The 46,123-nt window shown below is 42.6% G+C and carries 25 protein-coding genes (1 of these 25 running past the window's edge); 7 read left to right on the plus strand and 18 right to left on the minus strand.

Annotation, left to right across the window (positions count from 1 at the left end; translation table 11 throughout):
• The 4 genes from BSHG_RS13295 to BSHG_RS13280 all read left to right on the plus strand — a co-directional run.
• Window positions 1–148, plus strand: partial view of a DUF4468 domain-containing protein gene (locus BSHG_RS13295; RefSeq protein WP_008658733.1) — the final stretch only. 1,007 nt of this gene lie to the left of the window's left edge; only the last 148 of its 1,155 coding nucleotides appear in the window; its start codon lies off the left edge, out of view; the stop codon is at window positions 146–148.
• Window positions 149–228: 80 nt separating this feature from the next.
• On the plus strand, window positions 229–987 hold the full coding sequence (gene truA, locus BSHG_RS13290) for a tRNA pseudouridine(38-40) synthase TruA (RefSeq protein WP_005785168.1): 759 nt from the start codon (window positions 229–231) through the stop codon (window positions 985–987).
• Window positions 988–1,018: 31 nt separating this feature from the next.
• Window positions 1,019–1,918: a DMT family transporter gene (locus BSHG_RS13285; protein ID WP_008658736.1), complete on the plus strand. Its 900-nt coding sequence runs from the start codon at window positions 1,019–1,021 to the stop codon at window positions 1,916–1,918.
• Window positions 1,919–1,945: 27 nt separating this feature from the next.
• A complete protein-coding gene (locus BSHG_RS13280) occupies window positions 1,946–2,599 on the plus strand; it encodes a DUF3256 family protein (protein WP_005796026.1) in 654 nt (217 codons plus the stop codon).
• Here the strand turns inward: BSHG_RS13280 and BSHG_RS13275 are convergent.
• The 9 genes from BSHG_RS13275 to BSHG_RS13240 all read right to left on the minus strand — a co-directional run bounded on the left by BSHG_RS13275 (window position 2,580) and on the right by BSHG_RS13240 (window position 20,404).
• Entirely contained in the window at window positions 2,580–3,665 is a 1,086-nt protein-coding gene (locus BSHG_RS13275; protein WP_005785173.1) for a phosphotransferase enzyme family protein, read from the minus strand. The genes BSHG_RS13280 and BSHG_RS13275 overlap by 20 nt on opposite strands.
• A 21-nt stretch (window positions 3,666–3,686) precedes the next feature.
• Window positions 3,687–7,022 (minus strand): glycoside hydrolase family 2 TIM barrel-domain containing protein, encoded by a 3,336-nt coding sequence (locus tag BSHG_RS13270; protein ID WP_005785175.1) that lies wholly within the window; start codon window positions 7,020–7,022, stop codon window positions 3,687–3,689.
• Between the two features lie 25 nt (window positions 7,023–7,047).
• Window positions 7,048–7,938 carry a YitT family protein gene (locus tag BSHG_RS13265; RefSeq protein WP_008769516.1) on the minus strand — a complete coding sequence of 297 codons (891 nt, stop codon included), beginning with the start codon at window positions 7,936–7,938 and terminating at the stop codon, window positions 7,048–7,050.
• Between the two features lie 111 nt (window positions 7,939–8,049).
• Window positions 8,050–9,444 (minus strand): Gfo/Idh/MocA family protein, encoded by a 1,395-nt coding sequence (locus BSHG_RS13260; RefSeq protein ID WP_008658742.1) that lies wholly within the window; start codon window positions 9,442–9,444, stop codon window positions 8,050–8,052.
• Between the two features lie 205 nt (window positions 9,445–9,649).
• A complete protein-coding gene (locus BSHG_RS23435; RefSeq protein ID WP_005801281.1) occupies window positions 9,650–9,808 on the minus strand; it encodes a hypothetical protein in 159 nt (52 codons plus the stop codon).
• Window positions 9,809–10,549: 741 nt separating this feature from the next.
• Window positions 10,550–12,817: a glycosyl hydrolase family 95 catalytic domain-containing protein gene (locus tag BSHG_RS13255; RefSeq protein WP_008658745.1), complete on the minus strand. Its 2,268-nt coding sequence runs from the start codon at window positions 12,815–12,817 to the stop codon at window positions 10,550–10,552.
• A 123-nt stretch (window positions 12,818–12,940) separates the two neighbouring features.
• Complete coding sequence (locus BSHG_RS13250; RefSeq protein ID WP_008658746.1) at window positions 12,941–15,712, minus strand: glycoside hydrolase family 2 protein; 2,772 nt, start codon at window positions 15,710–15,712, stop codon at window positions 12,941–12,943.
• Window positions 15,709–19,011, minus strand: a complete 3,303-nt coding sequence (locus tag BSHG_RS13245) for a DUF5107 domain-containing protein (RefSeq protein ID WP_008658747.1) — start codon at window positions 19,009–19,011, stop codon at window positions 15,709–15,711. The genes BSHG_RS13250 and BSHG_RS13245 overlap by 4 nt, the downstream gene beginning before the upstream one ends.
• 13 nt (window positions 19,012–19,024) lie before the next feature.
• A complete protein-coding gene (locus BSHG_RS13240) occupies window positions 19,025–20,404 on the minus strand; it encodes a sugar porter family MFS transporter (RefSeq protein ID WP_008658749.1) in 1,380 nt (459 codons plus the stop codon).
• Window positions 20,405–20,541: 137 nt separating this feature from the next.
• Between BSHG_RS13240 and BSHG_RS13235 the strand changes: the two genes are divergently transcribed.
• Entirely contained in the window at window positions 20,542–21,438 is an 897-nt protein-coding gene (locus BSHG_RS13235) for an AraC family transcriptional regulator (RefSeq protein WP_032497367.1), read from the plus strand.
• Window positions 21,439–21,592: 154 nt separating this feature from the next.
• Here the strand turns inward: BSHG_RS13235 and BSHG_RS13230 are convergent, their stop codons facing one another.
• The 9 genes from BSHG_RS13230 to BSHG_RS13190 all read right to left on the minus strand — a co-directional run bounded on the left by BSHG_RS13230 (window position 21,593) and on the right by BSHG_RS13190 (window position 43,205).
• On the minus strand, window positions 21,593–24,244 hold the full coding sequence (locus BSHG_RS13230; RefSeq protein WP_008658752.1) for a beta-glucosidase: 2,652 nt from the start codon (window positions 24,242–24,244) through the stop codon (window positions 21,593–21,595).
• Between the two features lie 106 nt (window positions 24,245–24,350).
• Window positions 24,351–25,787 (minus strand): TolB family protein, encoded by a 1,437-nt coding sequence (locus BSHG_RS13225; protein ID WP_008658753.1) that lies wholly within the window; start codon window positions 25,785–25,787, stop codon window positions 24,351–24,353.
• A gap of 11 nt (window positions 25,788–25,798) precedes the next feature.
• Entirely contained in the window at window positions 25,799–27,277 is a 1,479-nt protein-coding gene (locus BSHG_RS13220; RefSeq protein WP_008658756.1) for a DUF6057 family protein, read from the minus strand.
• Between the two features lie 83 nt (window positions 27,278–27,360).
• Window positions 27,361–28,992: a RagB/SusD family nutrient uptake outer membrane protein gene (locus BSHG_RS13215; RefSeq protein WP_005785202.1), complete on the minus strand. Its 1,632-nt coding sequence runs from the start codon at window positions 28,990–28,992 to the stop codon at window positions 27,361–27,363.
• A 21-nt stretch (window positions 28,993–29,013) separates the two neighbouring features.
• A complete protein-coding gene (locus BSHG_RS13210) occupies window positions 29,014–32,313 on the minus strand; it encodes a TonB-dependent receptor (protein ID WP_008658758.1) in 3,300 nt (1,099 codons plus the stop codon).
• Between the two features lie 310 nt (window positions 32,314–32,623).
• Window positions 32,624–34,384, minus strand: a complete 1,761-nt coding sequence (locus BSHG_RS13205) for a RagB/SusD family nutrient uptake outer membrane protein (RefSeq protein ID WP_005785207.1) — start codon at window positions 34,382–34,384, stop codon at window positions 32,624–32,626.
• A 28-nt stretch (window positions 34,385–34,412) separates the two neighbouring features.
• Window positions 34,413–37,823 (minus strand): TonB-dependent receptor, encoded by a 3,411-nt coding sequence (locus tag BSHG_RS13200; RefSeq protein WP_005785209.1) that lies wholly within the window; start codon window positions 37,821–37,823, stop codon window positions 34,413–34,415.
• Window positions 37,824–38,113: 290 nt separating this feature from the next.
• Window positions 38,114–39,880 carry a RagB/SusD family nutrient uptake outer membrane protein gene (locus BSHG_RS13195; protein ID WP_005795999.1) on the minus strand — a complete coding sequence of 589 codons (1,767 nt, stop codon included), beginning with the start codon at window positions 39,878–39,880 and terminating at the stop codon, window positions 38,114–38,116.
• 13 nt (window positions 39,881–39,893) lie between these two features.
• Complete coding sequence (locus BSHG_RS13190; RefSeq protein WP_008658767.1) at window positions 39,894–43,205, minus strand: TonB-dependent receptor; 3,312 nt, start codon at window positions 43,203–43,205, stop codon at window positions 39,894–39,896.
• Between the two features lie 888 nt (window positions 43,206–44,093).
• Here BSHG_RS13190 and BSHG_RS13185 point away from each other — a divergent pair.
• On the plus strand, window positions 44,094–44,669 hold the full coding sequence (locus BSHG_RS13185) for an RNA polymerase sigma-70 factor (RefSeq protein ID WP_005785218.1): 576 nt from the start codon (window positions 44,094–44,096) through the stop codon (window positions 44,667–44,669).
• A 125-nt stretch (window positions 44,670–44,794) separates the two neighbouring features.
• Window positions 44,795–45,781, plus strand: a complete 987-nt coding sequence (locus BSHG_RS13180) for a FecR family protein (RefSeq protein WP_008658770.1) — start codon at window positions 44,795–44,797, stop codon at window positions 45,779–45,781.
• Window positions 45,782–46,123 lie beyond the last annotated feature (342 nt).

A 46,123-nucleotide genomic window follows, 5' to 3' on the forward strand; every position in this document is an offset into this window, starting at 1 on the left:
AGCATGGATGATCATAGAATGTAAGAAGATGTTATCCCAGCCGATCACTCCCGGAGCCTTTGATACTCCGGAGTTGAAAGAAGCATGGAAGGATAAATCTTTGCATACGATGTATATCGGTGAGATAATGAATGTGTGGGTCAAATAAAGCAATTAATTATTGATAAGTATCCATTCTGAATTATCAATTAAAGCAGTATCTTTGCACGCAAAAACCAAGTGAACGGAATGAGCGTGCAAAGATATTTTATTTATTTAGCCTATGATGGCACCCATTATCATGGATGGCAGATTCAGCCTAACGGAATCAGTATACAAGAATGTCTGATGAAGGCACTTGCCACCTTCCTGAGGAAAGATACGGAAGTGATTGGGGCGGGACGGACCGATGCCGGGGTACATGCGTCTCTGATGGTTGCCCACTTCGACTACGAAGGTGAACCTTTGGATGTGGATAAAGTAGCTGAGAAGCTGAATCGTCTTTTGCCGCAGGATATTTCGGTCTATAAGGTCTGTCGGGTAAAGCCGGATGCTCATGCAAGGTTCGATGCAACAGCACGTACTTACAAGTATTACATCACTACTGTAAAATTCCCGTTCAATCGTCAATATCGTTATCGGATACATAATCCGCTCGACTTTCAAAAGATGAATGAGGCAGCCCTGACATTATTTCATTATTCGGACTTTACGAGTTTTAGTAAGTTGCATACAGATGTAAAAACCAATATTTGTAAGATTATGCATGCCGAATGGACTCAGGAGGATGAATATACCTGGGTGTTTACCATCCAGGCGGACCGCTTTTTGCGTAATATGGTACGTGCCATTGTCGGTACGCTTCTGGAAGTGGGGCGTGGCAAACTGTCAGTCGTTGACTTCCGTAAAATAATAGAGCAGCAGAATCGCTGTAAAGCCGGTACTTCAGCTCCCGGAAATGCCCTCTTCCTGGTTAATGTAGAATATCCTCAGGAGATATTCGAATAAGCCTATAGCTTCTAATTTAAAGAATTCTATTATGTGGTTACTTCTTGCTTTTCTCTCAGCGACATTGCTGGGCTTTTATGACGTGTTTAAAAAGAAAGCGTTGAAAGACAATGCGGTTTTACCGGTGTTGTTCTTCAATACACTTTTTTCCAGTCTTATATTTCTTCCTTTTATTTTGTTGTCGGCATTTGCGCCCGGAGTGCTGGAGGGCACTATGCTCGATGTACCGGTGGTGGGATGGGAAGTACATAAATTTATTATTATTAAATCATTTATTGTTCTTTCCTCGTGGATACTCGGATATTTCGGGATGAAACATCTGCCTATTACTATTGTAGGACCGATTAATGCCACCCGTCCCGTAATGGTGCTTGTGGGAGCCATGCTGGTATTTGGCGAGCGCTTGAATCTCTATCAGTGGATCGGTGTGATGTTGGCCATTATTTCTTTTTTTATGCTGAGTCGTTCGGGGAAGAAGGAGGGTATTGACTTTAAACATAACAAGTGGATACTTTTCATTATTCTGGCAGCCGTAGCGGGTGCGGTAAGTGGCTTGTATGATAAATACCTGATGAAGCAGCTGCCTCCCATGGTCGTACAGTCGTGGTATAATGTGTACCAAATGTTTATTATGTGTCCCATTCTTGCGCTTCTTTGGTGGCCGAAACGTAAGTCATCTACTCCGTTCCGTTGGGATTGGGCTATCATTTTTATTTCCATCTTTCTCTGTGCTGCCGATTTTGTTTACTTCTATGCATTGAGCTATGAAGATTCCATGATTTCGATTGTCTCGATGGTTAGACGGGGAAGTGTGATTGTATCTTTCCTTTTCGGTGCTATGGTGTTCCGTGAAAAGAATTTAAAAAGCAAAGCGATTGACCTTATTCTGGTGTTAATAGGAATGATATTCCTATATTTGGGAACTAAATAAGAACGTAAAGAAACAAGATTATCAGATATGAAAAAGTCTACTCTTACCCTCCTGTTATTTATTCTGGGTATTTCTTCTTCCTTTTCTGTCGGAGCACAGGAAGCTAAAACGGTGTTTGTGAATATACCTGACTCGCTTTGTCCGTTGCTGTCATCAGTGAACCGAGCAGATTGTATTGATTTTATCGAAAGTAAAATGAAAGCCCAGGTGACCAACCGTTTCGGGGGCAAGTCGGAGATGACGGAGTTAAGTCCCGATTATGTGTCTCTGCAAATGTCTGACGCAAGCAATTGGCAGATGAAGTTATTGCCGTTGAATGACACAACGAAAGTGGTTTGCGCCGTTTCTACAGTTTGCGCTCCGGCATGTGACAGTCATATCCGGTTCTATACCACGGACTGGAAAGAGCTTCCCGCCACCGACTTTTTGCCGTCGGTTCCTCAGATGAATGATTTCTTCACCTCTTCCGATTCTACCGACTATGACTTTATCGATGCCCGCCTGCAAGCGGATATGACTTTGATGCAAGCAGAACTGTCCAAAGAGAATGGGACATTGACTTTTACTTTGACAACTCCGGAATATATGGAAAAAGAAACGGCGGAAAAACTGAAACCGTTTCTCCGCCGTTCAATAGTTTACACCTGGAAGGATGGGAAGTTTATCCCAGACACTCTTTGATGTATGCCTCCATTTCGGGGGTATGTTCTTCTACGCTTTGCAATAGTTTGAACTGTGCTTTGGTACGTACCAGGTTGTGTTCGGGATACTTGATCTTATAGTAAGTATCGCCGTTGATATAGTCTGCCAGGAAGCGTACACATTGCATGTAAGGGAAGAGAGCGGCTGCATAAGGCAGGTTCTCTATTTCGATCGGAGTAAGGAATGAACCGGCTCCTTCCAGATATCCCTTAGTAAATGCTTTGAATATCTCCATATTGAAATTGACATTGTCCAGATTCTTATCGTCTTCATCTCCGGTATTGGCTCCTGTGCGCAGGAAGTCTCCATAGTCGGAGAAGATAAAGCTTGGCATTACTGTATCGAGATCGATTACGCAGAGCACTTTACCATCTTCGTCGAACATCATGTTGTTCACTTTCGTATCACAGTGGCATACGCGTTTAGGCAGTTTGCCTTCGCGATACAGACGTTCGGCCTTACACATTTCATCTGCACGTTTTTCTATTTCATCCAGATAATACTGTACTTCGGCTACTCGTCCGGCTGCATTGGCAGCTACGGCCTCACGAAGTTGTTTCAGGCGGAACTCCATATTGTGGAAGTCAGGAATAGTTTCGCCCAATGTTGCCGGAATGTCAGCCAACATTGCCTGGAAGTTACCGAAAGCTGCTCCGGCATAATATGAATACTCGGGATTCACAGTCTCATAAGTTTTGGCACGTGGGATGAATACCATTACACGCCAATAGCTGTCACCGTCAAACCAATATGTTTTGCCTTCTTCCGTCGGGAGGAAAGTCAAGACTTTGCGATCAACGTCTGTCTCTCCGGCTTCCGTCAGTTTCTTGCGGATGTGTCCCGTCACGGCAGCAATGTTATCCTGAAGCATTTCCACATTCTGGAAAATTGCATGGTTGATGCGTTGCAACACATAATCGGGAGCGTCTGCTTCGGTAGTGTTAACTTTGTAAGTGTCGTTAATCAGGCCGGCGCCAAGTGGTTTGATTTCGCCTACTGTGCCTTGTACTTTGAATTTAGATACGATACTAAGTAAATCTTTCATGGTTTTTATTTTTAAGTTAGTTTATCTTGGTACGATTGTGAATCCCCATTTGTATTCCTGGTTTGCCGGAATATTGTAACCCGGTTCCGGACGTGCACCCCAACTGTTGTAACCGGCTACGCCCTGTTGCTTCATGTCCACACATACTTCTACGAAGTTCCTTGGTGTGATATCATTGATATGTGTCTTTCTCGGCAGTTGATCTTTGGCTTTGCTTTCGTCGTGAACCAATTCGCCGGCATCACGGTTCAGCCATTGATAGGGGCGGGATACGGTTTCTTCTCCGTCAAAGTCCTCTACCGAATTGCGCAGTGCATTGAAACCGATAGTCTTGTCTGCATAAATAGTCAGTCCTTTACCGCCTTTTTTGTTCAGGGTCAACCAACGGGTATCGGTATGGTGTCCGTTTTCCTGCGGGCGTACGTATGGGAAGTACATTTGGTCGGCAGTCGTTTTATACAGGTCGATCAATGTACCCGCATTGCGGTCTATATAATTCTCTTCCGGTCCGCGTCCGAAATATTCCACTTGGTTCATTTCTGCAGGCAGACGGAAGCGTACACCGATACGGGGTACTTCCAGTTTGGAGGCAGCCTTGCGCGCTGCATCGCTGCCGGGAGTGAAAGTAGCCATCAGGGTTGCTTCCGAGGCTTCGGTTTTGGCAGCTTCCATATCGGTAGAAGTGAAAGTGAAATCGGCTTTTACTACGCCCGAAGGAGAGATGCGGTATGTAACAATGTAAAGGTTGCCGGCAGCCAGCAGATAGTTAGCTGTCAATACGGCATCTTTGCCGTCCATAACGATGTTGGCGTCCACTACATTGAAGTTTTTGCTCGACTGTTTCCATACTTGCAGGCGTTTGGGGTTACCATTGCCATAGTCGTTGTCGTTCGGTGCACGCCAGAAGTTCGGCTGAAGTCCGAAGCCATCTTTAAAGTATTCGGTTCCACCTACCTTATAGGAAGAAACCAGACCGGTCTTCTTATCGAATACGAAGTTTACTTTTGAAGAAGACGCTGTCAGTTCATTGCCTTCTGCCGATACTTTCAGAGCCGGACCACCGGTAGCGAAAGTACGTTCGCCCGGTTCGATAGGCAGACGGAACTGTTCGTATGCTATTTCATGTCCAACGGGGATTAACGGTTCCGGTTCGGTAGTCGTTACGTTGAAGTATATAAAATACTCAGTTCCGGGTTTTGATTTCAGTCCGCTTGTCGCGATCGTGATTTCTTTGCTTCCCTGCGGTTCCACATTGACAGACATTTTGCCGCCTTTCACTGTTTTGCCATTGGCCTTAATGGTATATGAGATCATATACTTCTGCAGGTTCGTGAAGTAGAAACGATTCTTGACCAGGAATTTTCCATTAGCCGGATCCACAGCTTCGAAAGCCACGTTCTGGTGAACATACTTCACTTCGGCCATAGCCGGATGCGGAGTACGGTCCGGACTTACAATACCGTTACAGTTAAAGTTACCGTCGTTCGGAGTGTTTACCCCATAGTCACCACCGTATGTCCAGAAGTGGCGTCCGTTTTCGTCTACTGCGTCAATGCCCTGGTCTACCCAATCCCAAATGTATCCACCCTGCAGGTTCGGATATTTATAGATTGCTTTCCATTGATCCCAAAGGTTACCGTTTGAGTTACCCATGGCATGTGAATATTCAGAAGGAACAATCGGGCGGTCACTGCCGCGTTTGCCCATTGCCTCCAGCCAGTCGGCACCCGGATATTGCGGAACATACATATCGGAGTTCCATTCCCATTGGGCACGTTCGTAGTTGACCGGACGGTTCATGATGTCTTTATCGGCATTCTTGACCCAAAGGTAAGTCTGGTAGAAGTTATAACCGTTGCCGGCTTCGTTACCCAGCGACCAGAAAGTCAGACTCGGATAGTTCTTATTACGTTCGAACATGTTGATTGTGCGATCCATGTGCGCTTTCAACCATTCCGGATTGTTTCCCAGCGTACCGCCTTTAGCAAGATCATAGTACATGCCATGGCTCTCGATGTTTGCTTCATCGTATACATAAAGTCCGTATTCGTCGCACAATTCGTAGAAACGGCGATCTTGCGGATAATGGCACAGGCGAACCGTATTCAGGTTGTGTTGTTTCATCAATTCGAAATCTTTGCGCATCAACTCTTCAGTCATATAGTGACCGGTAGCAGGGTTATGTTCGTGAATGTTCACTCCCTTCAACTTCAGCGGCTGTCCGTTGATGAAGAGGCATACATAGGGCTTTCCGTTGCGTGCCAGTTGCTCGGTCGGTTTAATTTCGATGCGGCGGAAACCTACGTTGAACGGAATGATTTCGTTCACTTTACCGTTTTCTTTTACTGTCATCACCAACTTGTAGAGGTTGGGGGCTTCCGAAGTCCAGGTCTTTACATCCGGAAGTGTCTGGTCGAAAGACACCGTACGGGTCTCTCCGGCCGCTACATTAGTTGCTTTCTCTCCGGTTGCCACTACTTTGCCATTGGCATCGAGCAGTTCGTATACCAACGTCATATTGCCGGCTGTCGAACCGTTGTTTCTCAGGTCTACGCCCAGTTTGAAGATACCGTCTTTGTATGTATCGTCCAGAGTCGATGTTACACGGAAATCTTTGAGCGCGGCTTTGGGTTGTGAGTAAAGGAATACATCGCGTTCGATACCGCTGATACGCCAGAAGTCCTGGCATTCCAGATAGGATCCGGTACTCCAGCGGTAAATCTTTAAAGTAAGGACATTTTTGCCGGGCTTCACGAATTTATTGATCAGGAACTCCGCACTGTTTTTAGAGTCCTCGCTGTAACCTACTTCCTGTCCGTTGATATATACGTATACACCCGATTTGGCACCGGCCAGGTGGAGGTAAATATCGCGTCCGTCCCAGTCGGCGGGAATATCGATGTCCCTGCGGTAAACACCTACCGGATTGGCTTCCGGCAAAGTAGGAGGTTGAGGGTTACGGGGCTGGAATTCATATCCGTGGTTGGTATAAATAGCTACTCCGTGGCCTTGTACTTCCCAGTTGCCCGGTACTTTGATGTCTGCCCAATCGGCCGTACTGATTGCAGGGTCGGTGATGTTGGCCGGCAGGTTCTTGTATGAATCTACAAAATAGAACTTCCAGGTGCCGTTCAGGAGTTGGTAGTACTTGCTTTTTTCAAACTTTCCGGTCAGGGCGTTTGCGCGGTTTTCGTAGGTCATAAATGAAGAACGGGGGTATTCTTTATTTACGGCTACCACCTGTACGTCCTGCCAGTAAGGTTTCGTCGGTTTGTTGCCGGCCGAAGCAAAGGTGGATGCCATCAGGAGGCCACCCAACATAAGGCTATTTAAGGTGTCAGATAGTCTTAACTTCATGTTTTGAGGGTATTAGAATGATAATTTATTTAACTTTTATATGATCAAAGCCTTCTCCGTATACGCCGATTACTGCGCTTTGCGAGACAAAAGCAGTCGGGTCACAGTCTTTTATCAACCGGAAGATAATGGTTGACTCCCGTTTTTTTGCCAGGACGAACATCATCTTCTGCTCTTTGCCGGTATAGAATCCGGTTGCATTGATAATGGTTACTCCCCGGTGCGGATATTCGTTGATGCGTTTGCCTATTTCTTCATACTTGTTGGAGATGATAAAGAATTGTACCGATTGGCGCGCACTGTTCACTACCTGGTCCAGTACGAAGCTGCAAACATAAAGGGTCACATATCCATATACTACCTTTTCCCAGTCTTTCAGTACGAAATAGCTGGAAGAGATAATGATCAGGTCACATATCAGCATGACTCTTCCCAAAGTGATGTCGCGGTATTTGTTGATGACAGCCGCGATAATATCGGTTCCTCCCGTACTTCCGTTGGCTGAGAAAGCAATACCGATGCCGCTGCCACAGAAAGAAGCACCCAACACGCAAGCCATGAACGGCTGATCGTGTAGCAAGGTTACGTTCGCGGTTAATTTTTGGATAACGGACAGGAAGAAGGTTAAAGTGAATACACCGAATATGGTTTTAAGACTGAATCGAAATCCCAGCACTTTGAGGGATACCATCAGCAAGACAGCATTGATGGCAAAGTAAGTGTATTGAACCGGGAATCCGGTAGCGAAATAAACAATAGAGGCAATGCCCGGTACTCCACCGGTGGTGATGTCGTTAGGAAGCAGGAAGAGAGTCCATCCGATGCCGTAAAGGATCATTCCCAAGGCAATCATTAAGTAGTCTTTCGTTTCTCTGATTACTCCCTGTTTAGAGGGCTTTGATATTTTCATCTTCATGGATGGGTTGTGTAGTCTTATAATCGGACACGGATTTCACGAACCGGCCGGCTTTGTGTAGCGAACTAACTGCCGGATGACTCGTGAAACCCGTGTCAAAAAGAAGTTTTATTATTTTGCGAAAGCGTGTCTGTAACCTTTCACCTTGTTCCATGCTCCACGAGTAAAGTCGGGGATAGCTACCGGGGCAGAGCTGTTTTCGATAGAAAGCTTGGTCAGGTCGGCCATACAGCACCATTCTGCAAGGTCATAAACGTCCATATCCAAAGGAAGACCGTTGCGCAGACAGTAAACCAGACGATAGTCCATGATGTAGTCCATACCGCCGTGTCCGCCTACTTTCTTGGCAGTTTCTTCCAGTTCTTTGTGGATCGGATGTTTGTATTTGTCCATCAACGCTTTTTTAACGTCAGCCGGTACAGAACCGTGTGCATTTAGCTTTTCGTGGTTAGGTACATCGTTTGAAGCGATCTGAGTCGGACGCATGCAATATTCTTCGATAGGATATTTGCTTGCATAGCCGTCAGCACCTACTACCTGATACATACGGCTGTAAGGACGCGGAGTCATCACGTTGTGCTGAATCAGGATAGTCTTACCTTTTTCTGTACGGATCAATGTAGAAGTCTGGTCACCGTTCTGGAAGTCTTTCACTTCTTTGCCGGTTGTCTTTTTGATGTATGCCGGACCGTTTACAGCTTTGGTATCCATAGATACGAGGTAGTTCATTTTGTCACCACGGTGAATGTCGAGCAGCTGGCAAGCCGGGCCCATGCCGTGAGTAGCGTATACATCGCCACGGTGGTTCTGGTTGTAATCCATACGCCAGTTGTTCCAGTAGTACGGCCAGAAGTCTTCAAGGTTGTGGATGTAAGCACCTTCTGTGTGCAGCACTTCACCGAATACACCCTGTTGAGCCATGTTCAGGGTAGTCAGTTCAAAGAAGTCGTATACACAGTTTTCAAGCTGCATACAGTGTTTGCGAGTTTTCTCTGAAGTGTTGATCAAAGCCCAGATTTCATCCAGCGTCATTGCCGAAGGAACTTCAATGGCAACGTGTTTGCCATGTTCCATAGCGTAGATAGCCATCTGTGCGTGATGTTTCCAGTCTGTTGCGATATAAACGAGGTCGATATCTTTACGTTCGCAAAGTTTTTTCCAGGCGTCTTCACTTCCGGAGTAAGAAGCTGCTTCCGGTAAGTTTGCTTTTGTCAGGATTTTCTGTGCGCCGGCTACGCGTTCAGGGATAAGGTCACAAAGGGCTACGATCTGTGTTCCGGGGATGTGAGTGAAGCGTTCTACTGCACCCGGACCACGCATACCCAAACCAATGAATCCGACACGTACCACGTCGAGTTTAGGAGTAGTCAGTCCGACTACATCTTTTTGTCCGGCGGGACGTACAGGCACTGAAGTCTCGATAGGCTTGATGGTTTGTGCTACGGCACCAGAGGTGCATGCAAACAGAGCAAGTCCGATAAACAGGGCATTTAGATGTTTAAACATGTTTGAATAAGATTTGATTAGTTAATAAAATTGTTGTTAATAATAGTGTTTCATTTCTATCGTGCAAAGATAAGAATACTTTTCACAACTCTTATCTTTTATGCGATTAAAACGTTCTCTGTTACATCTTTAATTCATAGATATTCCGGTTATTATTATAACAGGACAATTCCTGTCGGTCTACAGAGATGGCTGCTTCTGTTCTTTAACGGAAGTTGCCATCTCTGCAGCAGGCTGGCTTTTCTTTCTGCAAAAGCCTGATAATGTCATCTTTTACAAGTTGTTTGAACCCGGTAGTGCAATGTTTGTCCGGGGTATATAATGCTGCGTGTAGTGTGTTGTGGGTTGCAACTCTGTCTTTCATTCTTCTGTTCCTTTTATGAGATTCTTTTCCTTTGTTAGGTTGCTCGAGCTTATTATTTACTTTTTGATATACGTTATAAATACACACCATTGGGGGGCTACCCTCGGTATAATAGTTTTAATTTATATTATTTTAATAAATGACCGGCTTTAAAACTACTTTTGATTTCTGAAAGAAGAATGACTCAATCGGTGTGATTCTGATAGTATATCCTGTTTTTTGCTGACTCGCAATTGGGGTAAAATAGCTCTGGCAGAGAAGAGGACTGCATAAAAAACGGATGTAAACTGCAAAAAAATACGTAAAAGGTGAAATTTTTCCAATATCTATGCATGAAATCTATTAAACGAAAGCTTTCTTTCTTTAAAAGGGAGGCGGCATTCGTTTAGAACCAACGCTCTATTTCATTAGAACTAAAGTTACATTAGGTCGGAAGATAAAATTCATTGCTCTTATTCCGCCTCTTTTTCACTTTTTAGCCGTGTGTCGGTTAATGTCGGAAAAGTGTCAGAATGTAGCCGTTTACACCTTTTGATGAAGATGAATGTGGTGCTTTTGCCGGAAAGGGTAGGGATGTGTATCTGAACAGACGGGAAAGGTGATATTCTGCAAAAGCCTGATTGCCGGAAAAGGCGTTTTTGATCACCGCAAAGAAAACTACCCGGATATAGCAGAAGCTATACCGGGTAGAAAATACAAAATGACACTATATATACACTATTGACTTTTTGTCGGAGTGCATTAAGGGTTCAACTCGATCCATTCACCGGCTTGAGTATCTATGTTCAAGATATCCGTGCCGGATAAAGTATAGTTCTTATTCGGCTTCAGTGTACCGGGACGGGCTATTTTCAACATGCCGCCTTTCTCCGAATAGATGCGTACCCGATTGATTTCTCCACCTTCCATCCGGGCCGATACCAGGAATGCACCCATGGCGCGTAAGCTTTCGAAGGATACATCTTTCCATTCTTTCGGTATTGCCGGGAAGATGCGTATTACGCCTGTGTGACTTTGCAGCAACATTTCTTGTATGCCTGCTGCAAAAGCGAAGTTACCTTCGAGCGTGAAGGGGCGGTAAGTGAAGCGGGATTTGCCGCTTTGGGTCTGGTCACCGTTGGCATGGAAGGTGTTCTTCAGGCAGAAGCATTCCGCAAAGGTTTTCAGGGCTTGTGCGGCACCTTCACCATCGAATGCACGGGCTTTCATATTGGCGAGCCAACTGTATGAATATCCTGTCCAGTAGTCCGGCCCTACTTCATCGAGTCTCTTCAAGGTGGCGCGGATGATGTGTTGTGACTTTTCTCCGTCGCTCCAGTCTATCAGTCCCAGCGGATGGATAGCCATGGCATGTGAAAAATGACGGTGTGATTCTTTGTAGGGATATCCTTTGGCGAAAGTGAGGCAACCTTCTTCGTCTACGTCGTAATCTGGTAGTTGGGCTTCCAGGGATGCCCAGTGTCCGGCTTCGTCGGCCAGGTTCAGTTCGTGTGCCAGTTCGGAAGCAGCCTTAAAGAGGAAGTGCATCATTGCCAGGTCATAATTGGTCATGTCGCTGAACCACGCTTGCAGGGAGTTGTCGAATATTTCGGGACTTGAACTGAATTCCAGTTTACGTACTCCTTCGGGGGTAACTTCTGAAATTTGCTCCAGATAGATTGCCACATCCTTGATGAATGGATAAGCACGCTCTTTGAGGAAAGTGCGGTCTGCCGAATATTTCCATTGCAGATAGAAGTGTTGTGCCAGCCATGCAGCTACGGTTTGCGACATGGAGTATTGTATCCATCCTCCCATGGGTTCTCCTGTCAGGGTGCAAACCCCCGGTATATTCATCCCTTCGGTACCGAAATAGCGGCGGGTGTAGCGTTTGTATGCATCCCGTTGGTTCCACAACGTGTTCAGATAGCCCATTCCTTCGGTCAGGTGATTGCCTGTATAGGTCGGCCAGTAACTTAGCTGGGTATTTAAATCGTGATGATAGTCTCCCTTCCAGGGCGGAAGTTTGCCGTTATCGGCTGTCCATACGGCCTGCAGGGAGATGGGGTATGAGTGTTCGCGGGTAGTGGAACCGAATTTATACATTTCGTTCTGATACTGTTTTTGCAGTACAGAATCGGGTAGAGTGATCGATGATTGTGCCCAGTACTTGTCCCAATATTCCAGGTGTGCCTGATAATCATGCTTTAGACCGCGTTGCAGGGCGGCTTCTGCCTTTTCGGAAGCTTGCTCGCCGGATAAGGAAGAGGTGACGCTCCAGGTACCGTACAAGGTTTCGCCTTCTTGCTTCCAACAGACTGTTACGTCATACGAAAAGTCTCCGTATCCCTTTTGATGGTAGGTTATTTGGTTTCCTTCACGAACCACTTTTCCTTGTTGATAGCCCAATCGGTGCAGATCTTGTCCCGAAACCGGATCGAGGCTGCCATCCGGCTTCGTTTTATTGTATACAGGAGTGATGATGGAGGGTTCTATCGGGGTTTTCAGGTTACGGAATACAAACCATCCGATCGGTTCGGTAGCATGAACGAAAGTCTGCATTTGTGTACCGTCTGCCCAGTCTGCTTCACATAAGGCATTGTTCAGGTAAAGTCTTACCTGAGTCGGAGTGCCGATCTGCTCTAATGGAAATTCGATGGCAGCTCCGGGAATCTTGGATGGCGCGGGATTCATGTCATAAGGCCAGTCCAGCTTTTTCTGTACGGGCAGATAGTTCTTTTGGCGAATATGTTCTTTTACCCAGGAGAAGCGGAAGTTATCTCCCGACAGACTGTCTACCGGACGTAAATCCCATAAATCGGTTCTGTCCAGTGACAGGCGTAGGGTGGAGTCACGTTGCCATACCAAGGCACCGACGGTAGCATTTCCCAAGGGCATTGCTTCGTCCCACGACCGGGCAAGTCCGGTGAATACAAGATCACTCTCTGAAGGAGTGACCGGACAATAGTCATACGAGTTGCAACTGCTCCACAGACCACAACAGAGTAGTAATAGTAGTTTGATTTTCATAATATTAAAAAAGATCAGTTTATAATGTTCTACTTTCAGACTTGTGCTATTATAAATACAATGAGAATAGCAGTCACCATAGAGCGGCTGCTATTCTTTTAATGTATTTTAAGATTCGTCTGACTATTTATTCAATAGCAATTCGATCGCCTTGCTACCCTTGTCTCCGGATTTCTCTTCGGATGCCGGGGCGAAAAGTGCATCCAATAGGTAGACGGGTAAACTCTTTGTCGGGTTGAAATACCCGGATGACACATAATTACGGACAGACGTTAGTAACTGCTGCATCGCAGGTCTTTCATCGATTTTCTTTTCCGGATCGGCACAGAGCACGAATAGTTTTCCTTTTCCTACCTTAGCTTCGAACGAGATACCCAGTTTTTGGTTGGTCTCGTATGAGTCAATGCTCTGTATCAATGGGGTGATTTCTTTCAGTTCGTCGAGTTCCAGGGCTGTCGAATAGTTCAGGATGTCCCACCATTGCCAGTCGGCATAGTTCCGGGTGGGGAAGTCGCGAAAGGCGGGATGCTCGTTATCGATCAGTGTACCTACGATCATTGGATTCCAGTTGAACATAATCGGGTTCCAGAAATGGCTGGCGAAGTGCGCTTTGCGTCCTTTACACTTTTCTGGAATTAACAGTACATTCTTGCCTTCGTTGAGCCACTGTTTGGTTTCGTCATTCCAGGTACGGGTGTAGACGAAGTTGTGCTGTTCCGTTTTCGGTTGTTCCGGATATACCCACACATCCCATTCATTGTGTATACCGCCCAGCTCAGCCTTCAAGGTCAGTTTGCGGGCACTGTCCATCCCGTTCAAGGGGAGTTCGATGATTCCGAGTGAATCTACCGTAGCAGGTTGTATGCTTTTTGTCTTCAGGCTTCCTTTGTGGTATACGGTTCCGTCTTCACCGGTCAGTGTCCAGTTCAGTTTCCGGCTGTTCAGGGCATCTTTACCGAAATGGTAAATTTCCATTTTTGCCTTTAGTTTTTCCCCGTTTCTGAAAGTGCGTTTGGGTAAACGTGCCAGGAGTACGGTCGGAGCACACGATTCTCTGAACTTTTCGGGTGTTACCAGTCCTTTGCTTTCCCAGAAAGCGTCGAGGATGCCTACAAAGGCACTGCCCTGTCCGGGGAAATCGGCCAGTCCCAACAACTGAAAACCACCGGAGTTGCGAGTACGGAGCAGCGATTCGTTTACCTCTTTATATTGCAGCACCGTATGTGCTCCGGTTGCCCGGAAGAAATCGTTGGCTTGGTGCAACATGCCGTTTTTGGCAAGCCGTTCGCGGAATACCTCGAAATTGCGTGCTTCTACAACGCCGGTATATTTCTTGATTTCCTCAAAGTTGGGATACATACAGCGTTGTCCGGTTTCGTGAGCAATCACCGGTACATCGATATCCGATTCTTTGCAACGGTCCCAGTCAGTCGATGGCTTTCCTTCGTATACGGTAATCCATCCTTTCGAGGTGACATGCGACACATAGTACTGATCCGAAGGAGTATGAGTACGTGCGGTCGAGGCGCTATAGAGCCGTCGGTTATCATACTTCTGTGCCTTTTTTACCAGATCTTCCAATACGGCGAAGTCACCTTCGTTTTCGTTGCCGTTACACATCAGGATGAAAGAGGGGTGATTGCCATAGGCATCGAGAATGGCATACATCTCTTTTTCAAAGAAATCACGCCGGTCAGGATATTTACCCACATCTTTGATCCACATGGGAAGTTCGGCCTGGAGGTACATACCTACTTCGTCACCGGCTTCGAAAGCGGCTTCTGGCGGACACCAGGAGTGAAAGCGTACGTGATTCATTCCATATTCTTTAATGGTGGTGAAGATGCGTTTCCAGTCATCCACATTTGTCGACGGATAACCAGTCAGGGGAAAGACTGCACAATCCAGTACTCCACGTAAGTGAATGTCTCTTCCGTTCAGGCGGATATGATGTTTACCCTGCTCTACGTTCCGCATGCCGAAAGTTCGGGTTTGAGTATCTGTCTTTCCGTCTACGTTCCAACTGGCTTCTATCTCGTATAAATAAGGTGTGAATTCATCCCAGAGTTTCACCCTATTTCCCATCGGGAGCGTTTGGCGTATGCCTGCATGTACCTGAAGACTGTCTGCATTTAGTGTTTGGCGGACTATTATTTTACCTCCTTGCTCGCGGATGCATAGCTCCAGTTTTCCTGTCTGTCCGGTCTTTAGGGGAGCGGGTTGTACAGATACTTCCACAGCTTTCGAGCTGACATCGGGGTATACATTGATCTGGCGGATATGCGCTTTCTCCTTGGCATATAGTGAGATGTCTCCGGCTATTCCGTTCCAGTTAGTCTGCGTATATTCGGTTGTTCCATGGTTCCATTGATCCATCGGATATTTAAGTGTATTGTTTACGCAAATGGTCAGTGTGTGGATTCCCGGAGTAAGTAGCGGAGTCAATACGAACGTGTTCGGTGTGCTCAGGTGCTCTTTCATTCCTGCCTCTTTGTCATCCACGTAGACGGTGGTTTCCCAATGGCAACGTTCCAGTTTCAGGTAAATCTCCCGATCTGCCCAGTCTTCCGGAATCACTACTTCACGTTGGTACCAGGCGGCTCCCTGATATTCGAATTTACGGCTTAAACGGTCTACGTAGCGTGCCGTATTTTTAATTCCTTTACCTCCCTGGTCTGTCGATCCGGGGAGCATAATGGTTTCAGAGAGCTTGTCCAGATAGAATTCCGAACCGGGAGTTTTACCGAATCCCATCGGATCCAGTTGGAAACGCCACATGCCCGACAAGTCAAGAGCATCATTCGTTAGGGTTTGCGCCATAGCGGTCATGGCAAGCATCAATCCGGTCAGGAGCAGAATCGCCCGGTACCGGGTGTTTTGAAAAGATTGTTTCATGATAGAATGGTATTCATTAATTTCCGGTGAATTTGTACTCCTTGATGATTGTTATCCATTGAGGCGGCTATATCAAAGAACTGTTCGGCTTTTGTTCTATTTCCCAGTCCCAGATGTCCCAGTGCCATCAGGTAGTTGCAGTGAATGCGGTTCTTTTTATCCATATCGTCTTCCCAAATCAAAAGATCGGGTAAAGATACGGCAAAATAATCCATCTTGAATCGGTCGAAGAGGTGTTCTTCTCCATAAGTAATTAATTGGTTGAACCGGCTGCGTGCCTTTTCTTCCTCTCCTAATTTCCGGTATGCCAGTCCTTGGTAGAATATTTTATCCGGTTTCTGGTCGTTGTAATACATGGCAGCGGCTGGCTGGCTGTTTCCCGAACAGGCTTTGACGAACAGGCTGTGAGCCTCTTCCGGTCTCCCTTGTTGTTGCAGGATATATGCTTTGTAATAATTGAAGTCGTTTTCCTGTGCCCCCGGTAGTTTCCCTTCACCCAGATGGGTAGGGTATATGTAGCATTCATCTATTAAGGCGAGTGCGTCATCATATTTTTTCCGGTTTATCAACTCCTTTGCCAGTTCCAGGCGTGCCAGCTGATATTGTGCGGGTACTTTACCTTCTCCTCCTTCCCACGGATGGAATTTTCTTTGGTCTATCCGTCGGATTGCTTCCCGATATTGCCCGGTTTGGTTCAGTAAAGTGACGTATTCCAGATACAGGTCGTCACGGGTCATTACGATATCTATGTGCTGTTCCAGAAAGCACAGTCTTTCTATGTGCGGACGGTTCAGCCGTTTGTACAATTGATCCAGTTCCATCAGTACACGGGCATCCGTGTGATCCAGGCGGAATGCTTTTTCCAGTAAGGCGACAGCTTCGTCCGGACGGTTCATTTTGTTGAAGTAAGCCAGTGACAGATTACGCCATACGGTGGGGAATGTCTCGTCTTCGCGCGAAGAGCGCTCCCAGGCTGCGATGGCAGTGGGATACCGGCGTTTATCATACCATAGATTTCCCAGGTAATAAAGTGCTTTGGGGGCTTTTCCTGCAAAGTCGACTACACACTGAAGGGCTTCTATCGCTTCCAAGGCATTGGGGAAACAATAATCGGCCGGTTCTTTTTCGGCAGTGGCAATGGCTATTTGTGCTTCGGCTGTTTTTCCTAGACGGATCAGGCACCAACTCTTGTAATAATGTAAGAGTGTCTGTTCACCGACAGGTTGGGCAATGGCAAGTTCGGCTACAGCCAGTGCTTCTTCAAATCGTCCGGCAGAAGTATAGTCGAGTACCAGTGCTTCGTAATCGGGTGCTCCACGTTTCATTAGGTTCCGAAGTTGGATCAATACTGTTTCATCCCGGGTGATCAGGTATTTTTCGAACAGGCAACCGAAGTTGAATGCATCCGTCTTCAAGGAGTCTTCTATCCAGGCAAGAGCCTCCTCTTTTTGTTCGAGATGGCGGAGTATGATTGCTTTCAGATGGCGTCCGCGCAGATTGTGCCAGTTGTGGAGAAGGGATTTTTCAATCTCTTCGAGAGCTTCTTCCCAATTGCTGCGGGACACGGAGATCTGGGCCAGCGAATAGTAGCCTGCGTCTTGCCATGCCGCGTTCCAACACGATTTATAGAACGAATCGTAGGCCTCATCATCTTTTCCCTGAAATTTTAGAGCAAGTCCGAGGTTATAGAAAGCTTCTCCATCATAGGGGTTAGGATTCTTTTCGGTGAGTCGGGCAATGGCATTCCGAAGATATGGTTCAGCCTGCGCAAACTCTCCTTTGCGTATCAGCCATAGTCCCATGGCGTTGTTGCAACGTGCATCTCCATTGTCTCGGCGGAGTGCTTCCCGATAATAGTCGGTCGGGCAATAAGTGGCATGACGATATTGTTCCAGATGCAGTCCGGTCAGATAGAGTTCTTCGTTGGTTTTGATCTCTTCCGGTGCAAGGGCGGGTTTGGCTGCTTCCGGAACTGCTTTGATTATTTCCGGTTCGGCCTTCCAACTTAGCTTTTTTCGTCCGTTGGTATCGTAGATAATGACTTCCGCTTCGTGAAGATCATTTATGGGGATCAACCGGTCGAATACTTGTTCAGGTGAGAGGCTACCGATTTCCTCAAAGCGTATAACACCCGCTTGACGGACTACGATGCGTAATCCTTGCTGAGCCGAGGTGGCAAACAACTTCAAACGACATTCTTCTCCTTCGGTTTCCAGATTCATTAAGAGTTCGGAGGAGGCGTTTTTCACAACTCCCAATTCCCGATAGGGCATGAAGTATTGGGTAAAAGTCTTCTCTTCATAAGGTTGCAACCAACTGAAGTCCGGTTGATTGTCCGTATAGACTCCGGTCATCAGTTCTATGTACGGACCGTCAGCATCAGTCAGGTTGCGGTCCCATGCCTGTCCGAAATCCCCGTTTCCCCAGGTCCATTGTTTTTTTCCGGGAGATATGTGATGATTGGCCACATGTAGGACACCTGCCTGTGTATCATTTTCGTACCCGCCTACAAAATTATAGTTAGACCGGATTGCCATGTAGGAGGTCGGTACGGGAATATTTTTATATCTGGAAATATCCACGCCGGCAGAATAATCCATTTTATAGTAGGTTCCGGTAGCAATAGGATAACGAGACACGTCCCGTTTTCCATGATCGAATACAGCGTTGACATCCGACGGGAATACTGACTGATAGCAGTCATTGACCGCTACGGCCGGATTGGCCCACCAAAGGAAAGTTTGTGGAAGCGGAGTCGGGTTGGAAACTTTTCCTTGTATCTCGAGTACGGCACGTCCCGGGCGGAGTGTAAATCCGGCTGTTCCTTTTTGACCGAACATCCGTTCCCGTTCGCTTACCCATACAACGACACTTCCGTCTTTACATCGTTCGATGCTGTAGTCCACCGGCAAGAAGGTGCTGGGACGGTGATGTTGAGGCCAGTTGAACTCAATGCCTCCGGAGATCCAGGGACCGGTGAGTCCTACCAGTGCCGGCTTTATTACGTGATTGTAGTAGATAAAATGCCGTTGCTTTACCTTGTCGAATGCCATTTGAATACGTCCTCCCAGTTCGGGCAGGATCATGACTTTGATGTATTCGTTCTCCAGCCATACGGCATGATAACTTTTCTCTTCGCAGGTATCTTCAATTTTCTCGATGACCGGATACGGATATACGACTCCGCTGCTTCCCTGGTAGACACGTTTCTCCAGGAACATCGGGTTTTTCTCAGGGCGTCCGATGCCATAGGTAGGGAGCAGGATGTCTTCCTCCCATACATTAACACTTTCTTTCATCTTGTTCTATGTATTATTTGATTAATTCTTTTTCTATTTCTTCCAGTGTTTTCCCTTTTGTTTCGGGCAGGTTTTGGCGTATGAACAGGAATCCGGCCAGGCAGATACCACCGTATAGCCAGAAAGTTCCTTCGGCACCTATACTTTCATTCAATACCGGGAAGGTATAGGTCAGTATGAAACAAGCCACCCAAAGGAAGAAGGTAGAGATGGCTATAGCCATACCTCGTATTTTCACGGGGAAGATTTCGGATAACACCACCCAGACCACCGGGGCAAGTGACATAGCATAGCAAGCGATGGCAAGTACCACCAGTAGAAGCATGGGTAAACCGTTTACATCCAGGAAGTAGCAGGTTCCCAATATAAGGTAAATCAGCGCTAATCCTGCCGAACCGATCAGCATCAGTGTACGACGTCCCCATTTGTCTACCGTATAGATGGCGACGAACGTAAATATCACATTAGTGATCCCGGTCACTACGATGTTCATCAGTACATCGGAAACGGCATATCCGGCTGATGAAAAGATCTCGTGGGCATAATTGAAGATAACATTAATGCCGCACCATTGCTGGAATATGGCCAGAACGATTCCAATGATCAGTACTTTGCGCATTTCCGGGCGGAAGACCGATTTCCATTCGTTGTTTTGCCGGTTGCCTTGAGATTGAGTGAGTTGGTTCAGTTCTTCCAGGGTTTGGCGGGCATACGTTTCCCCTCCGATGCGTGTCAGTGTCTTTTGTGCTTTCTCCTGTTGATGGACGGTAGCCAGCCAACGGGGACTTTCGGGGATGATGAACGATAACAGGAAGAAAATTCCTGCCGGGATCAGTTCTGCCCAGAACATCCATCGCCAGGCCCATTGCACACTTGTTTCGCTGAGTATATCGGAACCTTGTGTGTAGTATTCCCCGATTTGCCAGTTGGCCAATTGTGCAAATAAGATACCTAATACGATGGTGAGCTGGTTGAGCGATACGAATTTGCCGCGTACATGGGCAGGAGATACCTCTGCAATATATACGGGAGAAATGTTGGATGCGATGCCGATGCCCAATCCTCCTACAATGCGATAGAAGATGAAGTAGGAAAAATGATCGACTGCTCCCGTACCCCAAGCCGAAAGTGCAAACAGGAATGAGGCTATGACAAGCATCTTTTTGCGTCCGTATTTGTCGCTCCAGATTCCTGAGAGCAAGGCTCCTGCCAGGCAGCCTATCAGTGCGCTGCTCATAGCCCAGCCACGTAGAGCCGCAGAGTTTTCAATACCAAAGAAAGGTTCATAGAAGATTTTAGCTCCTCCGATAACAACCCAATCATAGCCGAACAGTAATCCGCCCATGGCTGAGACGATGCAGATAAGTAGTAAATAGCCTCGTGTCTGTTTCATGTTATTAAATGGTTTAATTGATATTGCAAAGTAAGCGGGTTTGAGAATAGAAATAAATAGAGAAACCGATTAAAAAGATGGACTATATTTCTTTTTTATCTCTATATTTGTGACGTGAACCGATGAATCTTATTAGTATGGCAAAACAAAAAGACGGCTTTCTGGGCGAACAGGCATTGGTGTTGCCTCCTGCCATTGTGCAACGTATGAAGACTGATCCTGCAACTTCTATACTCTATATAACCGATATAGGCTATTATCCAAAGGCTTATAATCACTTTCGGGAGCGGGAAACTCCGATTGACCAGTATGTGTTTATCTATTGTACGGAGGGTAGGGGATGGTTCAGTCTCGATGGGCAGAAACACCCGGTAGTGCCTAACCAATACTTTATACTTCCTGCAGGACTTCCTCATGCGTATGGCGCTGATGAAAAGGAACCATGGACAATTTACTGGATTCACTTCGGAGGAACACTTGCTCCGCTTTATTGTACGCATCGTACCTGTAGGCTCACGGATATAAAACCGGGAATGCATTCGCGTATTAGTTACCGGACAGAACTGTTTGAGGAGATCTTTCGGGTACTGAAGATGGGGTATAGCTTGGAGAATCTTTCATATGCCAGCTCTGTATTCCATCATTATTTGGGATCATTGCGCTATCTCAGAGAGTATCGGGAGGCTGTTTCAGAGCATCGTCCGGCAGGAGAAGAAGATCCTGTAAATGCAGCTATTCATTATATGAAGGAGAATCTGGGCAAGAAGCTGACTTTAGCCGAGCTGGCTGATTACACGGGGTATTCATCCTCATATTTCTCTAATCTGTTTTTGAAGCGTACAGGATATGCCCCATTGAGTTATTTTAATCAGATTAAGATTCAGAAAGCCTGTCAGTTTCTCGATTTTACCGATATGAAAGTGAATCAGGTCTGTTATAGAGTGGGTATTGAAGATGCTTATTATTTTTCACGGCTGTTCAGCCAGATAATGGGAATGTCTCCCAGGGAATATAAAAAGGTAAAGAAAGGATAAAAGGAAGACAGCAAAGAAGAAAGGTGTGTCGAAACTCGTATTCACCACGGATTATCACAGATTAAGAGTGTTGATAACCAATGACGGGAAATTCACTCTGTGCTACTCTGTGTCCTCTGTAGTGAGTTCCGACACGCCTTCCTTCTGATAAATACTACATTTTTATTTTCTCTGCCAGTCTGATGTCTTTAGAGGAGGCGCCTACTAGAATTTCAAATTCACCTTTTTCAAATACCCATCGGTTTTGTTTGGCGTTGAAATACTGGAATGCGTCTTCACTCAAACCGATTTCTATCTGTTTGCTTTCTCCTGCTTTCAGATATACCTTGTCGAAACCTTTTAATTCTTTCAAAGGACGTGGCTCTTTAGATTGCATGTCGCGTACATAAAGTTGAGCGACTTCATATCCGTCTCGCTGTCCGGTATTGGTTACAGTGAATGAAACGACGAGTTGCTTCTGTTTTTTATCCGTCATACGGATGTTGAGGCCCGAATAGTCAAAGGTGGTATACGAAAGACCGAATCCAAAAGGGAAAAGGGGTTCGATACCTTTTTGATCGTATCCACGGTAACCGGTGAATATTCCTTCTGTATAATACACTTTCTTTTCCTTGCGAGTTTCATCGTAATGACCGCAGGCAGGTGAGTCTTCCCATCTTTTCTCGATAGTGAATGGCAGCTTGGCTGACGGATTCACTTTACCCGAAAGAATATGAGCTAAAGCATGTCCGCCTTCCTGCCCCGGATAGAGGGCGTGTACTACCGCAGGCACCTGATCGATCCATCGGGTCATGTTTATTCCGCCTCCTGCATGGATGGCAACTATCAACTTAGGATTTACTTTTACCAGTTCCTGAATTAACATATCTTGTCCGTAAGGCAGGTCGAAAGGACGGTCGCGCCCTTCCAGTTCGATACTGCCATCCAGTCCGGCACAGAAAACCACCAGATCGGCTTTGGCAGCCAGTCGTTTCGCTTCAGAAAAGTCAATATCACTTTGATAAGCATATCCCATCCGGATCTCTGCCGGTGTACTGCGTTGGTTGCAGAACTCCAGCCGAATATGTTTGGCATCCCCTTTTTTTGCGGAAATTGCGGTATTGCGAACATCGAATGATTGAGATTGAGAGGCATCCAATGCTAATGTTCCGTCTATCCATAAACGATAGGCACCTTGTGCGTCGACAAAGAATCGGATACTGTCTGTTTTCTCGACATCTACATATCCTTCCCAGCACACCCGATAATCATTTCCCAATTTACTTTCGTTGAAAGGATATCCCCACCATTCATAATTTACCGTGCGGTCGGTGCGGCGGAGAATCAATCCGCTTTCTTCTTTATCGGTTTCTATAGTTCGGTCGGCCGATTGATTAACACTTACAGTTCTTCCTGCCGCTACTGCTTGTTGTTGGATCATTTTATCCGAGAGTGTGGCAGAAGTGTCGGAAGATAGTGCATAATAGCTCGCTTCCAGTCCGGGTTTACCTTCTTTCGTACGGAATTTACTGTTACGGAATAAGCGGGGTTTGAATTGGTTGGATATTCCTTCCGTGTAAAGTACGGTTGCTTCCGGAAACTCCTGACGGATACCTTCTAACGCTGAAACTACATACCAGGGATGAACTTTTGAACTTCCCCCACCACCGTAAACGATGCTGTTTACATTGTATATTCTATCCGAAACGATAGCCGGATTGGCAGTCGGTCCGATCACAGCTATCACTTTGGGGCGGTGGATCGGTAAGGTATTCTGTTCATTCTTTAACAGGATGATTCCTTCACAAGCGGTATTCAGAGCCATCTGATTGGCTTGAGGATTAAAAGTCGGAATATCGGTGTCTTGCTGAGGCCTGTCGAAAAATCCCATTGAAATACAGGCACCATAGATGCGGCGCACTTTATCATTGATTACTTCTTCTGTAACCTTTCCTTCTTTGACAAGTGGGAGAAGTTCTTTGCGGGTGAACCAGTCATTGCTGCCCATCTCAAGATCCAAACCGTAGTTTGCGGCATTTTCGGCGGAATAGGTACATGCCCAGTCAGACATTAACATGCCTTTGAAGCCCCAGTCTTTCTTTAAAATATCGATCAGATGTTTGTTTTCAGTGCAATATACTCCGTTCACTAGGTTATAACCCGTCATGACAGCCTTGACACCTGCTTTTTGCACAGCAGCTTTGAAGGGAGGCAGATAGATTTCCTGTAAGGCACGTTCGGATACTTCGGTACTGACGGTGTATCGGTCAAATTCTTGATCGTTGGCTGCGAAATGTTTGATGGTAGCAATGACTCCTCCGTCTTGCACTGCTTTTATAAAGGGGACTACCATCTCGGATGCCAGATAAGGATCTTCACCAAAATATTCAAAATTACGGGCTCCTTTTGAAGCCCGATAGTTGTTAACTCCGGGAGCTAAGAGAAAATGAATACCTCTTGCACGCCATTCCTGAGCATACATTGCTCCTGTTTTCTCTGCCAGATTTTTATTCCAAGAGGCAGCCAGCGAAAGTGCTGATGGAAATGCGGTGGCGCGTCCGAATAATCCCCAGGATGCAACGCCCAGCGGACCGTCGGCCAGTTTGAATGCCGGTATTCCTAATCGTTCGCAGGGGTGCAGATAGAAATCATTGTATCCGGAAAGCAGGTCGATTTTTTCTTCCAGAGTCATTCGTTTGATAAGATCGTCTACTCTTTCTTCAGTGGATAATGTCGTGTTCTGAAATGGGTACTGGCTTTGGGCATGTAGCTTGCAAGGAAAAAGCAGTCCTATACCCAGGCTCATGGTAAGGAAAATGTTTTTCATGTGTTTTTTCTGAATTAAATGTTTATTGAGTGATGTTGCAAAGTTCTAAAAAAGAGGGCTTATTGCAAAATAGAAAGCCCTCTCTTTTAGAATAAAGAGTGTTAAATTAATGTATAGTTTCTATCATTTCATTTCCGTTTCTTACGGGTTGTTTAATCAGTTCCGGCAGATTATAAGTTTTAGTGAACGTGTCATAAAAGTCCGGATCTTTTTGGGGCATCAGGAAGGGTTTCCCCGCTTTTCCGGTTTCCGGATCGAAACTGGCAAAGAAAGGGCGAGCCCAAAGCCCGTCCAACCGTTTGCTGCTGAAAACAAACCAGCGTCCGGATGATGACCATGTATGGAAACTCTCCACGTCGTTGCTGTTCACTTCATTTAAAAGCCGTATTTCTCCTGTATCCATTGTCAACAGACAAAGTTCGCTTTCCGGATGCCAGATGGAGAAGTTTCCATAATCCGACAGGGTGAACATCAAGTATTTACCATCGGGAGAAACCCTTGGGAAAGAGACACTTTTTCCCTCTTCGGAGGCTCTGTACACACACTCCGGCGTACCGAATTTACCGGATTCCGGATCGAATCCTATCCTGCACAGGTCATAACGGATACTGTCCAGCGGCATCTTCTCTTTATAAGCGTTTCCCCGGCAGAAATACAGTGTTTTCCCGTCCGGTGTCCAGTTGGGGAATGTTTCCATATACCGCTCCCCGCATATCAGGGAGTCAGTGAGGAATGTTTTCTTTTCGGTATCATAAACCATCAGGTCGGCAGCCAGGTCGGATACCTCTATGGGTTTTTGTCCCGATGAATGGAAGAACTGCTGTATCTCATTCATTGAGAATGCGATGTATCTTCCTGAAGGATGCCAGGCCGCATAGGTTCCCCCGTTCTTGAATCCCTCCGGTTTGGTGTTTACCTTTTCCACTTTCCCGTTTTTGCATACCAGTGTCCCTCCCGACTTTCCCCGCACATGCACCATCATGGTTTCCGGAGAGTTTTGATTGAACGTATGGCAGTTGATGCACTGTTTGCCGAAATTTCGGTTCTCCGCTATCGGAGTCTCTTCATAACCTGTCAGGTCTCTCTGGTAAATCCCCATTTCGTTCCATAGTTCATATCCCGGGTACAGCAATCGGTAGACCAGGTATTCATCTATCGGTTCGTTCGATATGGTATCCTTGATATCCGCATAGCGTGTCCATTTCCCTCCCCTCAGCAGGGTGATGCGGATGAATATTTCTTTTCCCGCGGCTTTTTGGAGAAGTTTCTTCCATTTCTTTGTCGGTATAATCACTTCGGGACTCTTGCTTGTGCAGAGGATGTCCGCCGTCTCCCCTGTGCCTATTTCCGTCTGGAAGGCATCCGCGTTCTCCCCGATCCTGAAATTGGGAGGTGCAATATTCAGCGGGAATGTGACTCCCGCATAATCGGGATATATACAGGGAATACTGTCCGTGCAGGTATCCGGTTTGCCGCATTGGGCGGTGCATGCCTGCAGGCTCCAGCTGAGAACCGTGATAAGAAGGATATAGATTGTTTTCATGTCTTTACATATTAGTTCCTTATGATTTTGTCTCCATACGGACTGATGAAGTTCAGGTAATACCAGTAGGTGTTTCCGAACTCCGCTTTCAGCCTCTGCATTTGCCTGTTTTTATACAGGCTGTAATACCTTTGGAATCTCTTTTCGGTGTTTTCGCTGACGTTGAATCCTGATTTGGAAAACGTTTCCCCGTCCACTCCCAATTTATATATGTATAGTGCTTCTTGGTATGCGGGTGGCATTTCCGGATATTTAAAGTGCCTGATGAACTTCAGGTTATCCACAAAGCGTACTACGTTATTGCTCAGCAGTAGGTCACTCATCAGGTATTCAAAAGCCATTCTGTTTGTCGTGTCCTGCTCACACAGATACTGTAATTCCGGTCCTATATTGATGACGTTTGCAAATCGTGCGGGATGTTCCTTATTGTTTTCAAGTGCCATGCGCAGTCCCGGTACACTGCCTGCATAAAGTTGTTTTTCCAATTCTTCGGCATCTTTCCGATAGAAGAGGGACTGCTTCAGGAGATTGATGAACCGTCGTGCCACTTCAGGTCTTTTGTTTACTATGTTGTATCGTGCCAGGTTAAGCAAATGGGGTGCCGTTTCTCCCCATACCACCATTGCTTCGAATTCCCACCGCTGTGCTTCGTTGATGTACCCTAAGTCTTCATATATAAAATGTCCGTACTCACTCTCACGGCTATCGCTGTTCCATGGGAAGTATAGCGCCTTGACTCCCAGTTTTTGTGGGTAATCGAATAGTTGATAAGGCAATTTTCCCGTATGGTACAGAGCCAGGTTGTGAAAGTAGGAGATCAGCTGGTTGGTTCTTCCCGAGTTGATATATTTTTCGGTTTGTGTCAGTACATTTTCCCAATTCTTTTCTTTTACACTCTTTTCCGCCATTATCATTCGGTGTTCACTCATGTTATAGGTTTGGACAAAAAAGTAAAATGAAGTGCCTGCGTAAATTGCTATTAGTAAGCTGTATATTAAAAGACGGTACTTATTGTTTGGGGGAAGTGGAGAATAAATTTTTCGGATAAAAGACCAAGGGCGAACTGTGATTTGATGAAAAAGGCTCATAATCAGAAGTCCCAGGAAGGTAGCGATGATTGGTGTTAATGAATGGTCGACAGTCATTGAATAGAGGAACAAATATATAGAAGGTATTAGTGATAGCAGTAGCAGATCATTGTGCCCTGTAATTTTTTTTATGGCATCGTTAGTCAGTAAATATATGAGGGCTAAAATTCCTGCAAGTAAAATGCTGCCTATAGTAGGTATGTGAAAAAATTGTATAATAAATGCTGTCAGATAACTCATCCATCCTTGTGACTGGATATGTTGTAGAAAAAAAGTTTTGGAATATAGAAAAAGATGATGTTGTTCCTGATAATAAATCACATGTGATAACACACTCTGATAACAGAGAAAATAAATAAAGAAAAGAAAAATGAAGAGTATGTAAGGGAAGTACTTTCTCATGATAAGTGCTGCTTAAATATGGGAAAATTCACGGACTCTCTACATTTAAATATTATAGAGTCCGTGAATTTGTGTGTTAGATATTAATATCCCGGATTTTGAGTTAACTTGGGATTTAAATCAATTTCAGATTGAGGAATCGGGTAGATATAATTATGGTCTTCATATCTACTACCGGCCAGTTTAACATTGTCACCCTCGTACAGAACACATACCTTTCCGCCATCTTTGGGATCTGCATTAACCGCATCGTCTACCATTTTGTATTTAATGCCAAGGAATGGTGCGTTCAACACATCTTTAGCAATACCCCAACGGCGAATATCCCATTGACGCTTTCCTCCTTCGAGAGCAAACTCAACGCGCCATTCATTACGTATACGCTGACGAAGATCATCTTGAGTCGCGCAGTAAGTCGGCTTGGTTGCATCTGTCTTTTGTAATTCCGGCATACCTACGCGGCGACGGACCTGATTAACAGCTTCAAAAGCAGAATCGTCCAGTGGTGAAACTTCATTTTTGGCCTCAGCATAGGTTAACAGAACTTCTGCATAACGGATAGTTACCCAATCTTTTCCCATTTCCCAACCTGCTGATTGAGGGTCAATACTTGGGTCAAGCCATTTCTGTTGATAATATCCTGTTGCTGTAGCATCACCATGCTGTGCAATACCAGTGCTTCCACTTGATTTTAGTGGAGCTACTTTAATTGTCACGCCATACATTTCCTCACCATCGTGTAAAACGTTAACCTCTAAACGAGGGTCACGGTTAGCAAATGGATTTTTTTCCGAATAAATTTTAGATTTGCTGATAGGAGCTCCTTCACTGTCTTCGAATGCATCTACCAGACTTTGAGTCGGATTCAAACCACCCCAACCTTTTGTCGGAAAGCATTCCCATCCAATTAGGTAGTTTGTTTTATCAGGTGCGTTGTACTGTACTGCAAGAATAATTTCTTCACAACCGTCTGTCTTTTCCCAGAATAATTCTTGGTACTTTCCAGTGTTTTCTTTGTCGTACAGATCATATTTATTTAGATCCATAACAGATTTTGCAGCTGTAGCCGCTGTTTCCCAATTGCCAAAATACAAAGCTGCTCTTGCTTTCATCGCCATAGCGGCACCTTTGGTTATGCGTCCCCACTGTGTAGCCGGCCATTCTTCTGGTAAGTAGCTGAAAGCTTTATCGAAGTCGGCCATTATTTTGGTGTAGATCTCATCTTTAGATGTACGGGTAATATCCTCTACATCAGTTAATTTTAAAGGCTGATCGATGTATGGGACGTCTCCGAATTTACGAATCAATTCAAAATAAATATAACCTCTGAAGAAGTAAGCTTGTCCGGCTATTGGTTCCTTATCCGACTGAGATAATTCCATTTCTTCTAATTTCTGTAATACCAGATTACATCTACGAATATATCCGTAATCCTCTGACCATCCTTGGTCAGCAGGGTCGTATACGCCTTTGGACACGTTTCCATTAGCCCACTTGATACCATGTACTGCATTGTCTGAATTGATATCTTCATCTATATCCCAATTGGGAAGACATCTATAAATATCAGAAACGGCCATTTCCGCATCTGTTTTTGTTTTCCAGAAACTTCCGTCTGAAAGTTCTTCTGTTGGATAACGATCCAGAAAATCGCTACAAGAGGTAAATCCTGTTAGCATAACGGACGCTATAATATATAAAATTTTATTTTTCATATTTTGTTATATTATTTTATTTTAGAATGAAACTTTTAATCCGATTGAAACTTTTTTTACGTTTCCATAAGACCAACCACGTTCATTGCCTTCTTCTGGATCGATACCTTCCAAATCACTGAACGTCAATAGATTCTCTCCGGCAACATAAAGCTTTGCTTTTTGAACACCCAGTTTGCTTAAGAAACTGTTAGGCAGATTGTATCCCAGGGAAATAGTTTTTAAACGTACATATGAGGCATTTTGTAGCCAGAATGAAGAAGTTGTGAAATTCGTTTGACTGTCTTTGGTGATTCTTGGGTAAGAAGCGTTGTGATGCTCCGGAGTCCAACGATCCAAATGTCTCTTTAGTGCATTAGCTCCGTTGTAGAATGCATAAGCTGCTTCGGCCATGTAATAGCCATCCACATCAAAAGCTCCCTGGAACATGGCAGAGAAATCAAAATCTTTATAGTATAAAGTCAGATTTAAGCCTGTAGTCCAACTGGGGAAATTCTTACCAATGATTTGGCGGTCTCCGTCAGCGGTAATTTTGCCATCTCCATTCAAATCAAGGTATTTGATGTCTCCCAATTGTTCTTTGCCGGTGCGTTTCGGATAATTGGCTAATTCATCGTCAGTGTTAAAGTATCCGTTGGCTACGTAACCATAATATGAACCAATTGGATTGCCTTCGATGTACCATAATTTATCATTTTTTGAATTAGCACCTTCCGTACCATTCATATCGATGATTTCATTTTTTACATATGCAATATTAAGGTTTACAGCATAACTCCAATCTTTGTTGATACGATTGTTGTGCAATAAATTCAAATCAAAACCAGTGTTTTCTACACTACCTGCATTTTGTGCAGGAGCGCCCATACCGATCACACCTTGTATAGGCATGTACAACAACATATCATTTGTTTTCTTTTTATAAACAGATAATTCGAATCCAAACATATTGTTTAGAAAACCGGCCTCTAGTCCTAACTCATAATTTGTAACGGTTGCCCATTGTAAGTTGTTGTTTACGTAACGGCTTTCGTAAGCGGTAGAATACAGGCTATTACCAAACATATATTTTTCGTAAGCATATGTCGGTATTGCCGGATAAATATCATCCGGATCTAATTCTTCGTTACCGGTTTTTCCCCATCCAAGACGCAGTTTCAAGTTGCTAATCCATGATACATTGTCTTTGATAAATGTTTCTTCCGAAATTCTCCATCCGGCAGAGATTGCTGGGAAAACACCCCAGCGATTATCTTTTGGAAAACGTGAAGAGGCATCCGCACGTAAATTGGCTTCAAACAAGTACTTATTCATAAAGTCATACTGGACACGTCCGAAGTAGGATAGACGAGACATTTCATATCCACCGTCTTCATTTTTTTGTGAAGATGCATCCAGGGTATTCAATGATTCCGTTAATTCATTGTTGCCACCGCCCTTTCGAGAAGCTTTGGTAAATTTATAAATGTGTTCGAATGATTCAAAACCTCCCAGAACTGCTATTGAATGTTTGCCGAAAGTTTTATTATAATTGGCTAATACCTGACTTGTGTATCGGTTGTGATTATAATACTCGTCGTAACCTTCGCGAAGTCCGGAGTCGAAATTACCATAAGTGAAATGCTTTTTAAAGCCTTCTTGATTGGTGTAATCATGGCGAAGAGAAAATACTCCTTTAACGCTTAGTTCCGGTAAAATATTAATTTGTGCATAGGCAGTGGCATTTAATTGCTGTGCTGTACTGCGGGTAAAACCGGATTGATCTTGAATTGCTACCGGGTTATCTTTTCCTGAATAATTGAAAGAACCGTCTTCAGCATATACCGGGTCTGTCGGATATGAACGACTCACACCCTGCGCTACTGTGACGTATCCCATCCAACCATCTTCTTTAATACCACGATATCCGGATGCATTAACACCTACAGAGACATACTTGTTAATATCTGAATTCAGACTCATACGTGCGTTATAGCGTTTATAGCTAATTTCATCTGTCAGACCTCCTTGGTTGGTATACCCGATGGAAGCATTATAAGTGGTCTTTTCAGAACCGCCACTGATAGATAAATTATGCATTTGCTCAAAAGCACTCTTTTTGAACGCTTCATCGTACCAATTTGTACTGGGGTAAGTTCCATTACGATAATTCTCGATATCTTCATCCGTAAAAGGAAGTACTGCGTTCGGATTTTCGTTGTGAACTGCTTCATTGTATAGTATAGCATGTTCATAAGCATTGACATACTGACGTTTCACAACAGGAGAAGCCCATGAAACAATACCTGAGTAGTTTATATGCGTTTTCTCACCTTTCTTACCTTGTTTGGTAGTGATTACAATAACACCATTGGCTGCTTGTACACCATAGATAGCCGATGATGCAGCATCTTTCAATACAGTTAGCGTTTCAATGTCCGAAGGATCTATTGTATCCATGGTTCCGGGAACACCATCTACAATAACCAATGGGCTGGCAGCATTAATAGAGTTCTTACCGCGGATGGTAATACTACCCGTTTGTGATCCCGGAGCACCCGAAGTTTGAATAGAAGTTACACCCGGAATTTGTCCGGCAAGTGCGGCAGACACACTGGCAACGGAACGAGACTCTAAGGCATCAGCACTGATTGATGCTACAGAACCTGTTAGATTGGCTTTCTTCTGTACACCATATCCCACTACTACGACCTCATCCAGTGTTTTAGTATCTTCTTTCATGATGATATTATAAGAAGCTACACCGGTCTTCAACGATACTGTTTCAGGCATATAACCGATATAGGTAATCTGTAATTCATTACCACCTACATTCAGGCTGAATTTTCCGTTGATATCTGTGATGGTACCGTTAGTCGGATTTCCTTTTTCTATAACCGATGCTCCGATGATGGCTTCTCCCATTGCATCTTTCACAACCCCCGAAATATTTCTTTGTTTCTGTTGCTGGGTAGCCTGTACCTCTTTCGCTGCTGCAGCTGCTGTAGACACTACGATCTGATTGTCTACAATCTTGTAGGTATATCCCGAGTTTTTGAAAACTTCGTTCAATACGGTTTCGATCGGAGCGTCGGATACGTTGATGGATACTTTCTTGTTCAGTTTTACCTGATTGTCATTGTAGAAGAAAGTGTAATCGCTTTGTTTTTCAAGTTCACGAAGTACATTTTCAATGGATACATTGGTCTTTGTCATTGAAATCTTTAGTACTTGAGCGAAGGCACTCACAGGTACCATAGCTACCAGGCTAACTGCTAAAGCAAAAGCCAGATGCTTTTTCATTCTTTGCGGACTAAACCACCGCATGTTGCATTTTCTCATAAATACGATTAATTATTAGATTGTAATTTAGATTGATAAAGTAAGCACAGGATACTTCTGAAGTATCACTGTACCAGGTTAACGTCATTTACGGTTTCTCTCTCATTCTTTTCTTTCTTATTTAGGTTTAAAATTGATGTTTGGTATAAGTTCTAAACGAACTTGGGTGAGAAGGATGCGGATTAGAAAGTAGCGAGAGAGAATTATTGGTGAGAGAATTGGAAATACAGAATTTGAGAATAAGACATAAAAAAGCCCGTCCATGTGTTACCATGAACGGGCTTTAACCCTCAATAAATAATGTGTTAAATTAATATCCCGGATTCTGATCGTCTTTCAACAATGGATTCAGGTCAATGGCACCTTGAGGTATAGGCATCAACATCAAACGGTTATCCCAAACTTTATTAATTACGACATATCCGTTTGGAGCATAAGAAGGACCATTCATAGCCTTACTACAGTAATCATTACCATAACGCCGTATATCATCAAAGCGATGGCCTTCTGCTGCCAATTCAATACGCCGTTCATTACGTACAAAGGCCAGAGCTTCTTCTTTTGAAGGCATGGTGGTTGGCACATCCGGCATACCACAACGATCACGCAAATCATTCAATGCTTTTTGTACTTCTGTATCCCATCCCGAATTCTGAATACGTGCCTCTGCATAAGTTAACAATACTTCAGCATAACGAATCACCGGATAGTCTTCTTCTGCAGTCCAGGTATCGTATGGATCAAGAGTGACCATTTTACGATAAAAATATCCGGTCCATGATTCATTACCGTCTTTATTTATCAGATCCGGATCCCAACGGAAGTAGAATGTACCTTTAATGGTTTCATGCCATCCTTTGAAAGGGAACATCATAGACACATACAAGCGGCTGTCGCGGTTACGGAACTCTTTCATATAGTCATATTTCATAATATCTGTTTGTGGCACTTTTTCTATGAATTGAGATTGGCTCATATCTTTGAAATCTTTCCATATTTCCGCATAACGTTCTTTACGTTGTTCCATAGTGATGTCATTACGCATCGTTTTACCATCCACATCCCAATAGGCGTCAATCAGGTCCTGCATGGGTTCGTAAGAACAATATCCGTCATATTGAGAGAACGATTTAGGTATAAAATAGGTGTATCTGGTCCAGTCGTAATTGTTTGCATCAGCCATATACTCACGTGTTACAATATACTCCGGATTAGCGGGAGATGCATTACCTTTGTGCCACAGTGATTCATAACTGAACATACCTTTTACGAATTTATCTTTATCGATACCTTTGGCTGCATAGTCAATATATGCATCCATTTCGTCAGCTTCTTTTTGCTGTGCGGTGGTAAGCGATGATACACGGAATAAAGAATGATGTCCTTCAGATATGATTTTTCCGGCTGAAGCCTCGGCTTCAGCATAGTTGCCGAAATATAAAGCTGCACGGGCACGGAGGGCCAAAGCACCGGCACGAGTAATACGTCCGGTTTCATACAGATAACTACCGTTATAACTGTCTGGAAGAATTTCAGCTATTTCAGCCAATTCATCTAAAATAAATTTACGAACAGTTTCTACTTCATCACGTTTTACATTGGGAGCGTCATAAGCCAAAACCTCTGTAATTACAGGAACTTTTCCGAATTTTGTGGTCAAATCCAGATAGCTTAAAGCGCGGAAAAAACGTGCTTCTGCTTTCATACGTGTTTTCAGTTCTTCACTGACTGCACATTTATCTATATTCGCGATAAAGTTGTTTACTATACGAACGGTACCAAAATAGTAGCTCCCATATCCGTTGGCTGTACTAATACCATTTTGCTGGACCATTTCGAAGTTTCCTTCCCAAGGTTTATGGCTATGCGCATTGTCGGTACACAATTCATCCCAGATGTCTACACCATCTAATGTGGCATAACAAGTGTTCAAAGCATACCATGCATCTTTTTCAGTCTGCCAAAAGTTTTCTGCTGCAATGTCAGCAGGTGGAACCACATCTAAATCGCAGGCTGTCAATGCTCCTGTGAGACATAATCCCAATGCAATTTTTCTTATATTGTTTTTCATTGTGAATTCTATTTTTTAATGAATGGTTTTAGAATGATATGTTTACACCAAATGCTACCGATTTAGTCCCCAGCGTATAAATCACACCGCCGGCTGTTTCCGGATCAAAGTCTTCCATCTTTTTATCAGCACGAACCGTGAAAAGATTCTCGCCTGTTACATATACTTTCAATGACTGTAATCCCCAGTTCTTCACTGTTGCAGATGGTACTGTATATCCCAGTGACAGAGTTTTGAAACGGAAATAATCGGAATCGAACAAATGATAATCACTAAAATTACGGTTGTAAGTTGTATGTACGCTACTTGCTGAATAGATGCGAGGATATGCCGCATGTGGATTCGGATTCTCTTCCGTCCATCTTTTCAAATGATATTTTCTCGGGCTGTCCTGTCCATGGTAGAATGGATGAACGCCATAAACATCAAATGCTACTTTCGTTCCACTGATTCCTTGTCCGAACATACTGAACTCAAAACCTTTATATTGCAGACTCAAATTTACGCCATATGTAAAATCGGGTACATCTTTACCAAGAATAGTACGATCTTCATCTGTGATTTCTTGCTTATATTCGATATCACGCTGAGGAACGAATTTAATGTCACCCGCATTGGGTACCACTCCACTCAAGGTGTAGTAATGTCCGGCATCGATGTCTGCCTGAGTATAAAGTCCGTCCGTTTTAAATCCATAGAATGAACCGATTGATTCTCCCTTTTTCAGAATGTACTTCACGATATAACTACTGGTTTGGATAATGTTGTCTGAACCACCTAAATTGGTAATTTTGTTTTTATTGGTAGCAATGTTGGCACCGATGCTATAATTCACAGCTCCAATTTTGTTCCGGTGATTCAAAGCCAATTCGAAACCTGTATTTTTCACTTTTCCAATATTTTGCGATGGAGCTGCTGTAATACCGGTTTCCGTAGGTACATTGTATCCTAATAAGATATCGCTTGTATTTTTAATATAATAATCGGCAGTTACCCCCAGAAGTCCATTGAAAATGTCGAAATCCAAACCAATATCCGTCAAAGCAACTTTTTCCCAACCGAGAGTTTCATTAGCCGGTTTGGATTCACCGATACCAATCACTGGTGAATCACTGAAGTTATAATGATTTCCACTACTATAATTTTGGAAGTAATCATAATTACCCACATTGTTTATATTACCAAGTGTACCATAGGAGGCTCTGATTTTCAAATTATTGATCCACTCAATATCTTTCATGAAGCTTTCTTCACTCATTCTCCATCCGGCCGAGAATGAAGGGAAATATCCCCAGCGATGATCTTTATGGAAACGTGAGGATGCGTCTGCACGCATATTTACCTCGAATAGGTACCGATCCATCAAGGTATAATTGACACGAGCAAAATAAGACAACATTTTATATTCTGATGAACCTGCGCCATTGGTATACCCTGCTCCGGAGGTAGAACCTGCTTCCATATCCGTCAATGCGTCGGATGGAAATTCTTCACGTGATCCGGCCAATCTTTCGTATTTATAATGTTCATAAGATGTACCGACCAAAGCTCCGACAGCATGTTTATCGTTCGACCAATCATATCGGGCTGTTGCTGTATAAAGCATTGTATTTGTACTTTGCCAGTCCATGCTCATTTTATTTTTGGTAACTCCGGTTCCTGCTATTTCCTCTCCGGAAAAGTAGTTTATAGCATTGGGTTGTAAAGCCGTGTAGCTTTTGCTCTTATATTCATAACCCTTGAATACGCCTTGTCCACTGATTATAAGTCCTTTCACGGGTTTAATGTCAAATCCGAGATCGTACATTGTATTTTCACTCTTGGACTTACTCCAATCTTTCTTGCTCAGTGCACGAAGCGGATTGCCTGTAATAAAATTACTTGTAGCCGTCTGACCTCCATTTACAGTACCCCAATCACCATTTGACTGTTTGGCAACGAATGTAACCGGTACCATTGAGAAACTGGCTAATGAAGGCGCACCACAATCGCGGTCGGAATCATTACGTATATATTTCACTCCGGCTTTTACCGTCAGCCATTTAGTGATATCGGAACTCAAATTGGTATTCAAATTGTAACGCTGGCTGTCTTGTCCGGGAATCATATTGTCTTTATACACATATCCCAATCCAATAAAATAGCGTATTTTATCTGTTCCTCCACTGAAGTCCAGTGAATGTTGAGTGGTCAATACGTTCTTATCCAGTACCAGATCATTCCAGTCTGTGTTTGGATATAAATCGGGTTTGGAGCCATCTCTGAAATAACCAATTTCTTCTTCAGTGTAGCCTTGGTATTTCCCGCCTTTAGGATTGTAATTGTAAAGAGCTTCATTGTACAACTCTGCATATTGGGTAGAGTTGACATATTCCGGTTTGTAAGTCGGATTGCTCAAACCTACGTAACCACTATATGAAACGTTCATTTTATCGCTCTTTCCCTGTTTGGTCGTAACTAACACTACACCGTAAGCGGCACGTGAACCATAAATAGCTGATGAAGCTGCATCTTTCAAGAAAGAGATGGACTCAATGCTATTCGGATCAAGGTTAGAAAAGAATGTGGCGTCCGCAATTGCACCGTCAATTACATAGAGAGGAGATGAGGTTCCTAAGTTACCGCGTCCACGGAAGTTTATACTCGGTGTTTGTCCGGGGCGTGAGATAACCGTAACTCCCGGCACTGTACCTTGCACTGCTGACAATACATTTGTTTGTACACGATCTTTGATTTCATCGGTACTAACCGAAGCTACTGACCCTGTTAAGTTTACCTTCTTTTGTGTACCGTAACCTACAACTACGACTTCGTCCAGAGTTTTAGTATCCTCTTTCATTGTAATACTATAATCGGTTACTCCCGGATGGATTTTTACAGTTTGTGGAATATAACCGATATATGTAATTTGTATTTCATTACCGGATACCGTTAATTTAAAGTTTCCTCCTACGTCAGTAATTGTACCATTACTTGCTGACCCTTTTTCCACCACAGAAGCACCAATGATAGGTTCTCCGGTGGTATCTTTTACTTGTCCGGTGATACGCACACTTTTCTGTTGCTGAAGAGAAGAGGTTTTCGGGATTTCTGCTTTTATGGCTGAGACAACAATCTGGTTATCTATTATTTTATAAGTGTAACCGGAATTGTTGAAAATCTGATCCAATACATTTTCAATAGGTGCGTCTGTAACATCTACAGAAACCTTTTTAGTAAGTTTCACCTGATTGTCATTGTAAAAGAAAGTATATCCACTTTTTTGTTCTAATTCCCGAATAACATTCTGGATAGAGACATTTGTCCTCTTCATGGATATTTTAAGAATTTGAGCATAGGTAGTGACGGGCACTATACAAACCAGACAAATGGCTAAAACAAACGCTAGTTGTCTTTTGATTTTTTGCGGACTAAACCACCGCAGATTGCATTTTTTCATAAATACGATTAATTATTAGATTGTAATTTTGATTGATAAAGAGGGTACATGATTCTTTTTTGCATCAATGTACCAGGGTTAACTAAGCTTTCAATTTTCTTTGTGCATTTCTTTCTTTTTATTTAGGTTTAAAATGATTTAATTCCTAAGTTCCGTATGAACTTGGTATACGGTAAGTTTCAAAGAGATAACTAATAATAATCATATTACATATAGAAAGAGGCCTATCTATAACTAATAGATAAGCCTCACATTTTTTATAAAAATCTATTGAATATCGTCAAACGCTTCTAATTACTGGTTGGATTCTGTGTTAAGGTTCCAGGATAAGAGTTAATAGCACTTTGTGGAATAAAATAAATAACCCGATAGTCTGTAGCCGGAATTTCAAGCATGGCATCATGTACTCCGGGATATTTGCGAGTTAATGTTTCACAATTGCGAAATACATCATAACTACGTTCTGCTTGATAGGCCAACTCTAATTGTCTCTCTTTTTCTATTCGCACCTTAGCATTAGAAGCATTTAAGTCATTATAGCCTCTTCCGGGTAAAGAGCGTTCACGAATGATATTCAGATCTGCTTGAGCATGAGAATAATCACCTTTTTTGGCATATGCTTCTGCACGATTTAAGTAAACCTCGCCTAAACGAGAGATAACAGGAGAATGTAATTGAGATTCAGCTTCTCCGCTTGCAGTTCCTTCATTCGAACATTTGAGAATATAGAATTTGGGTTGCCCACTTGAGAGTTCTATTTCATAATCAATAACACCGGAATAGGTTTGACCATCTGAATAGTTGATTGAATATTTTTCTTCACTACTGTTTATTAATGACAATGTGTAATTAGTTTCCCCCTCTTTACAAGTCACAGTGTTACCTCTCTTAGAAATGGGTAATTGTACATATGTGTACCCCGTATGTATGTTGTTTTTGTTGTATACATTCTTTATGAAACGGAATACTTCAACATATTTACCATCACTATCCGTGATGTAGCTTGGTGAAATGAAATTTGCTCGTGCATCTACAATTTTTTTCTTGTCAGGACGCCAATCGTTACGTCCCTGTTCATTTAATAAATCCATGTATTTGGCACTTGCATACATTTCTCCCCAACCTTGCTGACCAGCATAAGAATACATTCCACCGATAGAATTCCAATAATCCGGTTTTTCTGATGCCATGATTTTTACTACAAAAATAGATTCTTTATTATTTTCCGGCATGAATGTATTATATCGCATAAAATTTTCACGGGAGAGTAACTCATATTTTAGCCCACCTTCACTAGTGGTACTTTCAATAACTCTAGTTGCATAATCAATGGCCAACTGAGCATTTTCACTATTGGGTGCTTCATAAGTTCCACTCATAAATAAATAAATACGAGACAACATGGCCCATGCCGCTTCTTTAGATGCATATGCAGGACCTTCCCGTTTAGTTTCTCCATTTTCCATCAATCGAGCCGCTACTTTCAGGTCATCAATAGCTTGTTCATAGGTATCTTGAACAGTCGAACGATCAGGAAGATTAAGATTATTTACATCGTCTGGCGTACCATTTACAATAGGGACTCCCATATGTCCTTCCGGCTTGTCCCAATAAGGACGTCCGAAAGCACGTCCAAGATAAAAATACATCATACCACGGATGTAGTAGCATTCACCCAGTTGATAATCAATGGTTTTGCTTTTTCCTTCATCAATCATTTTAATAATATTCGAAGCTTGTGCAATAGCTTTGTATCCAGAGTCCCAAAAGCTTTGTAGACGATAATTATCAGCATCACGGGAATAAGAAATAAAATCAAAAAAAGCATCCGTTGATGATTTATCTTTCGCCATATTATCACCCGCATATTCCCCTAAACGATGCATAGGATCCGACCAACTTTTTAATTGTGCATAGCATCCATTTACAAGTGACTCTAATGAAGAGGTAGGATCCTGAGTTATTTGTTCGGCTGACATTGAACCATAAGGAAGTCTGTCTATGTCACAAGCAGTTAAAGTAGCAACCGCACATAGTAGAGTTATTATCTTTTTCATATAATCGTTACTTTTAAAATGTTAAATTAAGCCCAAACATAAATTTACGTACAGTTGGATAAACCGAAGGTAATGCAGTACCTATTACAGAACCATCACTAGCCGGAATTTCCGGATCTACGCCTGAGTAATTTGTAACACAGAACAGGTTCTCTCCAGTGAAGAAAATTCTCATATTATTAATATAATATTGAGGTAATTTTAAGTTATAACCGATTGATAATGATCTCAATTTAAGATAGTCATTCTTTTCAAGATAGCGCGAGGAAGAACTGTTCGACTTACTCGTATTACTATAAGATGCCACCGGATGTGTAGCTATATCTCCCGGTTTTTCCCAACGATTCCATCCCTTTTGAAGTTTCATTTGATTTCGATCGTTATATGCTCCGTCTGAATCATATTCCTGGCGAGAATAATTATAGATTTGACCTCCTACAGAGTAGCCAAATACTGCATTCAGATCAATATCTTTCCAGCGGAGTACAGTACTAAATCCTCCAAAGATGTCTGGAGATGAACTTCCACATTTCACTTGATCAGCCTCAGAATAATTACTTGTTTTCTGACGTGATAAAGTTCCATCTTCATTTTCTACGGTTTTATACCACTGAGGTGCCCCATTTTCCGGGTTTACACCTGCCCATTCTTTCAGATAATAAGTATCACATGGATAACCTGGCTGTAATACTCTTTTGGCTGTACCTGCAATCGATGTTCCATCTGAAATAATAATTGGCTTTTCTACAAATTGTCCCTCAGCGTTCTTTGTCTTATAGAGTTTCTTTAATTTGTTCTTATTATGTCCCAAGTTAATTTCTATATTCCAATCCCAGTCTTTCGTACGGATAATATCACCGCCAATGGACAATTCAAATCCTTGATTTTGCATTTCACCAATATTCTTCCACATACTTGTCACTCCTACTAATCCGGAAATGGGTACTGCATATAGAATGTTACTTGTGTACTTATTATACCAGTCAAAACTTGCTCTCAACCGATTATCAAAAAAAGCTACGTCAATTCCGGTGCCTGTAGTATAAGTCTTTTCCCAAGTAAGATCTTTATTGCCCAATTGTGATATCAAGGCTCCAGATTCTTCGTTATATTTAGAAGATACTGAATAGAGATCGTATTGGGGATAAAGTGAACTTGGTCTGTTACCTACTGAACCATAAGATATACGTAATTTCAATATATCAACCCAAGAGGCATGAAACCATTTTTCACGATTAATGTTCCATCCGGCACTAATAGAAAAGAAATTTCCATATTTTGCATTATCTCCGAAATTAGAGGCTCCATCGCGACGGAAAGATAGTTGTGCCAGATATTTATTATCAAAAGCATAGTTTGCATTAAATAAAAGAGACTGTACTGCCCACTCACTAATACTACCACCAACTTTCTCCGGTTTAGCTACCACGTCCAATACTTCGAAACCGGGAATAAATCCTATTCCATACATATCTGTTGCTTTGGCCCAATAATCGTTGAATTCATAAGCAGCTAACGCATTTATTGAATGTTTACCAAACATCTTGTTAAAACGTATGATATGATTAGAATAACGACGTACAGTGGTAGTTTGATATTCACGCATACGCCCATCTACCCCCTCTCCACTACTTGAGCGTGGATCTGTATATTCACTGTAATTATAACCTATGTATTTATAGTTATTGACGGATGAAAAATTCAGCCAGTCAGTAATTCTAATATCAAAATCTAAATTACCCATAAACTCATAATTGGTAGAGTTCGATTTATTCCACTGCAGATCGTATAGATAATTACTATTAGAACTGTTCACCCATCCCGTATATCTATTGGGAACCAAATTCCCTTCTTCATCAAAAGGACTATCCCATGGCAATCTTTGGAACATGGAAGTTACATCATACTGTTTATCTTCAATATCCCGTCGCGATCCTGCCAGTGCAGGTTTTATACTTAGCCATTCAAAGGGTTTATAGGTTGTTTTTAACCGGAAGTTATATCGTGTGTAATCGTAACCTTTCACTGCTCCTTCTTCATCATAGACACCGATGGAAAGGAAAGATCTGATTTTCTCATTGCCTCCAGATAAAGAAACATTGTAATCTTGGGTAACTCCTGTTTGGGCAGCCAAATCAAACCAATCGAAATTACAATTTCGCAGTTTATCATTGTAACGTGAAAAAGTAATCGCCTCCTGATTTGAAAATGATTTATAGTAATCATATAGCTCCGCTCCATCCATCATTTCCATATTTCCTCTCCCTAACTTACTGATACCAACTTTTGCAGAGACATTTACTGTCATCTTTTCTGCTTTACCATTTTTGGTTGTTACAAGAATAACGCCGTTAGCTCCTTGTGAACCATAGATAGCAGTAGAAGCAGCATCTTTTAGGATAGTCATTGTTTCTATATCACTTGGATTCAAAGCACCGGCATTTGAACCAACAATCACTCCATCAATAACCCATAATGGAGCAGTGGTCCCACTTAAAGTTGCTTGCCCACGAATCACGACAGCTCCTCCTGACCCGGGTTGTCCCGACCCTGGAGCTACATATACTCCCGGAACCTTTCCGTTTAACATATTTTCTACTGAAGGGGTGGTAATATCTTTTAGTTTATCACTCTTAACTGTTTGTAGCGCACCAGTCAAGCTCTCTTTTTTTTGTGTACTATACCCAACTACCACTACTTCATCTAATGTTTTGGTATCTTCCTTCATTATTACATTATAAGAGCTTACCCCCGGTTTGAGATTAATGGTTTGAGGAATATATCCAATGTAACTAACCTGGAGTTCATTACCTGTTACTATAAGAGAAAAGTCGCCATTCACGTTAGTGATAGTCCCGTTTGAAGAAGATCCTTTTTCTATTATAGATGCTCCTATTATAGGATCTCCTGCAATATCTTTTACTACACCGGTCACTTTTTGTTGTTTTTTCTGTTGAACCGTTTGTTGCACAGTTGTGGTGGGTGTTGTATATATAACAATTTGATTCTCTACTATTCGATAGGAATATCCTGAGTTTTCAAATATTTGATTTAGAGCAACTTCTATCGAAGCATCTTCTATATTTATAGAGATTTTTTTATCTAGCTTCACTTGATTGTCATTATAAAATAAAGTATATCCACTTTCTTTTTCTAACTCTTGTAATACTGATTGGATAGAAGTGTTACTCTTTTTTATTGAGAACTTGAGTACTTGTGCAAATGTGCTGATAGGTATTGCACAAACTAAACTAATAGCAACAGCAATTGCTATTTGCTTTTTTACTTTTTGAGGATTAAACCACTTTTGATTGCATTTTTTCATAAATACCATAATTATTAGATTATAATTTAAATTTAACAAATAATAGACGTCATCCTTTAAGAATCCCGTGCTTGATTAACATGTTTCACTGTTTTTTCCATTTTTATTATTTGAATCTTTTTAGGATGTAAAATCATGTTCTACTTAAGTTCTTCGAGAACTATGGCGTTTTTTTCCTTTTATTATTTCTATTTCTGGATTCTACTTACATTTTGATTATATTATACTTTTTATCATTTTGTATTTTCTATCCCATCTGTATTGCCTGCTTTTAACACCCAACTATGGAACAAAGAAAAAACACGGCTATTTTATTATTAGCAGAATAACTTATGATAGATAAACCGTGTTATATACGATTTATTTGCTACATAAATCCTAAAACAGGATGCTATATGATGCTTATAATGTAAGCTTATCATATTTATGATAGTTGAATTATAATCAATAAGAGGTAGTAAATAGCTTTTAAGAGGCGGACTTTTAAATTTCATTTTCGTACGATGTTAACTTTGTACAAATAGAGAATTAGTATCTTGAAAACAGGAAGTTAACTTCATGCAGATAGAAAGTTAATTATCTCTGTCCAAGAAACAAAGATGATGTGTCAATAACATGTATTTTTCCTCAAAAAACATGTTGGATTTGTATTAAAATGCTATTTATATTCGAAAACAAATGATTATAGCACTTTTTCTTAAAAAGTATGAGTAAGTTAAATATCGAGATATTCTCCTTTATGTCAACATAAAACGCAATTAACTATCTTTTTTGTATTTCTGCAATCATTATTATTTAAACACACATTTTTATATTCAAATGTTTTCGTTTACTATAAATTCTCTATTTTTCTTTTAAAATTTGTATTGTTTCTCCCTGAAAAATTGTATGTTTGCACATCACACCGATAGATTTATGACCGAGAAAGAGCTTATTGTATCATTAAAACAGGGGGACGAAGCTGCATTTACTGCTCTATACAGAATGTATTGGCCTAAAGTTCACAACTTTTCCCGTTTATACCTATCTTCTATAGCCGAAGTAGAAGAAGTGGTACAGGAAGTTTTCGTAAAATTGTGGGAGGCACGTATCTTTCTGAAAGAGAATGAAAGTTTCAAAGGATTCTTGTTTATTATAACCCGAAATATCATTTTTAATCAATTCCGTAAAAGTTTTAATGAAAATGCCTATAAAACGACTGTACTTAGTAGTGCAGAGGTTGAGTATGACATTGAAAACGAGATGGATGCAGCCGATCTTCAAGGCTATATCAAAAAATTGATTTCAGAACTGACACCACGACAACAAGAAGTATTTCATTTAAGTCGTGAGGAACATCTCAGTTATAAAGAAATAGCTATTCGATTATCTATCAGTGAAAAAACAGTAGAGCGTCATATTAATGAAGCCTTAAAATTTTTACGTAAGAACATCTATTTATTTTTTATATTTCTTTCTCTATAATAATAAGGTATAGAGGAGATTATTTAATAACTTCCCTTTTATTTTAAAGAATTTAAATTTTCTTTGGGGGATGTTATGGAGTTGCGTGTATTTATAAATAGATAGGTAATAAGAAGGTAATAAAGATGAAACAAGCGACAACAGGAAATAAGGATATAATAAAGAAGCTACTGACCGATAGCCTATCGCCAGAAGAGCGAGAGAAACTAAACAACTATAAATTTGTGAATCAAGCAATTTATAGTCAATGGGAACAAGTTTCTGATATGTATACCGATGTCGATAAGGAAGAACGAATGCTGACAAATGTCATGCACCAAATAAAGAAAGGAAAAACCGGACGTTTTAGGCAAAGCTTACATCGGTATGGCTGGGTGGCATCTATAGCTTTATTGCTGATTTGCGGAACACTATCTTTAATGTTATTATCCAGAAAAGCAGAGCCGGAGGTTTGGTATGTACTGAACTCCGGACGCCAGTCAATGGATTCGGTAAGATTAGCAGATGGTACGCTTGTGATGCTGAACGCAGGGAGTCGCTTGACATATCCTAAAGAGTTTTCCGGAAACAAGCGGGAAGTAACTCTTTCCGGACAAGCTTTTTTTAGTGTTCATCCGGATAAGGTACATCCTTTTGTTGTGAAAACAAAGAATATGGATGTTACAGCTTTAGGAACAGCATTTGAAGTCTTTAGTTTCGATGGTGATGAAAGTGTAGAAACGGTATTGCTTAACGGAAAGGTTAAGGTAGAACCTAAGGATCACAAAGAGCAAATAAAAGGAGAATATATCCTTCAGCCGAACGAAAAACTAACGTGCCAGGTAAATGGTGATATACGTATAGATCGCGTAGATGCCAATTCTTATTCTGCTTGGCGTATTGGAGGACGGTTGAGCTTTAAAAATGAAACATTAGCCATGATCTTGCCTCGGTTAGAGAAATGGTACGGACAAAAGATCGATTGCCCGCAGAAAACTGCTGATCATTATCGCTTTACATTTACGTTGCGGAATGAACCTTTGGATCTGATATTAAATATAATGTCGCATAGTGCGCCATTAAATTATAAATTAATAAGTAATGACTACTATGTTCTCGAAGAACTTAAGTAGAACACGATATTTTTGAAAGTAATGAATAAAATAGAAAGCTAAGTTCATACGGAACTTAGGAAAACAGACAAGAAATAAAATTTATACCAAGTTCGTTTAGAACTTATACCAAACATCAATTTTAAACCTAAATAAGAAAGAAAAGAATGAGAGAGAAACCGTAAATGACGTTAACCTGGTACAGTGATACTTCAGAAGTATCCTGTGCTTACTTTATCAATCTAAATTACAATCTAATAATTAATCGTATTTATGAGAAAATGCAACATGCGGTGGTTTAGTCCGCAAAGAATGAAAAAGCATCTGGCTTTTGCTTTAGCAGTTAGCCTGGTAGCTATGGTA

Origin of the sequence: Bacteroides sp. 3_2_5 (assembly GCF_000159855.2) — a bacterium.
Classification (GTDB): Bacteria; Bacteroidota; Bacteroidia; order Bacteroidales; family Bacteroidaceae; genus Bacteroides; species Bacteroides fragilis.

What these genes read in the sequence shown, in the direction of transcription:
- truA (WP_005785168.1), top strand. Translation starts at nt 229, where the DNA reads ATGAGCGTGCAAAGATATTTTATTTATTTAGCCTATGATGGCACCCAT.
- BSHG_RS13285 (WP_008658736.1), top strand. Translation starts at nt 1,019, where the DNA reads ATGTGGTTACTTCTTGCTTTTCTCTCAGCGACATTGCTGGGCTTTTAT.
- BSHG_RS13280 (WP_005796026.1), top strand. Translation starts at nt 1,946, where the DNA reads ATGAAAAAGTCTACTCTTACCCTCCTGTTATTTATTCTGGGTATTTCT.
- BSHG_RS13275 (WP_005785173.1), bottom strand. Translation starts at nt 3,665, where the DNA reads ATGAAAGATTTACTTAGTATCGTATCTAAATTCAAAGTACAAGGCACA.
- BSHG_RS13270 (WP_005785175.1), bottom strand. Translation starts at nt 7,022, where the DNA reads ATGAAGTTAAGACTATCTGACACCTTAAATAGCCTTATGTTGGGTGGC.
- BSHG_RS13265 (WP_008769516.1), bottom strand. Translation starts at nt 7,938, where the DNA reads ATGAAGATGAAAATATCAAAGCCCTCTAAACAGGGAGTAATCAGAGAA.
- BSHG_RS13260 (WP_008658742.1), bottom strand. Translation starts at nt 9,444, where the DNA reads ATGTTTAAACATCTAAATGCCCTGTTTATCGGACTTGCTCTGTTTGCA.
- BSHG_RS23435 (WP_005801281.1), bottom strand. Translation starts at nt 9,808, where the DNA reads ATGAAAGACAGAGTTGCAACCCACAACACACTACACGCAGCATTATAT.
- BSHG_RS13255 (WP_008658745.1), bottom strand. Translation starts at nt 12,817, where the DNA reads ATGAAAATCAAACTACTATTACTACTCTGTTGTGGTCTGTGGAGCAGT.
- BSHG_RS13250 (WP_008658746.1), bottom strand. Translation starts at nt 15,712, where the DNA reads ATGAAACAATCTTTTCAAAACACCCGGTACCGGGCGATTCTGCTCCTG.
- BSHG_RS13245 (WP_008658747.1), bottom strand. Translation starts at nt 19,011, where the DNA reads ATGAAAGAAAGTGTTAATGTATGGGAGGAAGACATCCTGCTCCCTACC.
- BSHG_RS13240 (WP_008658749.1), bottom strand. Translation starts at nt 20,404, where the DNA reads ATGAAACAGACACGAGGCTATTTACTACTTATCTGCATCGTCTCAGCC.
- BSHG_RS13235 (WP_032497367.1), top strand. Translation starts at nt 20,542, where the DNA reads ATGGCAAAACAAAAAGACGGCTTTCTGGGCGAACAGGCATTGGTGTTG.
- BSHG_RS13230 (WP_008658752.1), bottom strand. Translation starts at nt 24,244, where the DNA reads ATGAAAAACATTTTCCTTACCATGAGCCTGGGTATAGGACTGCTTTTT.
- BSHG_RS13225 (WP_008658753.1), bottom strand. Translation starts at nt 25,787, where the DNA reads ATGAAAACAATCTATATCCTTCTTATCACGGTTCTCAGCTGGAGCCTG.
- BSHG_RS13220 (WP_008658756.1), bottom strand. Translation starts at nt 27,277, where the DNA reads ATGAGAAAGTACTTCCCTTACATACTCTTCATTTTTCTTTTCTTTATT.
- BSHG_RS13215 (WP_005785202.1), bottom strand. Translation starts at nt 28,992, where the DNA reads ATGAAAAATAAAATTTTATATATTATAGCGTCCGTTATGCTAACAGGA.
- BSHG_RS13210 (WP_008658758.1), bottom strand. Translation starts at nt 32,313, where the DNA reads ATGAGAAAATGCAACATGCGGTGGTTTAGTCCGCAAAGAATGAAAAAG.
- BSHG_RS13205 (WP_005785207.1), bottom strand. Translation starts at nt 34,384, where the DNA reads ATGAAAAACAATATAAGAAAAATTGCATTGGGATTATGTCTCACAGGA.
- BSHG_RS13200 (WP_005785209.1), bottom strand. Translation starts at nt 37,823, where the DNA reads ATGAAAAAATGCAATCTGCGGTGGTTTAGTCCGCAAAAAATCAAAAGA.
- BSHG_RS13195 (WP_005795999.1), bottom strand. Translation starts at nt 39,880, where the DNA reads ATGAAAAAGATAATAACTCTACTATGTGCGGTTGCTACTTTAACTGCT.
- BSHG_RS13190 (WP_008658767.1), bottom strand. Translation starts at nt 43,205, where the DNA reads ATGAAAAAATGCAATCAAAAGTGGTTTAATCCTCAAAAAGTAAAAAAG.
- BSHG_RS13185 (WP_005785218.1), top strand. Translation starts at nt 44,094, where the DNA reads ATGTTTGCACATCACACCGATAGATTTATGACCGAGAAAGAGCTTATT.
- BSHG_RS13180 (WP_008658770.1), top strand. Translation starts at nt 44,795, where the DNA reads ATGAAACAAGCGACAACAGGAAATAAGGATATAATAAAGAAGCTACTG.